This window comes from Pseudomonas sp. AC169, from assembly GCF_979258515.1.
Genome location: NZ_OZ409866.1, coordinates 284,103 through 339,685, shown reverse-complemented (window position 1 = coordinate 339,685; position 55,583 = coordinate 284,103). Strand labels below are relative to the sequence as shown.

The 55,583-nt window shown below is 57.0% G+C and carries 56 protein-coding genes (2 of these 56 cut by a window edge); 35 read left to right on the top strand and 21 right to left on the bottom strand.

Annotated features, from left to right (window positions below; all coding sequences use genetic code 11):
- The 4 genes from ACZZ0G_RS01515 to ACZZ0G_RS01500 all read right to left on the bottom strand — a co-directional run.
- Positions 1–1,124, bottom strand: the beginning of a protein-coding gene (locus tag ACZZ0G_RS01515) for a TonB-dependent receptor (RefSeq protein ID WP_463555049.1). Its footprint begins 1,588 nt before the window's first position; the window shows 1,124 of its 2,712 coding nt (coding positions 1–1,124); its start codon is at positions 1,122–1,124; its stop codon lies beyond the left edge, outside the window.
- A 207-nt stretch (positions 1,125–1,331) separates the two neighbouring features.
- Positions 1,332–1,733, bottom strand: a complete 402-nt coding sequence (locus ACZZ0G_RS01510; protein ID WP_007918272.1) for an ExbD/TolR family protein — start codon at positions 1,731–1,733, stop codon at positions 1,332–1,334.
- Positions 1,733–2,419, bottom strand: a complete 687-nt coding sequence (locus ACZZ0G_RS01505; RefSeq protein ID WP_371857975.1) for a MotA/TolQ/ExbB proton channel family protein — start codon at positions 2,417–2,419, stop codon at positions 1,733–1,735. Before ACZZ0G_RS01505 ends, ACZZ0G_RS01510 begins: the two co-directional genes overlap by 1 nt.
- Positions 2,420–2,486: 67 nt before the next feature.
- Entirely contained in the window at positions 2,487–3,311 is an 825-nt protein-coding gene (locus tag ACZZ0G_RS01500; protein WP_463555048.1) for an energy transducer TonB, read from the bottom strand.
- Between the two features lie 1,112 nt (positions 3,312–4,423).
- Here ACZZ0G_RS01500 and ACZZ0G_RS01495 point away from each other — a divergent pair.
- The gene (locus tag ACZZ0G_RS01495; protein ID WP_110721334.1) at positions 4,424–5,047 is read left to right on the top strand and encodes a glutathione S-transferase N-terminal domain-containing protein; all 624 of its coding nucleotides are present in this window, start codon (positions 4,424–4,426) and stop codon (positions 5,045–5,047) included.
- A 129-nt stretch (positions 5,048–5,176) separates the two neighbouring features.
- Here ACZZ0G_RS01495 and ACZZ0G_RS01490 read toward each other — a convergent pair whose 3' ends face one another.
- Entirely contained in the window at positions 5,177–5,617 is a 441-nt protein-coding gene (locus ACZZ0G_RS01490; RefSeq protein ID WP_435037390.1) for a CBS domain-containing protein, read from the bottom strand.
- 198 nt (positions 5,618–5,815) lie between these two features.
- Between ACZZ0G_RS01490 and ACZZ0G_RS01485 the strand changes: the two genes are divergently transcribed.
- Positions 5,816–8,176, top strand: coding sequence for a DNA polymerase II (locus tag ACZZ0G_RS01485; RefSeq protein WP_463555047.1), 2,361 nt, complete (start codon positions 5,816–5,818; stop codon positions 8,174–8,176).
- On the opposite strand, the gene ACZZ0G_RS01480 is transcribed toward ACZZ0G_RS01485, so the two are convergent.
- Positions 8,141–8,611, bottom strand: a complete 471-nt coding sequence (locus ACZZ0G_RS01480) for a DUF1810 domain-containing protein (protein WP_463555046.1) — start codon at positions 8,609–8,611, stop codon at positions 8,141–8,143. The two genes, ACZZ0G_RS01485 and ACZZ0G_RS01480, sit on opposite strands and share 36 nt — an antisense overlap.
- A gap of 25 nt (positions 8,612–8,636) precedes the next feature.
- On the bottom strand, positions 8,637–9,458 hold the full coding sequence (locus ACZZ0G_RS01475; protein WP_463395555.1) for an aldo/keto reductase: 822 nt from the start codon (positions 9,456–9,458) through the stop codon (positions 8,637–8,639).
- A 373-nt stretch (positions 9,459–9,831) separates the two neighbouring features.
- Here ACZZ0G_RS01475 and ACZZ0G_RS01470 point away from each other — a divergent pair, with 373 nt between their 5' ends.
- The 14 genes from ACZZ0G_RS01470 (at position 9,832) to ACZZ0G_RS01405 (ending at position 25,446) form a co-directional block, all read left to right on the top strand.
- Entirely contained in the window at positions 9,832–10,347 is a 516-nt protein-coding gene (locus ACZZ0G_RS01470; protein WP_007919523.1) for an Hcp family type VI secretion system effector, read from the top strand.
- Positions 10,348–10,473: 126 nt separating this feature from the next.
- Complete coding sequence (locus ACZZ0G_RS01465) at positions 10,474–13,380, top strand: type VI secretion system Vgr family protein (RefSeq protein WP_463555045.1); 2,907 nt, start codon at positions 10,474–10,476, stop codon at positions 13,378–13,380.
- The gene (locus ACZZ0G_RS01460; RefSeq protein ID WP_463555044.1) at positions 13,377–18,002 is read left to right on the top strand and encodes an RHS repeat-associated core domain-containing protein; all 4,626 of its coding nucleotides are present in this window, start codon (positions 13,377–13,379) and stop codon (positions 18,000–18,002) included. Before ACZZ0G_RS01465 ends, ACZZ0G_RS01460 begins: the two co-directional genes overlap by 4 nt.
- Before the next feature lie 4 nt (positions 18,003–18,006).
- On the top strand, positions 18,007–18,357 hold the full coding sequence (locus ACZZ0G_RS01455) for a hypothetical protein (RefSeq protein ID WP_463395558.1): 351 nt from the start codon (positions 18,007–18,009) through the stop codon (positions 18,355–18,357).
- 387 nt (positions 18,358–18,744) lie between these two features.
- A complete protein-coding gene (locus ACZZ0G_RS01450) occupies positions 18,745–19,296 on the top strand; it encodes an Imm15 family immunity protein (protein ID WP_463555043.1) in 552 nt (183 codons plus the stop codon).
- Between the two features lie 25 nt (positions 19,297–19,321).
- The gene (locus ACZZ0G_RS01445; RefSeq protein ID WP_463555042.1) at positions 19,322–19,753 is read left to right on the top strand and encodes a hypothetical protein; all 432 of its coding nucleotides are present in this window, start codon (positions 19,322–19,324) and stop codon (positions 19,751–19,753) included.
- Between the two features lie 216 nt (positions 19,754–19,969).
- Positions 19,970–20,698 carry a hypothetical protein gene (locus ACZZ0G_RS01440; protein ID WP_463395561.1) on the top strand — a complete coding sequence of 243 codons (729 nt, stop codon included), beginning with the start codon at positions 19,970–19,972 and terminating at the stop codon, positions 20,696–20,698.
- Between the two features lie 324 nt (positions 20,699–21,022).
- Positions 21,023–21,505 carry a DUF4265 domain-containing protein gene (locus tag ACZZ0G_RS01435; protein WP_463395562.1) on the top strand — a complete coding sequence of 161 codons (483 nt, stop codon included), beginning with the start codon at positions 21,023–21,025 and terminating at the stop codon, positions 21,503–21,505.
- Between the two features lie 202 nt (positions 21,506–21,707).
- A complete protein-coding gene (locus ACZZ0G_RS01430; protein ID WP_463555041.1) occupies positions 21,708–22,076 on the top strand; it encodes a hypothetical protein in 369 nt (122 codons plus the stop codon).
- A 417-nt stretch (positions 22,077–22,493) separates the two neighbouring features.
- The gene (locus tag ACZZ0G_RS01425) at positions 22,494–23,090 is read left to right on the top strand and encodes a hypothetical protein (protein ID WP_463395564.1); all 597 of its coding nucleotides are present in this window, start codon (positions 22,494–22,496) and stop codon (positions 23,088–23,090) included.
- 193 nt (positions 23,091–23,283) lie between these two features.
- Positions 23,284–23,790 (top strand): DUF4265 domain-containing protein, encoded by a 507-nt coding sequence (locus tag ACZZ0G_RS01420; protein WP_463395565.1) that lies wholly within the window; start codon positions 23,284–23,286, stop codon positions 23,788–23,790.
- Positions 23,791–24,190: 400 nt separating this feature from the next.
- Positions 24,191–24,508 carry a hypothetical protein gene (locus tag ACZZ0G_RS01415; RefSeq protein ID WP_150693835.1) on the top strand — a complete coding sequence of 106 codons (318 nt, stop codon included), beginning with the start codon at positions 24,191–24,193 and terminating at the stop codon, positions 24,506–24,508.
- A gap of 198 nt (positions 24,509–24,706) precedes the next feature.
- Positions 24,707–24,970 carry a PAAR domain-containing protein gene (locus ACZZ0G_RS01410; RefSeq protein ID WP_011333757.1) on the top strand — a complete coding sequence of 88 codons (264 nt, stop codon included), beginning with the start codon at positions 24,707–24,709 and terminating at the stop codon, positions 24,968–24,970.
- Positions 24,971–25,050: 80 nt separating this feature from the next.
- Positions 25,051–25,446, top strand: a complete 396-nt coding sequence (locus tag ACZZ0G_RS01405) for a hypothetical protein (RefSeq protein WP_463555040.1) — start codon at positions 25,051–25,053, stop codon at positions 25,444–25,446.
- Between the two features lie 143 nt (positions 25,447–25,589).
- On the opposite strand, the gene ACZZ0G_RS01400 is transcribed toward ACZZ0G_RS01405, so the two are convergent.
- Positions 25,590–26,738 carry an aldose epimerase family protein gene (locus ACZZ0G_RS01400; RefSeq protein WP_463555039.1) on the bottom strand — a complete coding sequence of 383 codons (1,149 nt, stop codon included), beginning with the start codon at positions 26,736–26,738 and terminating at the stop codon, positions 25,590–25,592.
- A 278-nt stretch (positions 26,739–27,016) separates the two neighbouring features.
- Here ACZZ0G_RS01400 and ACZZ0G_RS01395 point away from each other — a divergent pair, with 278 nt between their 5' ends.
- From ACZZ0G_RS01395 to ACZZ0G_RS01380, 4 genes are all read left to right on the top strand, one after another.
- Positions 27,017–27,766 (top strand): hypothetical protein, encoded by a 750-nt coding sequence (locus tag ACZZ0G_RS01395; protein ID WP_463555038.1) that lies wholly within the window; start codon positions 27,017–27,019, stop codon positions 27,764–27,766.
- A gap of 176 nt (positions 27,767–27,942) precedes the next feature.
- A complete protein-coding gene (locus ACZZ0G_RS01390; RefSeq protein ID WP_463555037.1) occupies positions 27,943–29,157 on the top strand; it encodes an MFS transporter in 1,215 nt (404 codons plus the stop codon).
- A 133-nt stretch (positions 29,158–29,290) separates the two neighbouring features.
- Positions 29,291–30,076: a sulfite exporter TauE/SafE family protein gene (locus ACZZ0G_RS01385; RefSeq protein WP_242207532.1), complete on the top strand. Its 786-nt coding sequence runs from the start codon at positions 29,291–29,293 to the stop codon at positions 30,074–30,076.
- Between the two features lie 7 nt (positions 30,077–30,083).
- Positions 30,084–30,410: a hypothetical protein gene (locus ACZZ0G_RS01380; protein ID WP_463555036.1), complete on the top strand. Its 327-nt coding sequence runs from the start codon at positions 30,084–30,086 to the stop codon at positions 30,408–30,410.
- Positions 30,411–30,446: 36 nt separating this feature from the next.
- On the opposite strand, the gene ACZZ0G_RS01375 is transcribed toward ACZZ0G_RS01380, so the two are convergent.
- On the bottom strand, positions 30,447–30,911 hold the full coding sequence (locus ACZZ0G_RS01375) for a GNAT family N-acetyltransferase (RefSeq protein ID WP_463555035.1): 465 nt from the start codon (positions 30,909–30,911) through the stop codon (positions 30,447–30,449).
- 208 nt (positions 30,912–31,119) lie between these two features.
- On the opposite strand from ACZZ0G_RS01375, the gene ACZZ0G_RS01370 reads away from it, so the two are divergent.
- Complete coding sequence (locus ACZZ0G_RS01370; protein ID WP_095114544.1) at positions 31,120–31,683, top strand: DUF4174 domain-containing protein; 564 nt, start codon at positions 31,120–31,122, stop codon at positions 31,681–31,683.
- A gap of 176 nt (positions 31,684–31,859) precedes the next feature.
- Here ACZZ0G_RS01370 and ACZZ0G_RS01365 read toward each other — a convergent pair whose 3' ends face one another.
- Positions 31,860–32,993 (bottom strand): AAA family ATPase, encoded by a 1,134-nt coding sequence (locus ACZZ0G_RS01365; protein ID WP_463555034.1) that lies wholly within the window; start codon positions 32,991–32,993, stop codon positions 31,860–31,862.
- 513 nt (positions 32,994–33,506) lie between these two features.
- On the opposite strand from ACZZ0G_RS01365, the gene ACZZ0G_RS01360 reads away from it, so the two are divergent.
- Together ACZZ0G_RS01360 and ACZZ0G_RS01355 are read left to right on the top strand one after the other, a co-directional pair.
- Entirely contained in the window at positions 33,507–33,797 is a 291-nt protein-coding gene (locus ACZZ0G_RS01360; protein ID WP_371929249.1) for a DUF6124 family protein, read from the top strand.
- A 16-nt stretch (positions 33,798–33,813) separates the two neighbouring features.
- The gene (locus ACZZ0G_RS01355) at positions 33,814–34,080 is read left to right on the top strand and encodes a hypothetical protein (RefSeq protein WP_194935582.1); all 267 of its coding nucleotides are present in this window, start codon (positions 33,814–33,816) and stop codon (positions 34,078–34,080) included.
- Positions 34,081–34,144: 64 nt separating this feature from the next.
- On the opposite strand, the gene ampC is transcribed toward ACZZ0G_RS01355, so the two are convergent.
- Entirely contained in the window at positions 34,145–35,311 is a 1,167-nt protein-coding gene (gene ampC / locus ACZZ0G_RS01350; RefSeq protein WP_463555033.1) for a class C beta-lactamase, read from the bottom strand.
- Positions 35,312–35,471: 160 nt separating this feature from the next.
- On the opposite strand from ampC, the gene ACZZ0G_RS01345 reads away from it, so the two are divergent.
- Entirely contained in the window at positions 35,472–36,344 is an 873-nt protein-coding gene (locus ACZZ0G_RS01345; RefSeq protein ID WP_463555032.1) for a LysR family transcriptional regulator, read from the top strand.
- 128 nt (positions 36,345–36,472) lie between these two features.
- Here the strand turns inward: ACZZ0G_RS01345 and gudD are convergent, their stop codons facing one another.
- A complete protein-coding gene (gene gudD / locus ACZZ0G_RS01340) occupies positions 36,473–37,816 on the bottom strand; it encodes a glucarate dehydratase (protein WP_016984649.1) in 1,344 nt (447 codons plus the stop codon).
- 40 nt (positions 37,817–37,856) lie between these two features.
- The gene (locus tag ACZZ0G_RS01335; protein WP_463555031.1) at positions 37,857–39,203 is read right to left on the bottom strand and encodes an MFS transporter; all 1,347 of its coding nucleotides are present in this window, start codon (positions 39,201–39,203) and stop codon (positions 37,857–37,859) included.
- Between the two features lie 346 nt (positions 39,204–39,549).
- On the opposite strand from ACZZ0G_RS01335, the gene ACZZ0G_RS01330 reads away from it, so the two are divergent.
- The 3 genes from ACZZ0G_RS01330 (at position 39,550) to ACZZ0G_RS01320 (ending at position 42,308) form a co-directional block, all read left to right on the top strand.
- Positions 39,550–40,263 carry a FadR/GntR family transcriptional regulator gene (locus ACZZ0G_RS01330; protein WP_463555030.1) on the top strand — a complete coding sequence of 238 codons (714 nt, stop codon included), beginning with the start codon at positions 39,550–39,552 and terminating at the stop codon, positions 40,261–40,263.
- Positions 40,264–40,355: 92 nt separating this feature from the next.
- A complete protein-coding gene (locus tag ACZZ0G_RS01325) occupies positions 40,356–40,586 on the top strand; it encodes a hypothetical protein (protein ID WP_463555029.1) in 231 nt (76 codons plus the stop codon).
- A gap of 576 nt (positions 40,587–41,162) precedes the next feature.
- The gene (locus ACZZ0G_RS01320; RefSeq protein WP_463555028.1) at positions 41,163–42,308 is read left to right on the top strand and encodes an integrase core domain-containing protein; all 1,146 of its coding nucleotides are present in this window, start codon (positions 41,163–41,165) and stop codon (positions 42,306–42,308) included.
- A 65-nt stretch (positions 42,309–42,373) separates the two neighbouring features.
- On the opposite strand, the gene trhP is transcribed toward ACZZ0G_RS01320, so the two are convergent.
- A complete protein-coding gene (gene trhP / locus ACZZ0G_RS01315) occupies positions 42,374–43,705 on the bottom strand; it encodes a prephenate-dependent tRNA uridine(34) hydroxylase TrhP (protein WP_463555027.1) in 1,332 nt (443 codons plus the stop codon).
- Positions 43,706–43,905: 200 nt separating this feature from the next.
- Here trhP and ACZZ0G_RS01310 point away from each other — a divergent pair, with 200 nt between their 5' ends.
- Positions 43,906–44,967: an AI-2E family transporter gene (locus ACZZ0G_RS01310; RefSeq protein ID WP_463555026.1), complete on the top strand. Its 1,062-nt coding sequence runs from the start codon at positions 43,906–43,908 to the stop codon at positions 44,965–44,967.
- On the opposite strand, the gene ACZZ0G_RS01305 is transcribed toward ACZZ0G_RS01310, so the two are convergent.
- The 3 genes from ACZZ0G_RS01305 to ACZZ0G_RS01295 form a co-directional block, all read right to left on the bottom strand.
- On the bottom strand, positions 44,964–45,146 hold the full coding sequence (locus tag ACZZ0G_RS01305; RefSeq protein WP_463555025.1) for a hypothetical protein: 183 nt from the start codon (positions 45,144–45,146) through the stop codon (positions 44,964–44,966). The genes ACZZ0G_RS01310 and ACZZ0G_RS01305 overlap by 4 nt on opposite strands.
- Positions 45,147–45,248: 102 nt before the next feature.
- Entirely contained in the window at positions 45,249–45,443 is a 195-nt protein-coding gene (locus ACZZ0G_RS01300; RefSeq protein ID WP_016984641.1) for a hypothetical protein, read from the bottom strand.
- Between the two features lie 290 nt (positions 45,444–45,733).
- Positions 45,734–46,033: a hypothetical protein gene (locus tag ACZZ0G_RS01295; RefSeq protein ID WP_463555024.1), complete on the bottom strand. Its 300-nt coding sequence runs from the start codon at positions 46,031–46,033 to the stop codon at positions 45,734–45,736.
- A 256-nt stretch (positions 46,034–46,289) separates the two neighbouring features.
- Here ACZZ0G_RS01295 and ACZZ0G_RS01290 point away from each other — a divergent pair, with 256 nt between their 5' ends.
- Positions 46,290–47,108, top strand: coding sequence for a shikimate 5-dehydrogenase (locus ACZZ0G_RS01290; RefSeq protein WP_463555023.1), 819 nt, complete (start codon positions 46,290–46,292; stop codon positions 47,106–47,108).
- Between the two features lie 217 nt (positions 47,109–47,325).
- Positions 47,326–47,844 carry a cupin domain-containing protein gene (locus tag ACZZ0G_RS01285; protein WP_463555022.1) on the top strand — a complete coding sequence of 173 codons (519 nt, stop codon included), beginning with the start codon at positions 47,326–47,328 and terminating at the stop codon, positions 47,842–47,844.
- Positions 47,845–47,979: 135 nt separating this feature from the next.
- Here ACZZ0G_RS01285 and ACZZ0G_RS01280 read toward each other — a convergent pair whose 3' ends face one another.
- Positions 47,980–48,627 carry a YceH family protein gene (locus ACZZ0G_RS01280; protein WP_463555021.1) on the bottom strand — a complete coding sequence of 216 codons (648 nt, stop codon included), beginning with the start codon at positions 48,625–48,627 and terminating at the stop codon, positions 47,980–47,982.
- Between the two features lie 123 nt (positions 48,628–48,750).
- Here ACZZ0G_RS01280 and ACZZ0G_RS01275 point away from each other — a divergent pair, with 123 nt between their 5' ends.
- Positions 48,751–49,260 (top strand): DUF1993 domain-containing protein, encoded by a 510-nt coding sequence (locus ACZZ0G_RS01275; protein ID WP_034154670.1) that lies wholly within the window; start codon positions 48,751–48,753, stop codon positions 49,258–49,260.
- 242 nt (positions 49,261–49,502) lie between these two features.
- On the opposite strand, the gene sstT is transcribed toward ACZZ0G_RS01275, so the two are convergent.
- Positions 49,503–50,735 carry a serine/threonine transporter SstT gene (gene sstT, locus ACZZ0G_RS01270; protein ID WP_463555020.1) on the bottom strand — a complete coding sequence of 411 codons (1,233 nt, stop codon included), beginning with the start codon at positions 50,733–50,735 and terminating at the stop codon, positions 49,503–49,505.
- 337 nt (positions 50,736–51,072) lie between these two features.
- On the opposite strand from sstT, the gene ACZZ0G_RS01265 reads away from it, so the two are divergent.
- On the top strand, positions 51,073–52,236 hold the full coding sequence (locus ACZZ0G_RS01265) for an MFS transporter (protein WP_463395588.1): 1,164 nt from the start codon (positions 51,073–51,075) through the stop codon (positions 52,234–52,236).
- On the opposite strand, the gene nhaR is transcribed toward ACZZ0G_RS01265, so the two are convergent.
- On the bottom strand, positions 52,231–53,130 hold the full coding sequence (gene nhaR, locus ACZZ0G_RS01260) for a transcriptional activator NhaR (RefSeq protein WP_463555019.1): 900 nt from the start codon (positions 53,128–53,130) through the stop codon (positions 52,231–52,233). The two genes, ACZZ0G_RS01265 and nhaR, sit on opposite strands and share 6 nt — an antisense overlap.
- 133 nt (positions 53,131–53,263) lie before the next feature.
- Between nhaR and ACZZ0G_RS01255 the strand changes: the two genes are divergently transcribed.
- Together ACZZ0G_RS01255 and ACZZ0G_RS01250 are read left to right on the top strand one after the other, a co-directional pair.
- Entirely contained in the window at positions 53,264–53,506 is a 243-nt protein-coding gene (locus ACZZ0G_RS01255) for a hypothetical protein (protein WP_463555018.1), read from the top strand.
- Positions 53,507–53,535: 29 nt separating this feature from the next.
- Complete coding sequence (locus tag ACZZ0G_RS01250) at positions 53,536–54,285, top strand: TerC family protein (protein ID WP_277758498.1); 750 nt, start codon at positions 53,536–53,538, stop codon at positions 54,283–54,285.
- A 254-nt stretch (positions 54,286–54,539) separates the two neighbouring features.
- Here the strand turns inward: ACZZ0G_RS01250 and ACZZ0G_RS01245 are convergent, their stop codons facing one another.
- Complete coding sequence (locus ACZZ0G_RS01245) at positions 54,540–54,743, bottom strand: hypothetical protein (protein ID WP_463555017.1); 204 nt, start codon at positions 54,741–54,743, stop codon at positions 54,540–54,542.
- 200 nt (positions 54,744–54,943) lie between these two features.
- Between ACZZ0G_RS01245 and ACZZ0G_RS01240 the strand changes: the two genes are divergently transcribed.
- Positions 54,944–55,583, top strand: partial view of a peptidase C39 family protein gene (locus ACZZ0G_RS01240; protein ID WP_463555016.1) — the 5' portion only. 32 nt of this gene lie beyond the right edge of the window; only the first 640 of its 672 coding nucleotides appear in the window; its start codon is at positions 54,944–54,946; its stop codon lies off the right edge, out of view.

Sequence of the window (55,583 nt, the reverse complement as noted above, 5' to 3'; positions counted from 1 at the left end):
GGGTAGTAGGGCGATGAACCGTCCAGGCTCAGACCGGTCAACGGCGCAGGGCCGACTGCCGTGGCGTTGTTGTTGCGCGACCAGAAGTATTCGAGGTTGACGTTGTGATCGTCACCGAGCTTGCCGGTGGTTTTGCCGAAGAACGAGGTCTTCTCGGTCTGCGGCACCAGGTCGATGAATTCACGGGTGCTGAAGCGGCACAAGCCGTCGCGGGCGATCAGGTTGGGGCCGTTGCAATTGCTGTTGGCCAAGGGATTTGTGGCGTTGCCGTTCTGGCTGTAGTTGCCGGGGAACGCAGTGCCGGAGGTCTGATCGAGACCGCGACCGGGTGCGAAATCGGTGGCGAAGGAACGGTCGTTGGCGTCGAGGTTCTGCTGCTTGTTGTAGTTGAACACGCCGAGGACGTTGAAGCGGTCTTCTTGCAGATCGCCGTAGCCCCAACTGGCACTCATGTCCTTGGTCGCACCGCCGCCGCTGTGGGTCGGGGTTTCGCCGCCGAGGGTCAATTGGCCGTCGGTGAGGGATTTCTTGGTGATGAAGTTGATCACGCCGCCGATCGCGTCGGTGCCGTACAGGGCCGAGGCGCCGTCACGCAGCACTTCCACGCGTTCGATGGCGGCAAACGGGATCATGTTCAGATCCACCGCCCCGCCGGCCGAGTTGGTCCCCGACAAGGCGTTGTTGGCCAGGCGTCGTCCGTTGAGCAGCACCAGCGTCTTGTTCGCGCCGATGCCGCGCATGTCGGCGAACGAGGCGCCGCCAGTCGCCGCGCCGACCGAGCCGGCACTGTTGTTGATCGACTGGCTGCCGGTGATCCGCTGCACCAGTTCGGCGGTGGTGGTCACGCCCTGTTTGCGCAGCTCATCGGCCTTGAGAATGGTGATCGGCACCGCCGTTTCCGCATCGACCCGGCGAATCGCCGAACCGGTCACTTCCACCCGTTGCAGTTGCGTGGTCGGCGCAACCACCGCCGCAGCTGCCGGGACGGAAGCGTTGTCGTCCTCGGCCGCCTGCACAGTCCCGGCGCCCATCCCCATGGCCACCAGATACAACGGAACAAAACGATGGCGAGAAATCGTTGCCACCAAGGGTTTGAGCGTGAAGCGTGGAGTGTTCATCAGCATGGTTATTTCCGACTTTTTAGACGTTATCGAATTGGCCTTGTGAGCCCCTCATTGCTCCGCTTTCGGTGATACCGCGTGCGGAAAACCACTTTCTTCAAGCAAGCCGATCCCCTCCGAAGACGCGTGGCGTTTTTTCGGTCGGCTGATTGCGACAGGATTCAACGAGCGGTGGCGGGCGCGTCTCTCAAAACGCGGCCACCACCGCACTCAGTGGGTGGTCATCACCGATATTTTGGTAATGCCCGAGCGTTCGATCGACGCCATGGCTTTGGCGACCTGGCCGTAATTGACGGCGGAGTCGGCCTGCAGCTGCACGCGGACTTCGGCGTCCTTGGCCTTGACCTCCTTGAGGCTGGCTTCCAGCGATTCCGGGGCCAGCTCGGTTTTCGCCAGATAGAACTTGCCGTCCTGATCGACGCTGACCACCACCGGGTCTTTCTTCTCGGCGGGGGCGACGGCGTCGGTTTTCGGCAGGTTGACCTTGATTGCGTTGGTCATCAGCGGCGCGGTGACGATGAACACCACCAGCAGCACCAGCATCACGTCGACCAGCGGCGTGACGTTCATTTCGCTAAGCACTTCATCGCTGTCTTGAGTGGAGAACGACATCAGCTGGCCTCCCGCACGGCGGCTGTGGTTTTGCTGGCGATGGCCTGACGGCTGATGGAAAACGCACTGCGCGAGGCGAGGGCGTCGAAGTCGTGGGCGAAGTCATCCATGTCTGCCGAGGCGAGCTTCAAGCGACGCAGGAAGAAGTTGTAAATCAGCACCGCCGGCACGGCGACGGCGATGCCGACGCCAGTGGCGATCAGCGCGTGACCGATGGGCCCGGCAACTGCTTCAAGACTGGCCGAACCGGTTTCGCCGATGCTTTTCAGCGCTTCCATGATTCCCCACACGGTGCCGAACAAACCAATGAACGGCGCGGTGCTGCCGATACTGGCGAGGATCGCCTGGCCGTTTTCCAGTGAGCGGCGTTCCTTCTGGATCTGCTGGCGCAGGTTGCGCTCCAGACGATCCGAACGGTTGATGGTGTGCGCCAGTTGTTGCGTGGTGCGCGGCGAGTCTTCCACCAGTAGCGCTTCAAAACCGCTGCTGGCGATGCGCGCCAGTGAGCCTGGATACTGGCTGGCGTGCTCGGCGGCGGTGAGCAGATCCGGCGCGCCCCAGAAGGCTTTAGTGAATTGTTTGTTCTGCGCTTTCTGCCGCAGGTACTGCGCCGACTTGACCAGCAGGATCGCCCAGCTGACCACGGAAAACAGCACCAGACCCCAGAGCACGCCGGGGACAATCATCGAAGACAAATCGTTCATGGTGATACCTCGCTTGCGTTATTCGGTTGTGCGTTGATTGAGCGTTCGGTTATTGCGGCAATTTGAAATCGATGGTCTGGGTGGCGAAGCCGTCGATCGGCGTGTCACCGCGTTTGGCCGGAATAAACTTCCAGTTCTTCACGGCGGCGACAGCGGCGTCATCCAGTTGCGGTTTACCGCTGGACTTGGTCACCGTCACGGATCCTGCGCGACCGTTGGCCAGCACCTGAATGCGCAGGACCACGCTGCCTTCCCAGTTGCGTCGCAATGCCAGCGACGGGTATTCCGGCGGCGGGTTGCCGAGGCTGGCGAGGCCGGAAACGGCTGCCGATTCCTTGACCGGACCGGGGGCGGCGGCAGGCGCTGGTGGCGCGCTCGGGGTGGTCGGTGCAACAGGTGCGGCCGGTTGTGCCGGAGCGGGCGGAGCTTTCGGCGGCTCGACTTTTTTTACCGGTTTCGGCTTCTCGACCGGTTTCGGTTTTTCGATCGGCTTGGGCTTCTCCACCGGTTTCGGTGGCGCCTTGACCGCGTCTTCGTCTTCCACCGGCTGCTCCGGTTCGGGAGGCGGTGGTGGCGGAGGCGGCGGTGGGGGTTCCGGGGTGGGCGGCGCCGGTGGCGTCGGGCTGGTCAGCTCGACGGTCATTTCCGGAATCTGCGGCGGCGTTGGCAATGGCTCGGTTCTGGACTGCTGGAGAAACCACCAGGCGCCGCCATGTATCAGCGCGGACACCGCCACCAGCAACACCATCTGCTGTTTATTCAGACTACCGGGTTGCGAGGTATTGGCTTTAAACGCTGGCCCGCCCGAAACCGGCGGGATTGGCGCTTCCCGTAACGGCCCCGGCAGGGTTCTGTACTTTACCGCATCGTTCATTAAAGCTCCCTCGGGTTGATGAAGGGCAATAAGGTGCCGTCCGAACATCCAGGGGATATTCGAGTGGGTGGGTGCAACTTTCTTCAAGGTGTGCAAAAGCCGATAGTTCAACTATCCAGTTAACAAGGCTTGTGCAAACTTACTGGCTTAGCGCCATCGACTTTGTGTGTTCATTGGCCATTCCGTGGTTGTACTTCTCTCGCTTGAGATCACTGTCGGTGTCTCATGGTTGTTACACATAGCAACCGCTGTGCCAGCTATTGCCGAAATGTAGAACGCTTATTTCATCAGTGTTACCCATGTCGCATTTATATAAGTTTTACCTCTGTCGCGATTTTTCTCCGGCCAACAGATTCCCGTAACTCCCGTTCGCGGAGCTATTTCAGAGGCGAGTCAGGCTCTACGCAGTATCACGCTGATCGGCGGGATAGAGCGGCGGCGTGGCTGGCAGCCGGGGCACTTGCTGGTGCGCGGCGGACTGATTTGGTGCGGGCCAATGTTTTAGCGGGTCACGGCGTATGTTCCTTGTTTTTGTTTAAATGAAATCAATGTTTGCTGTGCTGGGTAGTTCAAGTCGCCGGAGCTGTTTTGGTGCACTTGTAAAATCGCTGAAAGTTATTGTTCGACAATCCTGCCTGCGTTCATTTAATGCGTCGGTTGCGCAATAACGTCGTGAGTTGTATTTAAAAAATAAATAGCACGCCATTGTCGGCGAACAAATCATTGCCGATCACGGGGCGCGGTCGTGGAGTCAGGTAATAAAGTAAAGGCGTTGGTCGCCGGGACTGTTCGAATGGACTCGGCGTTGTATACAAAGAGGCGAGCAGAGGTTGATGCGGCAGAGCGTTTGAAGATTCACGCGGTGAACTCCTTGTTGCCAGCTCGGATACACGAACTTTTGGTTCGGTATCGCACCTTACAAGAACGCGGATAGCGTTCGATGATTGCTCTTGGTGCGGGATGGGCACCGCCAGCGCTGTTTTGCGAGGTTTAATTCGCAAGTCGCGAGTGCATGGGAAAACCGTGCCAAAACCGATACACAGACAGATTTTTTCTACACCCACGCTACAGCCATCTACCCTGTGGCAATGGTCTTTTCGGGGGGATTGGATATGTACCAGCTCTACGGGCACAGAAACTCAGGCGCAGCCGCCATCGAAGCGGCGCTGGAGCTGTGCCAGATCGCTTACCGCTTCATTGATATCGAAGCCAGCACCGAAGCCGCCGAGGCGTTGGCCCAGCTCAATCCACTCAAGCAGATACCGACCTTGCAACTGCCCGATGGCAGCGCCATCACCGAGAGCGCGGCAATCCTGATTCATCTGGGCCTGACGTTTCCCAAGTCCGGCCTGCTGCCAGCCAAAGCGGAGGATCGCGATCAAGCGATTCGCGGTCTGGTCTACATCGTCAGCAACTGTTATGCGGCGATCGGCGTCATCGATTACCCGGAGCGCTGGCTGCTGATGCCCGACGAAGCCTCGCGGCAGAATCTGATTGCCGGTGCGCGTGAGCGATTGCACTGGAGCTGGGAGGTGTTTGCCGACCAGTTTTCTGCCGAGTTGTATCTGGATGACGAAACACCCGGGGCGCTGGATGTACTGGCGGCGGTGGTGACGCGCTGGGCGGGCAGCCGTGAGCATTTGCGTCAGGCGCGGCCGGGGTTTTATGCGTGGTTGCAGCGGATCGACCGGCACCCGGTGCTGGCGCCGGTGTTTGCCCGGCATTGGCCGTCCTGACCGACGATGATCGTTCCCACGCTCCGCGTGGTAATGCAGCCCGGGACGCTCCGCGTCCCAAAGCGTGACGCAGAGCGTCACAAGAGGCATTCCCACGCAGAGCGTGGGAACGATCTCGGTAAAGGAGAGTTATTCCCCGCGAATGTACTGCTCCAGCTGTTTGATCAGCTCCGCCTGTTCGGCAATCGCTTCCTTGACCAGGTCACCGATCGACAGCAAACCGATCAACTTGCCGTTCTCCACCACTGGCAAGTGGCGCAGGCGCTTGTCCGACATGATGCCCAGGCAGGTGTCGACGGTTTGATGGGTGTCAACGGTGATCACGTTCGCCACCATGATGTCGCGCACCGGCGTGCCGACCGATGAGCGGCCGTGCAGCACCAGTTTGCGCGCGTAATCGCGTTCACTGATGATGCCGACCACTTGCTCGTCTTCGACCACCAGCAAGGCGCCGACGTTTTTCTCGGCCATCTTCATCAGCGCTTCGAGCACCATGTGATCAGGTTTGATCTGGTGCACTTCCTGATTTTTCTGATCTTTGAGCTTGAGCAGTTGGGCGACGGTCTTCATGGCGGGTACTCAGGTGTTGTCGTTGTTCTCCAAGCATCGTAGACGCAAGCGCGCAGGGCAAGGTGGCAAAGCGGCAGATAACACGCAAAAAACGTCATTTGCCGGGTTTTTCCGTGGATGGTGGCTATTTATCGCCAGAGTCATCCCAGGCAATGCCGCGTAGAATGCCCCTCTGTTTCAATTCCTGAGGTTGCAGTGGTGGATTTACCGCAGGGCTTCGTCCTGACCCGGCATTGGCGCGATACACCGGCCGGCACCGAAGTCGAGTTCTGGCTGGCGACCGACGCCGGGCCGCGCCGTGTGCGCTTGCCGCATCAGCCGTCGGTGGCGTTTATTCCCGCCGAGCAGCGCGAAGCGGCGGAACGTCTGCTGCACGACGAAAAGAATGTCGAACTGCGCCCCCTGGCCCTGCAGGATTTCGAGCATCGCCCGGTGCTTGGCTTGTATTGCCAGCAACACGGCCAGTTGATGCGCCTGGAAACCGCGCTCAACCGTAACGGGGTCGACGTCTTCGAAGCCGACGTGCGCCCGCCGGAACGCTACCTGATGGAGCGGTTTATCACCGCGCCGGTGCGGTTCAGCGGCACGCCCGATGCCGACGGCGTATTGCTCAACGCCCAGCTCAAACCTGACCCCGATTACCGGCCGAAGCTGCGCCTGGTCTCGCTCGACATCGAAACCACCGAAACCGGCGAGTTGTATTCGATTGCCCTGGAAGGTTGCGGCGAACGTCAGGTGTACATGCTCGGTGCGCCGAACGGCGATGACAGCATTGTCGATTTCGACCTCGAATACTGCGACTCGCGCACGATCATTCTGAAGAAACTCAACGACTGGTTCGCCCGGCACGATCCCGACGCGATCATCGGCTGGAACGTCGTGCAGTTCGATTTGCGCATCCTCCACGAACATGCACGGCGCCTCGGCGTGCCGCTGAAGATCGGCCGGGGCGGCGAAGAGATGCAATGGCGCGAGCACGGCAGCCGCAATCACTACTTCGCCTCAGCGGCGGGGCGACTGATCATCGACGGTATCGAGTCCTTGCGTTCGGCGACCTGGAGTTTCCCCTCGTTCAGTCTGGAAAACGTCGCGCAGACGTTGCTCGGCGAAGGCAAATCCATCGACAACCCGTACCAGCGCATGGACGAAATCAACCGTATGTTCGCCGAGGACAAACCGGCGCTGGCCAAGTACAACCTCAAGGACTGTGAACTGGTCACACGGATCTTCGCCAAGACTGAGTTGCTGACCTTCCTGCTCGAGCGCGCCAGTGTCACCGGATTGCCGGCGGATAGAAGCGGCGGCTCGGTGGCCGCGTTCACGCATCTGTATATGCCGCTGATGCACCGACAGGGTTTTGTCGCGCCGAACCTCGGCACCAATCCGCCGCAGGCCAGCCCCGGCGGGTTTGTCATGGACTCGCAACCGGGCCTGTATGAGTCGGTGCTGGTGCTCGATTACAAGAGCCTGTATCCGTCGATCATTCGCACCTTTCTGATCGACCCGGTCGGCCTGATCGAAGGCTTGCAACACCCGGATGACGCCGATTCCGTACCGGGTTTCCGTGGCGCAAGGTTCTCGCGTACTCGTCATTGTTTGCCGTCGATCGTCTCGCGGGTGGCCGAAGGTCGCGAGACCGCCAAACGTGAGCACAACGCGCCGCTGTCGCAGGCACTCAAAATCATCATGAACGCCTTCTACGGCGTACTCGGTTCCAGCGGTTGCCGCTTCTTCGATACGCGGCTGGCGTCATCGATCACCCTGCGCGGTCACGAAATCATGCTGCGCACGCGCAAGTTGATCGAAGAGCAGGGCCACGCGGTGATCTACGGCGACACCGACTCGACCTTCGTCTGGCTGCGTCGTCCGCACGGGCAGGAAGAAGCGGCGAGCATCGGTCATGCGCTGGTCAAGCACGTCAACGATTGGTGGCGCGCGCATGTGCGTGATGAATATGGGTTGGATAGCGCGCTCGAACTGCAATTCGAAATTCACTACAAACGCTTCCTGATGCCGACCATTCGCGGCGCGGAGGAGGGCAGCAAGAAGCGCTACGCCGGTCTGGTTACCCGCGCCGACGGCAGCGATGAAATGGTCTACAAAGGCCTGGAAACCGTGCGCACCGATTGGTCGCTGCTGGCCCGGCAATTTCAGCAGGAGCTTTACGAACGGATTTTCCAGCGCAAGCCTTATCAGGATTACGTGCGCGACTACGTGCGCAAAACCCTTGCCGGTGAATTCGACGATCGCCTGGTCTATCGCAAGCGCCTGCGCCGCACCCTCGACGACTACGAGCGCAATGTCCCGCCGCATGTGCGCGCGGCGCGGCTGGCCGACGATTACAACGCGCAACACGGGCGACCACGGCAGTACCAGAACGGTGGCTGGATCAGCTACGTCATCACCCTGGCAGGTCCCGAGCCGCTGGAAGTGCGCCGCGCCGCCATCGATTACGACCACTACGTCACTCGGCAACTGCAACCGGTGGCGGATGCGATCCTGCCGTTTGTCGACGACGATTTCTCAACCCTGATCGGGGGGCAACTGGGCCTGTTTTGAGTCGAGCAGTTGCAGCGTCCATTCATCGAGAATGCCGTGGAAGTAGCGTTCCAGCGCTTGCGAGAACACGCTGTCCTCGGCAGTGAACTGATTAAACAGCGTCATCGAGGAATGAAATTTCAAGTCATCGGGATGACCGAAAATCTCCGCGATCGAGCGCTGTTGCACCTTCAGCACTAACTGCGTGCAAGTACGCAGGCGTGCGCCGAGCAGTTCGTGAGCCAGATAAGCCCGGGCTTCCTCGGCCGAACCGATGGCGTAGCGCCGGGACATTTCACTGCCGCCCAGGCCCGCGAATTGCGGAAAGACAAACCACATCCAGTGGCTGCGTTTGCGGCCCTCATCGAGTTCGCGTTGCACGCGCTCGAACACCGTGTCCTGGGCCTGGACAAAACGTTGCAGGTTGAACGGGTCGTACTGATCAGTGCTTCTCATCGCGAAGCCCTCGCCAGCCGCTGGCTCAGACCATGGCCAGCCGCTGCTTGCGTTGTGGCGCTTGAAACGCTTGGTCCAGCGCCGCCAGATCCCCGGCCTCCAGTTGCAGTTGCGCGGCTTGTGCATTGAGTTGCACGTGTTCCGGCCGTACAGCCTTGGGAATCGCAATCACCCCATCCTGACGCAGAATCCACGCCAGCGAAACCTGTGCAGGGGTTACGCCGTGACGAGCGGCAATTTCATTCAGCACCGGCTCGGCGAGCATGGCACCGCCCTGGCCGATCGGGCAGTAAGCCATCAGCGGCATGCGCTGGTGTTGGCACCACGGCAGCAGATCGAATTCGATGCCGCGCTCTTCGAGGTTGTAAAGCACCTGATTGGTCGCGCAGACCGAACTGGAGAGTTCTTCGAGATCGTCGACATCGAAATTCGACACGCCCCAACGGCCGATCTTGCCGTCCTCGCGCAGACGTTCGAAGGCCTCGACGGTTTCTTCCAGCGGATACTGGCCGCGCCAATGCAGCAGATAGAGGTCGATGTAGTCGGTGTCGAGCCGCCGCAGACTGCGCTCGCATGCCTGCGGGATGCCTTTGCGGCTGGCGTTGTGCGGGTAGACCTTGCTCACCAGAAACACCTGATCGCGCAGGCCGGCAATGGCTTCGCCAACGACGGATTCGGCGCCGCCCTCGGCGTACATTTCCGCCGTGTCGATCAGGCTCATGCCCAGCTCGATCCCCGTGCGCAGCGCCGCTACTTCACGCTTGTGCGCCGAGCGGTCTTCACCCATGCGCCAGGTGCCTTGGCCAATGATCGGAACCTGGACGCCGGCCAGTTCGAGGGTACGCATGCAAACCTCCTTGCTGAATGTGTCGATACCTTTTAGTGGGCAGCAGGATAGCTCAGGGGTTCCTTCATCTACTCGTACAGGTGCGCAAGAAGTTGCGCAGTGCTTTGCCTGTTTTCACTAGGGTAGGCCTCTGCAGGCCGCGTAGCTCGTGGCCTGCAGCCAAGTGCGCAACTTCTTGCACACCACTGCGCAAGAAGTTGCGCACTTTCCCTTGTTTTTCATTGGCTTAGCGACAGGAAAGAACGAGCTGATGCGCTCAAGGCCTTGATCTGTATGGGTTGCACAAAAGCTGGCATGAACTTTGATGGCGCATAGCCATCCTTTCAGGCAATGGTGCCTGAGAGGTATGTCTTTCAAGCAAGGAGAGCATCCCATGGCTACACCAGCGTACATGTCGGTTACCGGCGAAAAACAAGGCCTGATCACTGCAGGCGCTTTCACCGCTGACTCCGTAGGCAACACCTACCAGGAAGGCCACGAAGACCAGGTTATGGTTCAGGCTTTCAGCCACGACGTGATCATCCCGCGTGACCCACAATCCGGTCAGCCAACCGGTCAGCGCGTTCACAAGCCAGTTGTGATCACCAAGGTCTACGACAAGGCTTCGCCTCTGCTGCAAGCCGCTCTGACCTCCGGCGAGCGCATGAGCGAAATCGTTATCCAGTGGTTCCGTACTTCTGCTCAAGGCACCCAAGAGCACTACTACACCACCAAACTGGAAGACGCGATCATCGTCGCCATCAACAACAAAATGCACAACTGCCAGGATCCAGGCAACTCGCACTTCACCCACCTGGAAGAAGTGCAGTTCACCTACCGTAAAATCACCTGGACCCACGAAGTCTCCGGTACTTCGGGTTCCGATGACTGGCGCGCTCCAGTCGTTTAATCGCGGCTGACAGTTGTACCGCCCCGGCCGGCATCGCTGGTCGGGGCGCACTCACTTTTAAAGAATTTTTGCCAATAGCCCCTTGAGGGGCTGTTGCGCGTCGCAGCACTGCGCGAGGAACAAGGGATGTTCTCACCGGCCAACCAGCCTCATTTCAACCTGACCGTCGATGGCGTCGACAGCGATTTCCAGGTGCTGTCGTTTACCGGTCGTGAGGCACTCAACACGCCATTCGAATTCGAGCTGGAACTGGTCAGCGAAAAGGCCTCGATCAACCTCGAAAGCGTGCTGCACAAACTGGCGTTTCTTCAGCTCTCGCCAACCGGTACGGGCATCCACGGGCTGGTCTACAGCATCGCTCAGGGCGAGGCGGGCAAACGCCTGACCCGCTACAAGATTTCCCTGCGCCCACAACTGGCGTACCTAGCGCACCGGGTCAACCAACGCATCTTCCAGCAGATGACCGTGCAGCAGATCATCAGCCAGGTCCTGGAAGAACACGGCATCCTCGCCAGCGATTACCACTTCCAGCTCAGCGCGATTTATCCCGAGCGCATTTACTGCGTGCAGTACGACGAGTCGGACCTGGATTTCATCCAACGCTTGTGTGAAGAAGAGGGCATTCACTACCACTTTCAGCACACGTCCAGCGGCCACAAGCTGACCTTCGGTGATGACCAGACGGTGTTCCCGAAACTCGCGCCAGTGGCCTATCAGCAGGACTCCGGACTGGTCGCCGACAAACCGGTGGTCAAGCGCTTCGGCCTGCGTCTGGCCACCCGCACCAGCCGCACCACGCGCCGCGATTACGACTTCGTCAAACCGAAGATCGAGCTGGAAAGCGACGCCAAAAGCAGCGCCCAGCCGGACCTCGAAGACTACGATTACCCGGGCCGTTTCGTCGATCGCGAGCGTGGCAAGCATCTGGCCAATCGCGCACTGGAACGTCATCGCAGCGACTATCGTCTGGCCGAGGGCAACAGCGATCAGCCGATTCTGGTCAGCGGGCATTTCCTCGCCCTGACCGACCACGCCAACCCGACGTGGAACGACCTCTGGCTGCTCACCGAAATCTTCCACGAAGGCAAGCAGCCGCAGGTGCTGGAAGAGTCGGTGACCAGCGACACCACCGACCTCAAGGACGATTTCCACCAGGGCTACCGCAACCGCTTCAGCGCGATTCCGTGGGACGTGCCGTATCGTCCGCCGCTCGATCACCCGAAACCGAAAGTCCTCGGCACGCAAAGCGCGGTGGTCTGCGGCCCCGAGGGCGAAGAAATTTACTGCGACCAGTACGGCCGGGTGAAGGTGCAGTTCTTCTGGGACCGCGAAGGCAAACACGACGACATGACCAGTTGCTGGATGCGCGTCGCGTCGAGTTGGGCGGCGGAAACCTTCGGTTCGATCAACATTCCACGGGTCGGCATGGAGGTGTTGATCACCTTCCTCGAAGGCGATCCCGATCAGCCGCTGATCACCGGTTGCCTGTACCACGGCGCGAATCTGCCGCCGTACAAGCTGCCGGATTTCAAGACCCTGGCCACGGTCAAGAGCAAGGAATACAAAGGCAGCCGTGCCAACGAACTGCGCATCGACGACACCACCAGCGAGATCAGCATCGCGCTGCGCAGTGATCACGGTGCGAGTGCGATCAACCTCGGTTACCTGACCCATCCGCGCCCGAGCGGTGGTCAGCCGCGCGGTGAAGGTTTTGAGTTGAGAACCGACCGCCACGGTGCGGTGCGTGCGGCCGCCGGTCTGTTGATCACCACCGAGCCGCGTCCGAACGAATCCAAGCACCACAAAGATCTGCCGGAAACCGCCGAGCGCTTGGCCACCGCCAGCGATCAGCAAGACGGTTTTGCGGTGCAAGCCAAAGAGTTGCAAGCCCAGGAGGCGGGCGACCAGGACGACGTGGCCAAGGCGCTGCACGCCCAGCATCAAGGCGTGCTCGGCAGCGGTCCAGCGAACCTCACCGCCAACGAATTCCCCGAGTTCACCGAGCCGCATCTGGTCCTCGCCAGTCCCGCCGGCATCGCCCTGACCACACCGCGCTCCAGCCACATCGCCACCGGCGAACACCTGGCGCTGAGCAGCACCGGCCACACCAGCCTGTCGATCGGCAAACGCCTGCTGGCCAGCGCAAGTCGCGGCATGCGCCTGTTCGTGCAGAGCATGGGCTGGCGCTTGGTCGCGGCCTCCGGCGACATCGACGTGCGTGCCCTGAAGGACAGCATCAACCTGCTGGCCAAACTCAACATCACCGCCAACGCCGACCGCATCACCATTACCGCGAAAACCGAACTGGTGATCCAGGGCGGCGGCAGCGCCACCACCTACAACGCCGGCGGCATCACCCACGCCACCAGCGGCCCGTACACCGCGCACGCGGCGAACTTCGCCTACACCGGGGCGAAAAGTCTCGCCGGGGTATTCCCGGAACCGCCGAAACCGGGCAAGGGCAATCTGGAGTTGTTCAACCAGTACGCCGGGCGTCAAGGCATCAAGGAAGGCGATTACGAAGTCATCGATGCCCTGGGCAAAAGCATCAAAGGCAAGCTCGACGGCAAGGGCTTCGCCAGTGTCGCCGGTGCCGCACCGGGGCCTGCGCGCGTGCTGTTCGGCAAGGATCCGGCGGATACCTGGAGCGACGGCAGCTACATCGGCAAACCGGAGTGGCCGTTGAATCCGCCGGGGGCCGAAGACGTGCCGAGTCAGGTGCAGGCGATGGTCGCGCAGGTCTTGCCGAGCAAGAGTTGGGACATGTTGGAGAAGGGCAAGGACATGGCGCAAACAGGGATGAGCGCAATGCAGACCGCGCAAGGTGCGATGCAAACGGCGCAGCAGGTGAAAGGTGTGGTGCAGGGCGGGGTGGCCGGGTTGCCGAAGCTGGCGAGTGCGGCGTTGCCGAGTGCGTCGAGCATCCTCGGCGCCGCGAGCAAGGGCGGACAGCTACCGACGCTTCCCGCGCCAACGCTTCCAAAACCTTCCTTGAAAACCCCGGGCCTGTTGGCGGGTGAGATGCTGTCATGACTACTGAAGTAGCTGCTGTAAAACGTGAACCTCAGGTTGCCATCGTTCCACTCAATGCCATCGACATTCAGGACGTCGCCAGCAGTGCGGCAACCTTTGATGCCTGGCTGCAATCGGCCACTGACGGCGTGGTCACGCTTGATCGAATCAAGAACTACGCCGGCTTCCTGCCGGTGGTGGGCAACATCATGGCGCTGGTCGATGCGCTGGGTGACATCGTCACCCTGTCGAACGCCAAGCAACGCGACTTGCTCGCTTGGGCCAGCCTGGGTATCAACCTGATTGGCGTATTGCCTTTGCCGCCGTCGATGGCCGCTGCGCGCATGACCCTGCGGCCGACGCTGTTTCTGGTACGTCAGGAGATGAGGGCCAGCGGCAAGTTGTTGCTCAGCACTTCCGTGATCGAGGTGCTGGTCGGTCACCTGAACGCCTCGATTATCGGCACCCTCGATGATTTTGTTGAGCAAGCCAAAGGCAAGTTACCGGGCATTTTGGCGGACGCTGGCAAGCTCGGCGAAGAAATCATTGATCAGATTGCAATAGGCATCGAAGCGGTGGCGTTCGGTAATCTGGATGCCAAAGGTGATCTGAATGCAGCCAGCGCCCAGGCGAGCGCCGCAGCCGATCAATTCAAGAATGATCCGCTGGCGTCATTCAGCAATGTTTTTGGGGCTGCCAACAGCGCCCTGAAGTCGGCAGGCAAAGGCCTGGCCAACAGCGTGGCGCAAAACCTTGTCCCCGATGACTTCAAAAAAACCGTTTCTGACGAAACCAAAAAACTGCGCGCGATGGGCCCGGAGCTGCGCACGCAGTTGAGCAAACTCGACGATGAGTCGGTGCAGAACTCGATCGGCTGGTTGCTGCTGATCCTCTCCAGTGCCGTCACCTTGTGGCGCAAGCGCAATGCCCATGGGCAGAACGCCGCGGTCCACCCGGACAAGACCGGTCAGGCGAAGCGTACGGCATCAGAGGGTCAGTTGGCCTCTAACGGCCAACAGGCTCCGGCGAAAGGCGCGCCCAATCCGGAGAAAGGTCCCTGTAAATGCGCCACGCCATACAGCATCAATTTCGCCATAGGCTCTGAAAGCCTCAGCCATACCGATTTAAGCCTGCCCGGCCCCTTCCCGGTCGAATGGACGCGCACCTACAACTCACGCCTCGACGCTTACGATCAGAGCGACCTCGGCGCTCGCTGGATCAGCGAATTCACCACACGCTTTGACTGCGTGGACGATGGCCTGACGTTCTACGGCGCCGACGGCCGCGACCACAGCTATCCGTTGCCTAAAGTCGGCCTGTTCCACTACGACGCCATCGAAGACATCACCCTGGTCCGCAACAGCGAAGATCAGTTGTTGCTGTGCCGTGGTTTCGAGCGCAAGGAAACTTACGTCCGCCGTGGCCAGCGCTTTGTGCTGAGCAATATCTCTCTGCGCAACGGCGCCGGGATCATGCTGCATTACGAGCATCGACACGGCGAACACTCGGTGCTCTCCGACCTGATCACCTATCAGGAAAACGACTTCACCAAAGTCCATTTGCACCTCGGCACGATGATCGACGATCACGGGCGTTTTATCGGCCTCTGGCAGATCGTTGACGGCGAACCGCTGCGCCAGCTCTGCGCCTATCAGTACGACGCCTATGGCGACCTGATTCAGGCGCAGGACGAGAACGGCGCCGTCTGGTCGTATCAGTTCCAGCATCACCTGATCACCCGCTACACCGACCGCACCGGGCGCGGCATGAACCTGCAATGGGACGGTTCAAGCGCCAAGGCCAAAGCCGTGCGCGAATGGGCCGACGACGGCAGCTTCGACACGCGTCTGGATTGGGACGAAAACATCCGTCTGACCTACGTCACTGACGCGCTCGGCAACGAGACCTGGCACTACTACGACATCCTTGGCTACACCTACCGCATCCGTTACGCCGACGAGCGTTCGGAGTGGTTCTTCCGCGACGAGGCGAAGAACATCGTGCGCCGTGTGAATGCCGACGGCAGCACCGATCGCTACAGCTACGATGAACGCAGCAACCTGCTCGAACACATCCGCGCCGACCACACGGTAATGCATTACGCCTACGATGATCAGGATCTGCTGATCAAGATCAGCGATGCCGAGGGCGGTCAGTGGCAGCGCGCCTATGACGACCAAGGCAACCTGGTCGAAGCGCTGGATCCGCTGGGCAACAAAACCGAATACGCCTACAACAAATCCGGCCAGCCCACCGCGATCAAGGACGCCAACGGCAACGAAAAGACGTTGGACTACAACGACGCCGGGCAACTGGTCGAGTACGTCGATTGCTCGGGCAAAACCAGCGCCTGGGAGTACAACGAACTGGGGCAGATGATCTGCTTCACCGACGCCGCCGGCAACGCCACCGAATACGAATACAAGGCCGGCCAATTGGTGTTGATCAAGCACCCGGACAAGACCGAAGAGCGCTTTGAGCGCGATGCCGAAGGTCGGTTGTTGGCGCACGTTGATGGACTTGATCGTTGCACCACGTGGAGCTACAGCGCCGCCGGTTTGATCGCCGAACGCATCGACGCAGCCGAACAAACCCTGCGCTATCGCTGGGACCGTCTCGGACGGTTAACAGCCCTGGAAAACGAAAACGAACAACGCGCGCACTTCCACTACGACCCGGTCGGACGCCTGCTCGAAGAGCGCGGTTTCGATGGCCGCAGCACACGCTATCAGTACGACCCGCTCACCGGGCGCCTCGCCCAATCGATCAATGGCCAACGCGTCATCTCGTTGAGCTTCGACCCGATGGGCCGTTTGACCGAACGTCGCGCCACTCTGGGCGATCAGTCGCAAAGCGAAACCTTTGCCTACGATGGCAACGGCAATCTGGTGCTGGCCGACAACGCCGACAGCCGCCTGCAATGGTTCCACGACCCGGCCGGCAATCTGCTGCGCGAACACCAACATTACCTCGGTCTGGAAAAACCTACCGTCGCGATCTGGCAGCACGAGTACGACGTGCTCAACCAACGAGTCGCCAGCGTTCGCCCCGACGGCCACCGCGTCAGCTGGTTGACTTACGGCAGCGGCCACCTGCTCGGCCTGCGCCTCGATGAACACGAACTAATCGGCTACGAGCGTGACGACCTGCACCGCGAAGTCGCCCGCCATCAAGGCAACCACCTGCTGCAAACCCAAAGCTGGGACCCGGCCGGCCGTTTGCAAGAACAACTGCTGGGACGCAGCGACGACAAATCCACACTGCTTAAACGCGAATACAGCTACGACGCCGCCGGCCAACTGACCGACATCAACGACAGCCGTCGTGGCCCGCTCGCCTATCGTTACGATCCCGTCGGCCGACTGCTCAGCGCCACCACACGTCAAGGCGTGGAAACCTTCGCCTTCGACCCGGCCGGCAACCTGCTCGACGACAACGCGACAGAGATTCGCCGCCCGCTGGACCTGACCCCACCGCGCAGCAAACTCGTGGACAACCTGCTGCGTGAATACGCCGGCACCCACTACGACTACGACGAACGCGGCAACCAGATTCAGCGCTGGCACAACGGCCAACGCAGCGACCTGCGCTGGGACCTGTTTGATCGACTGGTGCATTTCGAAGACCCGCGCCTGAGCGTGGATTTTGCCTACGACGCGTTGGGACGCCGCCTGCACAAAAACTCCCGCGCGCACTACAAACAGCGTCCAGAAGCAGGCTCTCTCTGGAACAGAAACGAACACGCCCGCAAACAGCGCGAACTTGGCTGCGGCTTTACCTTGTATGGTTGGGATGGCGACAACCTCGCCTGGGAAAGCAGCCCAGCGCAAAGCGATGGCGAACCGGGTCGTACGGTGCACTACGTCTTTGAACCGGGGACTTTTGTCCCTGTTGCACAGGCTGTGCGACACGCGCCGATCGATCTGATGGGGCTGCCGGATTACAGCGGTGAATACAGCCTCGATGACGACCCGGTGTGGAATCACAAGGCAACGGCTTTACCGTTTGATGCGTTGGCCTGGTATCAGTGTGATCACCTCGGCACGCCGCAGGAATTGACGGACTCGCAAGGCAACATGGCTTGGACCGCGCAGTACAAGGCGTGGGGGCAGGTGACGGAGCAGCGTTCGGAGTGGGCGCGGCAACATGGCGTGATGAACCCGATACGGTTCCAGGGGCAGTATCACGATCATGAGACGGGGCTGCATTACAACCGGTATCGGTACTATGATCCGGGGGTTGGGCGGTTCATCAGTAAGGACCCAATAAGTTATGAGGGTGGCATAAATATTTATCAGTATGCCCCGAATCCTATGGGGTGGGTCGATCCTTTAGGATTGGCAGCCCACAGAGGACGTATTCAAGCTCAGGGTGCCAAGCTTGAAGAGTCTGTCGCATGGAACCAAGATACGCCTCTGACCGCTAGCGACGCTAAGAAAAAGCTTGAGGAGTTGAAAGGAAAGCTCAATAAAAAAGACCTCGCAGCCCGACAGGACGCATTCAAGAAGGCGGACAAATATATTGACAATGCGGCTAAGTGCGGCGGAGCGGATGCGCATATCAGTCAGACGTTCAAAGTAAAAGATACCAAAAGTGAGCGCGTTGATATCGAAGTGATTACTGGCAAAGCATTTGTGGAGTAGAGAAATGTTTGATGACTACCTGAGCAACAAAGACAGCTATTTTCAACTAGAGCAGGATTTTTATAAATTCTTTTATCTAGAGGTTCAGAAAAACGAAGTCACTAGTGAAATATTTAAAGCACCTTATTACAATACATTCTTTTCAAACGGCACGCCGTTCATGGACGGAAATCCAATTTTTTCTGTAAGAAATGAGGTGAGTGGTCAGATTCTTAGAATAGTATTAGACGAGGAGGTTGATGAGCTTTCCTCGTATCAAGACAAGGAGGCGGGATGTGAGCTTGTTATATTCGGAAATCTATCCTTGATGGATGAAATAAAGAAAATGATTTCCGCGTGGATCAAGGCGCAATAACTCTTCTGGACCCCTTCAGGGCACACCATTTTTGATGTTTACAAAACGTGAGTGTAGGGGGGCAAGTTATGAAAAGACTAAGAGGCTTCACCAATCATGGTACTGCAGTCGATTGTGATCAGAATATCAAGCTTGACGAACTGCTCTGGGACAGACCACGTTTCTGAAGATTTTTTAAGCGTGGTTTGCCTGATTCGAAAGCTTGAATTGTTCGTGGACAGACCGGGTTTTTTGAATCTTTGAGAGATATTACCAAAAGTTCAACGTCTAGCACGGTAATGAATGGCCACCCTGACTCGGTATCAATACGTCATAGCGACCGGGCGTCTATCGAAGACTTCGATCAGACTTGGAGTGGTTGAACTATCCCGGATGAGCAACCCTTAAATGATGCTGGCTGAAATTTATAGAAAAATTATAAGCCAAGAACCCTATAAAGATATGGGTGTATTCTTTGAGAGTTACGAGAGCTTCGAAGAGATACCGCTTGTGTCTAGATACAAGCGGTTGGATTTTCTAAAAAAAGAGATGAGCAACGATAAGGTTTCGGAAGTGCTGGCGGGGGTCGCTATCTTTCTGATGAATCTGATAAAGATAATGCGCGAAACGGACAAGTGTAGCTTCTATGCCATAACTTTTACGGATTTTTATGGAGTGGATGAGCGCGAGATTATTATCCCCAATATTTTTGTTTATCCCGGGGCGGCTTCAATTGGATTTATCGATAAGATAAAAGAAAAAAGCGCAAGAGGCGTGTCGAAAGAAATGAAAGAGGTAATAAATAAATTTCATAAAGTAGGTGGTGAAGCTATCTTCGATTTTTATGAAAGTAGATTTTATGACTCCGCATGTGATGAGGAAATTATTAGGGTCTTTGTCGTACCCAAAGAGGTAGATAATAGGGTTGGCAAGTCGAGCTTCCGAAGTCTTAGGCCTTAAAGCGCTATGGGTGAATAAAGCTGGGATGAATTCAATTGATTTTAAGAGATATAACGTTGGCTCGATTATTCGTCCAGCAGATAATTTCGACGCGCTTAAGCAGCAGATCGGATTTTTGGTAAAGGTTGTGGATGCATTGGATATCAAATTCTCTGATTGCGAGAATGATCCTTTGCGTCTTGCTAAGGACTATGTGGATGGCAGGATCCCCATTGAAACCTGTAAGGTTGAGGCTGCGTTTTGGTGGGCAAAACTCGATGAGAAAGGCGCAATACGAGACTTTCAAGACAGGGATGTATTACTGGCGCGGTTAGCTATCTGCCTGCTGTCAAATAATGAAGATGATGTTTCTGTAATGGGAGACAATCTTTCATGGTTTTTTGAGGTGCTGGGATTCTTGAAAGTAGATATGACGATGCCAATGAGAATGATGATTGAGTATTTTGAATTTAAATGAATTTAAAGATCACTAGGCAGGGAGCAGTGTAGTGGTGCTGTGAGGCGTAACTTGCCGGTTACGCTGGGACGGCGACAAACTCACCTTCGAACGCAGCCCGACGCAAAGCGATGGAGAACCAGGTCGCACCGTGCACTACGTCTGTGAACGTGCACTTTTGTCTGTACGGCATGCACCAATCATACAAAGATCCCTACAGCTCCAGCGGGCCGATAAATGAATTTTGATCATATTATTTTTATTGCGAGCACCGACTGCTTTTCAGCAATGCTCTTAGGGGAACGTTTTGCTGATAATCTTGATGGCATAAAGAATATCGCCAGAGTGGCGACTCTGGAGTTAATGAATGGAGATGCTGACTATTACTACGATGCAGATTTTAGAGAGGAAAGAATAAATAAGACAAAAAACGATTTTGTCCAAAAGCTCTCAGTGCTTAGCGATTCAATTTCTGGAAGATTTGCTGAGCTTGACTCAATTGCTAGCCAGCGAGCACTAAGCCAGAGCGCCAATTCGATTCAACTTATAAAGAGTGTGTCTGCCAGAACATATTGGTTGAATACCGATGACTTCCAGATTGAAATTTCTGACGAATTAATCGAGGCAGTCATTCAGGCTCAGCTTATGGAAGTGCCTTTAGACACAGAAACAGATCTTGCTTGGGAAGAAATTCATGAGCGATGGGAGTATTCATCATCCGAGTGGGACAAATACATAAAAAATATTATGAAAGACGTTCCTGACGCGATCTGTGCGATATTTAACGATCTTTACAACTCGCCGCTTTCTTTAAGCTACCTGAATGTCTGGAGTGAAAGATTGTCAAGAAAACACTTTATGAGCCTGATTAAGGCCATTGAAGATGAAGCTTTCTTGGAAATGGAAAAAATCGATAAGGGTTACGCAGAGCTGGTCAGGCCTACTATGAAACAGTTTTACGAATGAAGAATTTTTAACTGGCGGATTACTGATAAGTTTCGGCGAGTAAAGTTAGTGGCGGATTTCGAACAGGGCAGAGAGCTTGTCGAGAGAGAAAAGTTGCTGAAAACAAACCTACCGGCGTTTTCACATGCTGGCGCTGCCAACACACCACAACTAACCCAGACGATATGCACTTAGGACACAAGAATGTGCCCACCTCAAAAGGAGGAAACCTGGAAGACGTCAACGTGGATCTTGAGGGAGCATCGTGTAACCTTAGCGCAGGGAATAGTGGTTACGTCAAGGAAGGGATGTCGTGTGTTGAACGTGGAAGCTGTGGAGCCCCTTATGGAAGATAAGCAATCACCTGTGCTGATTCAGGTATATATGGCAGACGACGATGGCGCAGTCCGTGAGGAACTGCTCGCTCGTCAAATTGGTGAAGATACTTACGAGCTACTCTCATCGCCTGGGTTAGCGCAAAATCTGGCGAGAGGAGATATTGTTTCAATTAAGGATAAAAATGCACCTGCAGAGGTACTAAAGCGAGGTGGTAACTTCTGTATTCAAATCTATGCAGACTATATTTCCCCGGAGGATGTAACTGCGCTTGAGAATGATGTCATTCGAGAGTTAGATGGTACATTAGATGGTTTATGCGAGGGAGTGTTAGCATTAGCTATCCCTGCAAAGAATGGAATGGAGAAAATCAACGCTTTTTTTGATAAGTTTCGTGAAAAAGCCGGCGTCGAATATTATTATGCGAACGTCTATAAAAATCTTGACGATGACAGTGATGAGACGCTTTTGTACTGGTGGTTGGATAGCTGACGGCTGATTAGTGAATAGCTTACAGCCATCTGCTCGAGCTTGTTTTTAATTAATAAAGTTCTCGGAGATAGACTGCGTTTGAGAGTTAATTAAGCGTAGTCTGCCCGGTAAAAACGACACTCCAGGCTCGTAGCTACTTCGCCGGGATTAAAGCCAGCGTGGGTGCCAGTACCTCAACACCTTCCAAGAGATGGGTCGATAAATGAGTGCACCCATTAATCACCAAGCTTATGCCAAGACCAAATTGCTCGTAGAGGCCATCGATCGACGTGACTCGTCTACGCTTGAGCAAAATTTTGGAATATCCAGCTCGGTTGCTGATGAGATTTATGAGTGTATCGAAGATTATTTCGTTAAAGACACCAAGATATCCATTGCGCCTGAAGAAAAAGCTTTTGATTTAAGCATAAAAGGTCGACCTTACATTGATGTGTATGAAATTAATGAAAAAGCGATCGGGTCAGAATGTGTTCTTTTTGCTGATGGCGCACCCGGTGAAGCGATTCTTCACCTTGAGGTTTCCGAAGTTAATGGGATGCTAATGGTGTATTACAAGTACATTGGTTTCTGATGGCTCACGGAAAGTTCCCTAAGGGGGAGACTGTGTTTGAAAATAATAATGAAACGTAGCTTGTCCCGGTAAATGGTGTGAGCTAGTCAGGCATGAATCTCTGGTCCAGATGGGATGTGCGAATAAAAGGCGTCGTAATAAAGCGAATCCGTCAATTGCAGTTGACCCCACAAGACATGATGCGATTCACTCGAACGAAACCACTTTAGCGCGAACGCATCTAGGCCTGGGCGTTAATGAGTTTGATTTTGACCCTACAACGGGTAAACCGTTCTAAACGGCAAATGGACGTTTGGCAAGGAGCTATCCGTCAATCGGGAATATCAGCTTCGCAGGCTAGGCGTCTGCGCAAACGGTCTGGTCAATATGTAAACTCGCTTAACTGCTGCTGTGACTAATAAATAAGGGGAGATACGGATGTTTAATGAGTTGGTTTTTATACGAGAGTCACCTACGAAAGCTGATGCATATGTAGGCGGAGGAGCCTATCTGCCGCGTAATGTGGTTTGGCCTCGGTCTGCTGATGGACAGCCCCTTACACATTTGATCTCTTTTCCGGGCACATGGTTTTCAGATGCGCTAGTAGATGAGGATTTTTGGCTTTCAATATTTATTCCTTACCTACAGGGAGAGGTAGGACATTACAGAAAGCTAAGAGCTCTTAATGAAGTGTCCGAAGCAGTAGTTGTAGGGTATTCCCGGTCAAGCGAAGAGCGGAATGAAGCACCTAATAAAATAATCGATTGTAGAAGAGTTCAGCTTTCGTTGAATCCTGACTCTGATGATGATGAAAATTTGGCGTCTAAACTTGATGGTATAGATGCTTGGTTGCAGGCACCCATATCATCAAGTGTTGGGCGCAGGCGGGTGTCTATTTATGGCGGGGATTTAGATGCTTCTCTTCCCAACAACAAAGGCATACTGTCGGACGGTATGGGCTATCTTTTCCTAGATGATGATTTTTTAGCGAAAGAAGGAACCGGGTGCGGTAGCTTTTTTCTCCAATTAGGATAGTCGAACGGTTTTTAAGCAACCATGACGGGAAACCTTTGCTGTACCGCGAGTTACCAAGACTTGATGTTAGCAAACTGATGAAGATAGCAAGCGCGGCTGTAAAACTGCTCTGGGACAGACCACGTTTCTGAAGGTTTCTTAAGCGTGGTTTGCCTAATAAAGTCTAGTCGGCTTATCACCCTGAGCGTATAGAATGAAAGGTACCTTTCACAAGATTTTCTTTGAGTTGACGCCTGACGAGGATGATTATCCCCCGGTCGCCGCTGAAACTATTTGGGGCATCTATGCCGGTGATGGCACCTATACCTTAGACAATACTCCCTATTACGTTTATGGCGTTAGTAAGGGAGATTCCGTGCAGGTAAAGTCCAGTGGCGATGAGATGATAGCTGTGCGTGTCACAAAACAGGGTGGCCATTCGACTGTCAGAGTTTTTGCCAGTGATACTGAAGAGAAAAGTAAAGTAATCGCTCATCTTCATCAGTTGGGTGCCTCGTGCTCAGTTAGTCAGGAAATGTCGCTGTTTGCAGTGGATATCCCCTCGGATTGTGATTTTTTCGCGATCGACAGATATTTGTTTGATATTGCTGATGGGGAAAATATTGCATATGAGGATGCTTGTCTGCAGCACTCACATATTGAATCATCTCGTCTAGGGGAGTGCCTGTCACTGGCTTCTTTACCACTACTGGCTCATTGATTGAGTAACCCCTAAAGTGGGTCATGGAGACAGCTCGGGATAAAGAGCGTTTTCGGAGGTGGACTGCGTTTTTGTAATTAACTAAACGTAGTCTGTCCCAGTAAAAAAGTATTCCTCGCGCCGGTAGAACGTTGAACAGCGCCGGATTTTCGAAAACCCAAGACAATGGGGTTAACGAAACCTGGAAGCATGCAGACGGTTCAGAGGTCAGGGTTCACAAGTACGGAAACTTGAATACCTACCCTCACAAATCTGGCAACAATGCGCACATCCATAAACAGGATCCGTCCAATCATCAACTGGATGATGAGGGTAAAGTTTCCACCGATCCTAATAAAACTCACATTGGCATTCGTAATCCTGCCGATTTACCAATTGTCCGAGGGAGACCACACGGATCATGAGTTATGAATACAAATTGGTGTTTGACGACAACTCTACAGCTCAGCATGTCATCGACATTGTTAAAGCTAGTAGTGCTTGTGTTCGCTCGGGCGACGGTGATCTTTATTTGAAGGATCACTCGTTGAATAGCAGTGGGGCTTACGATACTCGTCTCATTTATGGGGATGATGAATCCCTGTGGCTCCAAGTGAATTTCCAATCAGCAGAACTGTACGCCCTACTTAAAACAGCACTCAATGGAAGAAATTTCAGGTGTCTTGAAGATGGGGACGAGGATGAAGAGGTTGGCTTAAATGAGGCCTTCCGCGTGTAGGTTGATTCTCGGTCAAATTGCAGCCGAATAGCCACTTTTTAATTTCTAAAAATTCATGAAATGTATCAGGGGCAGGCCACGTTTTTGAAGGTTGATTAAACGCAACCTGCCTCTGATAAAATTCTCTGCCATTGGTGGCCGAAAGACGCGAAATTGATCGGGGCTGCAGTCAACCCTCGTAGTCGAAGGAATGACAACATGAAAGACGCAATCCGCTTGGGCGACTCCACCACTCACGGTGGCAAAGTCCTCGAAGCTTTCTCCCGAACCGACCTCAACGGCAAGCCCATCGCCGGGGTTGGTCACAAGGTCAGCTGTCCTCTGTGCAAAGGCATTTTTCCGATTGCCGAAGGCAGCAGCACTTACACCGTCGATGGCACGCCCATCGCGCTGGACGGCATGAAAACCGCCTGCGGGGCCGCGCTGATTGCCAGTGGCCCGAAAGGCGCGGTGGTCAGTTGAATCCGCGAGGGTGAGCTCTTCGTTCGCCCTTATGAATCCTGCAAGTAAACAACCTGGCTTCATCCATTAAAGGAATAAACATGAAGAACACCGCTTTGATCCTCGCACTGACCGCCGCTCTCGGCACCGTCAATGTTGCTCATGCAGAAGGACCGGACGCCGCTACGTTGAAAGGGATGTACGACACTGGGCGCAACATGTCCGGGCTGATTTACCATTGCGTTGACAAAGGTTTCCTGGAAGCTGAAAGCGCTACGAACGCCAATAAAATGGTGGCGTTTGTTGCCGGTATTCCAGGGCAGATGGACAAGAGCGACGGCGATAAGAACGAGGCCCATGGTCGCAAGGGTGAAGTATTGGACGATGGTCAATACAAAAACCTGGAGGCCAATCTGCCGCCGAGTCTGACGCTGAAGCAGTGGTGCGAGCAGGCGGATCAAGGCATGCGCCAGGGATTGGAGCGTGTGGGTCTGTAATCATCCCTGATGATTGATTGTTCCCACGCGCAGCAACGGAATGCCTCTAGGGACGCTCCGCGTTCCAGTTCGCGAAGGGACGCAGAGCGTCCCGGGCTGCATGCCTTTGCTGCGCGTGGGAACGATCAGGTGCAACGGGCAGGTTATTTGGCGGAGAACTTCAACACCACGCTGTGGCTGTAAGTCTGCCCCGGATCAAGGCGTGTACTCGGGAAGTTAGGCTGATTCGGTGAATCCGGATAATGCTGAGTCTCCAGAGTAAACGCGCCCCAGTGCGGATATACCTTGCCACCCTTGCCCTTGACCGTGCCATCGAGGAAGTTGCTGGTATAGAACTGCACGCCCGGTTCCGTGGTGAACAACTGCAGCACACGTCCGGACTGCGGATCACTCACCTCAGTGGCAACTTTGCCGATGTCACCCTTGGTATCCAGCGCCCAGTTGAAATCAAATCCACCCTGTTTCGGCTCGGCAAATTTCAGCTGCGGATGATCAGCCTTGATGTGCGTACCGATCGCCGTCGCTTTGGTGAAGTCCATCGGCGTGCCGGCTACGGGCGCCAGTTCACCGGTCGGGATCAGTTTGGCGGTGACCGGGGTGTAGTGGCTGGCGTACAGGGTGGCGACCTGTTTGAGAATGTCGCCATTGCCGGCGCCGGCGAGGTTGAAGTAGCTGTGGTTGGTCAGGTTGAGCACGGTCGGTTTGTCGGTGCTGGCCTTGTAGTCGATGCGCAGTTCGTTGTTGTCGGTGAGGCGATAGGTCACTTCGGTGGTGAGATTGCCGGGGAAAACCATTTCACCGTCCGCCGACAGATAGGTCAGGGTCACGCCGACTGAGTCCTTGTCCTTGGTTTCCTGGGCTTTCCAGACTTTCTTGTCGAAGCCCAGCGTGCCGCCGTGCAGCGCGTTGGTCTTGTCGTTCTGCGGCACTTGATAGCGCTTGCCGTCGAGTTCGAACGCACCTTCGGCGAGGCGATTGCCGAAACGGCCGATGGTCGCGCCGAAATAGGCGGTGCCTTTCTGGTAGCCCTGCACATCGTCGAAGCCGAGCACGACGTCGTCGAACTTGCCGTGCTTGTCGGCGACTTTCAGCGATTGCAGGGTCGCGCCGTAGGTGATGACGGTGGCTTGCATGCCGTGGCTGTTGCGCAGGATGTATTGCTCGACGGGTGTGCCGTCATTGGTTTTGCCGAAGGCTTTGTGTTCGGCGCTGAGGCCGGCCGCGTTGGCGGAGAGGGTGGCGATCATCAGGGACAGTCCGAGGCCGGAGAGCAGGTGACGGGATTGAAGCATGGTTGACCTTCCTTTTTGTTGTTGTTTTCGAAAGCGGCGTTCTATCGGTAACGTCAATCACCGAAAAACAAAGTAGTCATACTAAATATTCAACAAGTGCAAATTTATAGCTGATGAATCGTTTATTTCAACAATAAAGACAGACTAAATTACAAGTGAGAGGCGGTGGAATGACGACCGGGCATTCGGCGCACTGCACTTTTTCGCAATCGGCGGCTCTATCCATGGCCAGGATGCGGTGACTCCCGCCGCACAGGAATGTGCCTGTTCGAGATTTCATGCCGAGAGCTTTTGCCCTGATCGCTGCTTTTTTCCGCCGCCCGTGCCTGTTGCTGGCGTGTTTGTCGTCGCTGTTTTTCAGTGGTTGCAGCCATCAGGACGGCAACGGCTTCTTCAATCAGATGCGTGAAGGGAAGCCGCAGGAGTTCCTGCAGACCAGCGTCGACCGCATGGCCACGCTGGCGATGCGCGACAACCTCAGCAGTCTTTACCGTTTGCAGGGCAAGCTGTACCTGCGCAACCCGGATGAGCTGCGCAATTCGGGTTTTCTCAACATCCATGCCGCGGTGAAACAGGTTCGCCTGGCCATCGAACAGCAACAGCCGCTGCCGGTGCTGGGTGGTCGCAAGGATCTGGCGGCGCTCAGCTATGCGATGAGTCCGGAGTTCCTCGGCGATCGCGTCGGCGCGTTCATCTATGCCATCGGCAGCATGCTGGTCACCGCCCACGGCAATCGCACCGAGTTTTATATGACGGACGCGATCAACCCGACGTTCGTTCACAACGCTGCACGCAATATCGAAAAAGCCACGTGGATTTTGTCCCAGCGACAGAACAAGGAAGGCCAGCCGCTGCTGTTTTCCAATGAGATCTCGGAGGAGGGCAGCAACCTGAGCTTCGCCACCGAGTTCGGCAAAATCGTAGCGCGACTGGACCTGATCACGCAGATGCTGGATGAGCGTTACCGGCGGATCGGCCTCAACTACGCGCAGAGTTTGTTGTTTTTGAATTTCCTGCCGGTGCAATGAGTGCAGAGCACCAATGTGGGAGCGAGCCTGCTCGCGAAAGCGGTGGATCAGTCAAAACTTCCACGCCTGAAAGACCGCATTCGCGAGCAAGCTCGCTCCCACATTGATCGAATAGTGAAGGTTATTTTTGTATACAATCCGTCACCGCTATTGATCAAAATGGAGCCGCACCCGTCATGACCGACCCCGCCAGCGCCGATTTCAGCCGCGTCGACCGCACCGCCCGTGCGGACAAACTGCCCTATGCCGCGTTGCTGGCATTCGCCATGACCGGTTTCATCGCCATCCTCACCGAAACCCTCCCGGCCGGATTGCTGCCGCAAATCGGCGCCGGGCTCAATGTCAGCGAAGTACTCGCCGGGCAACTGGTGACGCTGTACGCGCTGGGTTCGATTGTCGCGGCAATTCCGTTGACCGTGGCCACGCGCGGCTGGCCACGGCGCCGGGTGTTGTTGATGACGGTCGGCGGGTTTTTGCTGTTCAACACTGTCACCACATTCTCCAGCCATTACGGTCTGACCCTGGCTTCGCGCTTCCTCGCCGGGATGGCGGCGGGGCTGTCGTGGGGGATCATGGCCGGCTACGCGCGGGGCATCGTGCCGGTGCATCAGCAGGGGCGGGCGCTGGCGATTGCCATGCTCGGCACTCCCGTGGCGTTGTCACTGGGCACGCCGGCGGGGACGTGGCTGGGCAATCTGATCGGCTGGCGTGCGTCGTTCGGGATTATGTCGGCGCTGGCTCTGGTGCTGGCCGCGTGGATTGTCGTCGCGGTGCCGGATCGTCCGGGGCAAAGCAGTGATGAGCGTCTGCCGCTGCTTGAGTCGATGCGTCTACCGGGCGTGCGGCCGGTGTTGTTCGTGGTGCTGACGTGGATGCTCGGGCACAACATTCTCTACACCTACATCGCGCCGTTTCTGATGCAGGCCGGTCTGGCTGACCGGGTCGATCTGGTGTTGCTGGTGTTTGGCCTGTGTTCGCTGGTGGGAATCTGGATCATCGGCATGCTGGTGGATCGCTGGTTGCGCTGGCTCACGTTGATCAGCCTCGCTGTGTTTGCCCTGACGGCTCTGGTACTGGCATTGGCTGCGCCGTCACCGCTGATCATTTATGCCTGCATGGCGGTGTGGGGATTGTCGTTTGGCGGTTCGGCTACCTTGCTGCTGACCTCGGCGGCTGACTCGGCCGGTGAACACGTGGATGTGGTGCAGGCGATGCTCACCACTTCGTGGAACGTGGCGATTGCCGGTGGCGGCTTGTTTGGTGGCTTGTTGCTGGATCGCGCGGGGGCGATGTCGTTTCCGTGGGCGCTGCTGATTCTGTCGCTGATTGCCCTGGCCACGGTGTGGATCAATAAAACCCATAGCTTTAAACCTGGCCGGCGGGTGCATTAACTCTGGAGACCACCACTTGACCCTGTGGTGAGGTCGATATGGCATAACGATAGACCGCATCGATATATGTTGTTATTAGAAAAATCGCTATGCTGCGGGCCAGATTTTTCCTGTCGTTTTTCTGGACGGTTTAATGGAATTGGCAAATTTCGGCCTGGTGATTGCCGGGCTGGTGGTGGGTTTTATTGTCGGCATGACCGGTGTCGGCGGTGGTTCGTTGATGACGCCGATCCTGCTGTGGTTCGGCATCAACCCGGCAACGGCAGTGGGCACTGACCTGCTGTACGCCGCCATTACCAAATCCAGTGGCGTCCTCGTTCACCGCAAAAACAAAAACATCGACTGGGCCATCACCGGTTGGCTGACCCTCGGCAGCGTGCCGGCGGTGGCGATGACCCTGTGGTTCCTCAGCACCCTGCACACCGCGCCGGACGCGATGAACGCCATCATCAAACAAGCGCTGGGCTTCGTCCTGTTCGCCACGGCGCTGGCGATTTTCTTCAAGAAGCGCTTGCTCGACTTCGCCCACAAACGCGCCGGCGGCAACTACAACCCGAGCGGTTCGCGCTTGAACGTGATGACCGTGATCACCGGTCTGGTCCTCGGCACCATGGTTGCGCTGACCTCGATCGGTGCGGGCGCCCTCGGTACTGTCGCGCTGTTCATCCTTTATCCGTTGCTACCGACCCGCCGTCTGGTCGGCACCGAAATCGCCCACGCCGTACCACTGACGCTGGTCGCCGGTCTTGGCCACGCGAGCATGGGCAATATGGATTGGGGCGTGCTGGGCTTCTTGCTGGTCGGCTCGCTGCCAGGCATCTGGCTCGGCAGCCACCTGACCGGACGCATTTCCGATGAAGTCCTGCGCCCGTGCCTGGCGACGATGCTGGTGTTGATCGGTTACAAACTGGCGTTCTGATCCGGCCATGAGTGAAACCACTGTCCACTGCGAAGGCCGTCTCGCGATCACCGTCGAGCCGCGTGAGATGCGCATGAGCCATTGGCTGTATGCGCCGCGGGTGGTCGATCTGCAGCAGCAAAAAGTGCTGCTGGATCTGAGCGAGAGTCTGTGGGATTTGCTCGGTACCGCCGACGAGACGGCCAATGGCATCCAACTGGTGCTGCGCAAATACCCGGGTGATCGGGCGTCGGTAAGGTTGAGCGTTGAACTCGGCAGTGGTGAACTCAAGCTCGGAGGACAACCCGTCGCCTCTTCGCAATTGCTCTCGGCGCTCGATTCAGCGTTGGAGTGAGACGGCACGGCTTGTCGCGAGCCGCCTCACCACGGGTTAGCGCTGAATGACGTATTTCATCACCGTCACCGGCAAATCGTCGTAGACCAGCTCTTCAAGCACTTCCCAACCCAGTCGCGCATACAGCGACTGCGACGTGTCGGTATACAGATACAACTCGGGCACGCCCAGCGCCGCCGCTTCTGCAACCACTCGATTGACCAGTTGCGAAGCAATCCCGCGCCCACGTTCCTCAGCCTTCACATAAACCCCGGCCAGCCATGGCGTCAGGTTCGGGCGCAGCTTCAGATCGCTTTCGATCAGCAGCGCACCGCCCAGCAAACGTGAACCGTCGAGTGCCACCACAACACTGGGCACTGCACCTTTGCCGCAGGATTCGCGCATGTGTTCGATACGGTCCTCGACGGTTTGCCCGGGACGAAACTCGCCCCATTCCTGAAAATTGAGCGTGGCCAGTTCTTCGATCAATTCGGGGTGATCGCACAGGTAATCGATGTACATGCGGGGGAACTCCATTCCATTGGCAGAATCACCACCCTAATGCGGTCATAAAAGGTAATCAAATCCGCGTTGCGATCACCTCGGATATGTTGCGCAATGTCGCGCCTGTCCTAAGCTTCTGACTAGGCGGAAGATATTTGCCGGGTTGGCCCGGAACAATCGCCACGATGCGCAATCATTAGAGCGTGGATATCAAAAGGAGATGCGCATGCTCATCAGGTCACTGACCCTGACACTCTTGCTGGCGATTGCCGGCCCCTTGTTCGCCGCTGACAACGATTCACCCATCGCCGGGGATATGGGCCGCGCCCGACCGCTGATCGTGATCGCACAAAGCACCGTCGACCCCGTGTGGGTGGCGCTGAAAAAGTCGCTGGAGGATCCCGCCAATAAAAAGGGCGTCACCGACCGCAACATCAAGGTCTACACCATCCTCAACATGTCCGGCCAACTCGACGGCAAAGATATGGGCCAGCAAGACACCATGGCGCTGCTGCGCTCGCTGAAGCTGGGTGCCGGGGCGTATCCGAAAGTGTTCCTGGTGGGCAAGGACGGCGAGACCAAACTTTCGGCCTCGGGGGACGAAGCGAAAGCGGTGGATCTGAAGAAGATTTTCGACACCATCGATGCCATGCCAATGGCCGAGAAGGAAGCGGCCGCTGCGGCTCAAGCGCCGGTGGCTGCTACGCCGGAACCGGCAAAAGGCGCGAAGAACGCGAAGCCGACCAAGCCTGCGAAACCAGCCAAGCCACCGGAAATGCCGGATGACTGATTGCATACTCACTGAATAAAAAACTCTCCCTGTAGGAGTGAGCCTGCTCGCGATAGCGGTGTATCAGTCACCATCAGCGTTGACTGATACACCGCTATCGCGAGCAGGCTCACTCCTACAATGTTTATTCCGTTACCTGCATATTTGCGGACACTGACGCCCTCACAGCAACTTGTCTATTCACTGCTATCGCCATCATCAAGCAGGTAAACCAGCACACCTTTGGTATCACCAATGATCAGTGGTGAACGCGTGGTCAACACGAACTGGCAATTGGGAAAGGTTGCACTTAATTGCGCAATCAAGCCGAGCTGCCATTGCGGATCCATGCGCAATTCCACCTCGTCGATCAGAACAATGCCGTCACCGTGCAGCGGGTTGTCCATTGATGGATTCATCATCGCCAGACGCCTGGCCATGTCACCCACCAACGCAATCATCGACTTTTCGCCAAGCGAGAGCTGAGTGACATTGAATGTCGCGCCATGCTTGTCGATTGCCATATGCAGATGGGGCTTGCGTTGTACGCGCAGGTTAGTGAAGTCCGGCATGAACGCAGTCAGAGCCGAACGCACGGCAGTCAATTGGCGATCGCGAGTGGAGGCTTTCAAATTGAAGAGCGCTTTCCAGGCGTCGCTGTCAGTACCGAATTTTTCCGCCATTTCGGCCAGTGCGGTATCGGAAATCCCATCCTCGTTTTCGCTGTCCTCACGTTCACGAAACCATTCAAAAAAACCGCGAAAGTCGGCGCCACCGTTGAAGCTGGTGTCATAGCCGTCGAGTTGATCAGAGCCTTGTTTGCTGGTGATTTCAAGCGGGATGTCGAGAACGCAACGTTCGGCTGGGTAATAAGCGATCAGCGGGAGTGAGGCGTTATCGTCGGCGGTGAGTTGAGTGCGGTAGTGGTCTGCAAGCAGTCTGACTTCGTTTAAATATCCAAGGCCCGAGGCTGTACCTTCTTGTCGACTTCGGGCAGCGCCCCATACGAATAATTCGTTTTCGGAACCCGCATCACTGTCAGCTGCGCGCGGGTGCGAAACGTCGGTGATGCCAATCGAAAGGACGGCTCCTGAGGCGCCGTTGCGAATGTCTTCATCGACAAGGTATTTGCCATTGCCTTTATTGGAGCGAATTTTTGCGATCAGCCAGCTCAGACAAATATTCAGGGATTTAAGAATGGTGGTTTTTCCGCTGCCGTTGTTTCCCATCAGCACCGTGATGTTCGAGCGGTGTTTCAGGGTAGGCGCAAACTGAATATCCATGTCTCCAAAATGTCCGACATCCGTAAGCTTCAAACTTTTGATTTCCATCACTGCGTCCTTCGAATGACTGTTTTTTTGCCCGACGCCATCCTCGTTCAAAGATTGACTTGATGCAGTGTAGATACAACAAATTCATTCGCTAACCCAAAGTCGTTGCAGCATGTGCCTGCGGAAATATCTGACACAAATGCCCTTCAGGTCCCGCGGATTTTTCCTGCAAGTCGCGGCGGCGGTGGTGAACTGGTGGGCTTGGCGGTGTAGGGATAGTCTTCTGTGGCCGCTGCAAAACACAGTGGTCGGACGTGGAAGTCCGGTTGTCGGTTACATCCATCAATGTCTCAAAAGCGCATGTCGACGTTATTTATGTCAACATCGCCGCGTTTTTGGCGGCTGTGCGCAGGGGCACTTTCGAGTGCGCCGGGTTTTGGTGGATTGGCCTGGTCTTCCACACCTGCGTACAGCTGCCACCCTCATGTGGAAGTGAGAAAGGTAGTTTTTCCTACAATTCACTACGGTACTTCATACATGAAAAAACCAACGCCAAACCCTCCCGAATCCCCCATGGATTCAGGATCCTTCGACGCCAACAACCCCCGCTTACGCAACCCGCATCATCCCGATCCCATCAGCCACCTCTTCACCATCCTCCCCGATATCGATACGCCCACGCTGCTCTGCCACGCTTGCGAAACCCTCGCTTCACTCAATGTCCTGACCACCGACCTGGCCGCAGAACTTCAAGGTTCACCGCGCAGCCTTGCCTTGTCGATTCAGCAATTGGCTGTGCTCGGCGAGTTGCTGGTCAACCGTGCGCTGGACAATCTCGATCCACCGGCGGCAACGCAACATTGAACAGGGAGGTTCATACATGGCGCGATACATTCCAATTACCGGGATCGACTGCAAGATTCCCAGTCTGTTGATCGACAGCGAAGCACCCGTGGATGTGCTGCACGGCACAGCGGCTTACCGTTTGCGCTGTGTGACGCAATTGATGGAGACCCTGGCGTTGGGTGACGGCAAGGGCCACGACGCATTACTGCTACAGGATTTCGCCCGGGTGATGGCGATCCCGTTGCGTGACAGTTGCGACTTGATGGATGTCATCGGCTGGAAGTTGCAGGCTCAGCTTTAAAGGGCTGAAACGAAAATGGGCGACCTCGAAAGGACGCCCATTTTTATTGCCTGACGCGAAACTTTTAATCGGCGACAGCACTGAGGATTTTGTGGGCAATCTTCACCCGCTCAGGAATCGGAAAGTTCTTGTTAGCCATGATCACAATGCCCACGTCCTTGCTCGGCACAAACGCCACGTAAGTCCCGAAGCCACCTGTAGAGCCAGTCTTGTTGATCAATACCTCTTCCGGTTGTGGTTGCGGCGGATTCAGCCACTGCACCTTGTGCGCCTGCATGGCCATTTCCGTCGAGTTGCCCGCCAGCAAGCGATCGAGGCTGATCGGGTAGTGGTACATCTCCCAACCCAAACCCTGAATCATATCGCCGACTGTGTAGTAACCGGTGTGCGTGTTGGCGATGGTTTTTTGCAAGGACGCTTCCAGCGTTTCAGGTTTCAGGTTGGCCTGCACGTAACGCAGCATGTCCACGGCACTGGTTTTCACGCCATAGGCCTGCGAATCCAGGGCGCCGGGCGTGACGCGCACCGGTTTGCCATTCTTGTCATAGCCCTGCGCATACAGGTTCATTTGTGCAGCAGGCACGCTGAGGTAGGTGTGCTGCAAACCGAGTTTCGGCAGCAGGGTTTGCGTCATCGCCTGATCGAACGGCTCGCCGAGGCTCTTCGCCGCCAGATAACCGAACAACCCAAGGCTTGGATTTGAATACTGGCGATGGCTGCCTGTCGGATAAACCGGTTTCCACTGCTGGAAATAGCCGAGCATCTTGTCAGACGAATCCGCGTCGTCCGGAAATTGCAGTGGCAAGCCGCCGGCACTGTAGGTGCCCAGTTGCAGCACCGTGATGTTGTCGAACGCGCTGCCTTTCAATTCTGGCCAGAGCTGACTGGCTTTGCTCGACAGGTCGAGTTTGCCAGTGGCCTGGGCATAACCGGCGAGGGTGGCGGTGAAGGTTTTGCTCACCGAGCCGATTTCGAACAAGGTGTTTTCGCTGACTTTCTGTCCGGTGCCTTTTGCTGCAACCCCGTAGTTAAAGTAATGCGGCTGGCCATTTATGGTCAGCGCCACGGTCAACCCGGGAATGTTCTGCTGTTGCATGACCGGCGTCACTGCGTCGTTGACCAGCGCTTGCAACTGCGCGTCGGTGGGCGTGGCAGCCATGCAGGACGAGGCGCCGAAAAACAGGCCGAAAGCGGCGCAGGAAATGACTTTGTTTGAATGAATGGATGGCATGAGTGAACCACTCTCCATGAGTGTTGATGACGTTATCCCGCTACACTGCGGGCGATTTCTTCATTGGGCAACTGATCAGCGCCGCCAATCTAGCCAGCGCGACGCCAATCGACAAACGACGAAAACTCGCACGAGCCATTAGAAAAATTTGGAACTTGGCATGATTCGACCGCAATTGCCGCTCAACGCACTGCGCGCCTTTGAAGCGTCCGCGCGTCATTTGAGCTTCACCCGCGCCGCCGTGGAACTGTGCGTCACGCAAGCGGCGGTCAGCCATCAGGTGAAAAGCCTGGAAGCGCAACTCAACGTCACGCTGTTCAAACGCCTGCCCCGTGGGCTGATGCTGACCAGTGAGGGCGAAACTTTGCTGCCGGTGCTGAGCACTTCGTTCGATCACATCGCGCAGATCCTCGAACGCCTCGCCGGCGGACAGTATCGCGAAATGTTGACCGTCGGCGCGGTGGGCACCTTCGCCGTAGGTTGGCTGTTGCCGAGGCTGGCAGACTTCCAGGCGAAACATCCGCTCATAGATTTGCGGCTGTCGACCAACAACAACCGTGTGGATGTGGCGGCAGAAGGGCTCGATTACGCGATTCGCTTCGGTGCTGGCGCGTGGCATGGCATCGAAGCGACGCGTTTGCTCGATGCGCCGCTGTCGGTGTTGTGCGTGCCGGAAATCGCTCGGCAACTGCAATCACCGGGGGATTTGTTGCAACAGACGCTGCTGCGTTCCTATCGTACGGATGAATGGCCGGAATGGTTTCAGGCGGCCGGTCTGGCAACGCAGGCTGCTCCGCCGCAGAGCATCGTGTTTGATTCGTCGCTGGCGATGATGGAGGCGGCGTTGCAGGGTGGCGGGGTGGCGTTGGCGCCGCCGCTGATGTTCGCCCGGCAATTGGCGGCGGATGCGATTTGTCAGCCGTTTGCGATTGAGATTACGACGGGGAGTTACTGGTTGACGCGGTTGCAGTCGCGGCCTGAAACAGCGGCGATGAGTGCGTTCAAGGATTGGCTGTTACAGGCTTCCGTCTAGCGTAAAACCCTGTGGGAGCGAGCTTGCTCGCGAAAGGGGCTGGTCAGTCAACATTACTGTTTATGACACACCGCATTCGCGAGCAAGCTCGCTCCCACAGGGGGGCAGTGGTGGACTGGATATCAGGTTCAGCGCACCAGACACGGCCGCTTGTTATCGAACTTCCACCCCGGAATCAGAAACTGCATCGCCACGCTGTCATCCCGCGCGCCGAGGCCCATGCCTTTATACAGCTCATGAGCCTTGGCCACTTGATCCATGTCCAGTTCGACACCCAGCCCCGGTTTCTTCGGCACCTGCACCAGACCGTCGACAATTTGCAGCGGCGCTTTGGTCAGGCGCTGGCCGTCCTGCCAGATCCAGTGGGTGTCGATCGCGGTGATCTCGCCCGGTGCGGCCGCAGCGACATGGGTGAACATCGCCAGCGAGATGTCGAAGTGGTTGTTGGAATGCGAGCCCCAGGTCAGGCCCCATTCATGGCACATCTGCGCCACGCGCACCGAACCCTGCATGGTCCAGAAATGCGGGTCGGCCAGTGGAATGTCCACCGACTGCAACTGGATCGCATGACCCATTTCACGCCAGTCAGTGGCGATCATGTTGGTGGCGGTTTTCAGTCCAGTGGCACGGCGAAACTCAGCCATGACTTCGCGGCCGGAATAACCGTTTTCCGCGCCGCACGGGTCTTCGGCGTAGGCGAGCACCTGATGCTGATCGCGGCACAAACGGATGGCCTCTTTCAGTGACCACGCGCCGTTCGGATCGAGGGTAATCCGCGCATCAGGAAAGCGTTCGGCCAGCGCTGTCACCGCTTCGATTTCGGCATCACCGCTGAGCACGCCGCCCTTGAGTTTGAAGTCCTTGAAACCGTATTTCGCATGAGCCGCTTCGGCGAGGCGCACCACGGCTTCGGCCGTCATGGCCTTCTCGTGTCGCACGCGAAACCAGTCGTTGTCGGCGTCCGGTTCGCTGCGATAGGCGAGGTCGGTTTCGCGCTGGTCACCGACGTAGAACAGATAACCAAGCATCTTAACTTCGTCGCGTTGCTGACCTTCGCCAAGCAGCGCCGCCACCGGTACGTCGAGATGCTGACCGAGCAAGTCGAGCAGCGCGGCTTCGAGGCCGGTGACCGCGTGGATGGTGATGCGCAGGTCGAACGTCTGCAGGCCACGGCCGCCGGCATCGCGGTCGGCGAAAGTCTGGCGCACTTGATTGAGGATCTTCTGATAAGTGCCGATCGGGCTGCCGATCACCAGGCTGCGCGCGTCTTCCAGGGTTTGGCGAATGCGCTCGCCACCGGGCACTTCACCGACGCCGGTGTGGCCGGCGTTGTCCTTGAGGATGACGATATTGCGGGTGAAAAACGGCCCGTGGGCGCCGCTCAGATTGAGCAGCATGCCGTCGTGGCCGGCCACCGGGATGACTTGCATGTCGGTGATGATCGGGGCTTTGGCGGTGTCGTGTGCAGTCATGGTTTTTATCCTTCTTATTCGCAATCTTTGAAAATGGACGTCAGGCGTGCTTTGGCGCGGCATCGGCCACGGCAGTGTCAGCAGCAGGTTTCGGTGCGGTGCGCGCGAAGAAGACGATGATCGCGGCAATGATCGAGGTCGCGGCCAGGCCATAGAGGCCGCCCTGAATCGAGCCGGTGTGTTCTTCGAGCAGGCCGAACGTGGTCGGCGCGACGAAGCCGCCGAGGTTGCCCACCGAGTTGATCAACGCGATCACCGCTGCCGCGATGCGTGCATCCAGATAGGCCTGCGGGATCGGCCAGAACAACGACGATGCTGATTTGAACCCCAGTGCGGCAAAGCAGATTGCAACGAAAGCGAAGATAGGTCCGCCGGTGGTGGACATGAACATCCCCGCAGCGGCGATCAACAATGCAGTGGCGACCCACGCCTGCTGGTGTTTCCACTTGGCCGAGAACGAGGCGAAGGCGTACATGCCGATGATCGACAGCAACCACGGAATCGAGTTGAACAGGCCGACCTGGAAGTCGCTCATCTCGCCCATTTTCTTGATGATGCTCGGCAGCCAGAAAGTCGCGGCGTAGATGGTCAGTTGAATGAAGAAGTAGATCAGGCAGAACAGAATGATCTGGCGGTCCTTGAGCAGTTTGCCCATGGATGGCCGGATCGGCGTCGCGGCTTCGCGGGCCTTCTGTTCAGCGTCAATGGCGTTGACCAGTGCATCCTGTTCGGCGCGGCTCAGCCATTTCGCGTCGTGGGGTTTGGCGTCGAGCCAGAACCAGACGAACACGCACAGGCACACGGAAAACATCCCTTCAATGAAGTACATCCACTGCCAGCCGTGCATGCCCAGCCCGTTGATCTGCAGGAGCAGGCCGGACAGTGGACCGGAGATCAGCGAGGCTACGGCGGAGCCGCTGAGGAAGATCGCAATCGCCTTGCCGCGTTCGGCGCCGGGCAGCCAACGGGTGAAGTAGTAGATCACCCCGGGAAAGAATCCGGCCTCGGCCACACCGAGCAAAAAGCGCAGGATGTAAAAGTGGGTTTCGTTCTGGATGAAGGCCATGCCGGCGGCGACCAGGCCCCAGGTGAGCATGATGCGGGTCAGCCAGATGCGTGCGCCGACTTTCTGCAGAAGCATGTTCGACGGGACTTCGAACAGCGCATAACCGATGAAGAACAGCCCGGCGCCGAAGCCGTAAGCGGCGGCACCAATGCCCAGGTCATGTTCCATGTGGGTGCGGACGAAACCGATGTTCACCCGGTCAATGTAATTGACGATGAACATGATCACGAAAAGCGGCAGGACGTGGCGTTTCACTTTCGAGATGGCCGACGCGAGTGTCGAATCGACGCCCTCGTTCATCCCGGAGACGGAGGTTTTCACTTGGTTTTCTCCCACTGATTATTTTTATGCGGGGTAGGGCAGGTGCTGCGTTGTTGATAGACATCATACAACTTGATTTTTTTGTCCTACAAGTGGGGAGGACCGATTAATTTTCTCTGGATCGACGGTTTTTTATGCTTTTTTACAGGTTTACCTAATGTTTGTTGGGTTTTTAGATTCTTTACTGGCCGATATTTTCTCGAGGCTGTCAGGATCAGTTCGTCGAGGAGGTGTGAAATTATTTCGATAGTTTGAATGTTGTCATACAAGCTGAGTCGCTAAAATCAACCTCGTAAGCCCAGCGCGCGATGCTACGATCCGCAAGCCCTGATCACCGGAACCGACCATGCAAGAAGACCTCGACGCCCCCGCTCGCAAACGTGCGCACAACCTCGCTCATGATCTGGTGGAGAAGCTCACCCAGAGCATCCTGCTTGGCCAGTTGTCACCCGGCGACAAGCTGCCGTCGGAGAACTCCATCGTTCAGGAGCACGGCGTCAGCCGCACGGTGGTGCGTGAGGCAATTTCCAAATTGCAGGCCTCCGGGCTGGTGGAGACGCATCACGGCATCGGCACGTTTGTCATAGAGCGAGCACCGGAGCAGGGCTTGCGCCTGAATGTCGACACGGCGCTCGGCGTGCGCAGCATTCTTGAATTGCGCCTGGGCCTGGAAACCCAGGCAGCGGCACTGGCAGCGCAACGGCGCAGCGAGCAGCAATTGCTGCAGATGCGTCAGGCGCTGGACGATTATCAACGGCTGCTGGACAACAACGACAGTTGCGTCGAGGCCGATCGACGCTTTCATCTGCTGATTGCCGAAGCCACCGGCAACGTCTGTTTCAGCGAGATCATGCAGCACTTGGGCAGCGCGATGATTCCGCGTAACCGGCTCAATGCTGCTGAACGTGGCGCGGCGGATTTGAGCAAGCTCGGGCAACTGGCCCATCTGGAGCATGAGGCGATTCTGAATGCGATCAAGCGTCAGGATGCGGATGCCGCGCGCGCAGCCATGTGGTTGCATCTGACCAACAGCCGTGACCGCTTTTCCGCGCAGGGCTGAGTGCCGTCGGTCTGTTCGATAGCACGCCGCCCACGGGCCTGATTCCAAGTTGTACGGCCCGGGTATTCCGGACCTCCTTGGTGAGGTGTGTCATGGCTAATGATTTGCTGTTTCAGGGTGGTGTGCTGCCAACCGATCCAACCCGGCCGGTGCCCGGCACCGATGAGCCAACTCTGACTGATCATGATTCTCCGATGGGGATGCCAACGGGGCGTGATCCGTTGAGCGATGCTGACCGGCCGGAGGACTGGCAGGATCCGCCGGCAGATGACGATGTACCGCCGGCGGATGAGCCGACGCCGTTGTCGGATGATCGGCGCTGAATTCTGGTGTTGTGCTGGATTTGCCGGCCTCTTCGCGAGCAGGCTCGCTCCCACAGGGAAGCGCGTTCCAATGTGAGAGCGAGCCTGCTCGCGAAGGCGGCATCAGCCTCAAAAAAAATCCAGGGTCAGACCTCTGCTGTTCGAACCACTCAACCCGCCACTCCAGATTCAAAACGCCGGGGTGCACCCGGGCAGGAGGCGATTGTGGCGATGTTGCGGGAGGAGTTTGTTTCGTAAAAAAGCTTCCCTCACCCCAGCCCTCTCCCGGAGGGAGAGGGGGCCGACCGAGGTGTCTTGCGCTATATATCGACCTGAACAACCGAGTCGATTATGGATTCAGCCAAGCTGAACGACCGAGTCGATTATGGATTCAGCCAGGTCCAATTTTCTTGATCAGAAGAGTCGATTATGGATTCACCGACGAATTTCCAGGTCGGCGGATTTCTCCAATATCCCCCAATCGGTCCCCTCTCCCTCTGGGAGAGGGCTAGGGTGGGTAAAGACCGGGTACATCCTTTACGTTTGAGACCGGGGACATGGTTTACAGGTATTAATCATGGTCAGGAGGTGCTGACCATGCCCTGGAATCAAGAGTCCCCAATGGATCAACGAGTGAAGTTAGTCAGTGACTGGCTTGGCGGCAGCTACACCAAGAGCCAATTAAGCCGGCGCTATGGTGTCAGCCGTCCAACCATCGACAAGTGGCTGGAACGATACGCAGCGTTGGGCGTAGATGGCTTGAAAGAGCAATCGCGCAAGCCGTTGAACTGTCCTCATCAAACGCCCGACGAAATTATTGCCACGCTGCTGGCCAAGAAAAACGAACATCCCGATCGGGGACCCAAGCAGATCATTGGTCGCCTGCGCGATTCCGATCCGCATATCCAATGGCCGGCCGCGAGCACCGCCGGGGAGTGGTTGAAGAAAGCTGGTTTGGTGGTGGCGCGACGGCCCTATCCCCCGCGTCCCCGTGCTCCAACACATTTGCGTCCGGTCGACGCGCCCAACCAGACTTGGTGTGCTGATTACAAAGGGCAGTTCAAAATGCAGGACGGTAATTGGTGCTACCCGTTGACCATTACCGATCAGATGAGCCGCTTTTTATTCGTCTGTCGCGCCTTGCCCAGTACGCACGGAGCGCCGACGCGGGAAGGCTTCGAGTGGGCTTTTCGAGAATATGGGCTGCCGGATGTGATCCGCACTGACAATGGCGCTCCTTTTGCGTCGACAGGTCTGGCGCGACTTTCGAAGTTATCGGTTTGGTTCATCAGGCTTGGAATCCATGTCGAAACGATTACGCCTGGCCGTCCCGACCAAAATGGGCGACATGAACGGATGCATAGAACGCTAAAGGCAGCAGTGCCACCGGCGGAAAACTTGGTGCGCCAGCAGTTGGCTTTTCAGGAATTCATCCAAGACTTCAACCACCACCGACCGCACACCGCGCTGGGCATGAAACCGCCGGCATCTGTCTATAGCCCGTCGATACGCGCTTACCCCGGTTACTTGCCTGCGTTTGAATACGGTTCCGATGTTGAAGTACGCAAGGTTCGGTCAAATGGGGAAATTAAATGGAAAGGACAGCTGATTTTTCTAGGAGAGGCTCTGATTGGAGAGGACATCGCGCTGAAGGAAGTGGCTGATGACGCTTGGGAACTGTACCTTTGCACCCACTGTTTAGGCAGGCTTGAAAACGGCGCCAAACGCGTTTCAAGCCTTTAAAGGTGTAAACGATGTCCCCGGTCTAATTTGTAAAGGATGTACCGGTCTCTACAGTGAGGGGCTTCTCAGGCATCACGCAAATCCCGCATCAGCAACCCAAACCGCAAATCCACCCCCTCCGGAATCGGCACATACACCGTATGCCCATCCCCCGGCGCGACGTCGATCGCCTCACCCTTGACACTCTGCAATGCAGGCAAATCAAAATGAAAATTACCCGTGGGCGTCATCAACTCCAGATGATCACCGAGGGCAAATCGGTTCTTCACCTTGACCTCGGCCAGCCCCTCACGCCGTTCACCGGTCAACTCGCCAACAAACTGCTGACGCTCCGAAACCGAGCTGCCGTGCTGATAATTCTGATACTCGTCATGCACATGCCGACGCAGAAAACCCTCGGTGTAGCCGCGCTGGGCCAGTGACTCCAGGTCCGTCATCAAGCTGCGATCAAACTCGCGCCCGGCCACCGCGTCATCAATCGCCCGGCGATAAACCTGGGTGGTGCGCGCGCAGTAGAAGTGCGATTTGGTGCGGCCCTCGATCTTCAATGAATGCACGCCCATGAGCGCCAGACGCTCGACGTGCTGCACCGCGCGCAGATCCTTGGCGTTCATGATGTAAGTGCCGTGCTCGTCCTCGAACGCCGGCATCAATTCATCAGGACGATTGGCTTCCTGCAGCAGGAACACTTGATCTGTCGGCGCACCCAAGCCCAATGTCAGCTCGGGCTGAAAGGTCTGGACGATCTCGCCGAGCTGGTTTTCCGTGGCTTGCTGCGCCGAGTATTTCCAGCGACAGGCGTTGGTGCAGCTGCCCTGATTGGCATCGCGTTTGTTCATGTAACCCGAAAGCAGGCAGCGCCCGGAATAGGCCATGCACAACGCGCCATGAACGAACACTTCCAGCTCCATGCCCGGCACCTGTTCGCGGATCTCGCCGATTTCTTCCAGCGACAATTCCCGCGACAGGATGATCCGGCTCAACCCCATCTGCTGCCAGAACTCGACACTCGCCCAGTTCACCGTATTGGCCTGCACCGACAGGTGAATCGGCATCTGCGGAAAATGCCGACGCACCAGCATGATCAGCCCCGGGTCAGACATGATCAGCGCATCCGGTGCCATCTCGATGACGGGTGCCAGATCCTTTAGGAAGGTTTTCAGTTTGGCGTTGTGCGGGGCGATGTTGACGACCACATAGAAGCGCTTGCCCTGCGCCTGGGCTTCACGAATGCCCAGCGCCAGGTTGGCGTGATCGAATTCGTTGTTGCGCACCCGCAAGCTGTAACGCGGCTGGCCGGCATAAACCGCATCGGCACCGTAGGCGAAGGCATAGCGCATGTTTTTCAGGGTGCCGGCGGGAGCGAGCAGTTCGGGGGCGGCGAGGATCGAGGTCATGGCGGTGTCGGTCGCAAAAGCGCGGCAGGGTAATGCAGATCCGGACGGGGTTTATTGATCTGGATCTATGCCCAGTTGCCGATCGATAACCGGTTCGCGCCGATCCGCAACTATGCTCCATGAATAAAGATGGCACTCGTGCACGCTACGGCTGACTAAGGAGCGGGGCGTGCATGACGCCTGACTGACATGGACCGGACATGAACGAAAAGAGTCTTCAATTCAAATCCCTGACCGTGCTGCTGGTGCTGGTCACGGTGGCCTTCATCTGGATCCTGTTGCCGTTCTACGGTGCGGTGTTCTGGGCGGTGATCCTCGGCATCCTGTTTGCACCGATGCAACGCAAGTTGCAGGCGAAATTCGGCTGGCAACGCAACCTGACCTCGCTGTGCACATTGAGCATCTGTCTGGTCATCGCGATTTTGCCGGTGATCATCGTCAGCGTGTTGCTCGTGCAGGAGGGGGCGACGGTTTACAAGAATATCGAAAGTGGTGAGCTGGACATTGCCGCGTATCTGGCGCAGTTCAAGCACAGCTTGCCGCCGTACTTTCAGCACTTGCTCGACCGTTTCGGCATGGGCGAACTCAATGGCCTGCGCGAGAAAATCGTCAAATCGGCGATGCAGGGCAGTCAGGTCCTGGCCACTCAAGCGTTCAGTTTTGGTCAGGGTACGTTCGAGTTCGTGGTGAGTTTCTTCATCATGCTGTATCTGCTGTTTTTCTTTCTGCGTGACGGTGCCGAGCTGGCGCGCAAGGTGCGTACCGCTGTGCCATTGGAAGAGAATCACAAGCGCCGCCTGCAGTTGAAGTTCAACCGAGTGGTGCGGGCGACGGTCAAGGGCAACGTCCTGGTGGCGATTACCCAAGGCGCATTGGGTGGGGCTATTTTCTGGTTTCTCGACATCCCCAGCGCGTTGCTGTGGGCGGTGTTGATGGCGTTTCTGTCGTTGCTGCCAGCGGTCGGCGCGGGGATTGTCTGGGCGCCGGTGGCGGCGTATTTCCTGCTCAGCGGGATGATCTGGCAGGGCGTGGTGCTGGGCTTGTTCGGGGTCTTTGTGATTGGCCTGGTGGACAACGTGCTGCGACCGATTCTGGTGGGCAAGGACACCAAAATGCCCGATTACATGATTCTGATCTCGACCCTTGGCGGACTGGCAGTGTTCGGCCTCAACGGCTTTGTGATCGGGCCGCTGATCGGGGCGTTGTTCATGTCGAGCTGGGCGTTGTTCGCCGAGACCAAGCCCCGCGTGCAACTGCCTTAAGCGTGAAACGGCTCGCTGACGATCTTTTGCGACAGTGCCTGCGCAGCGGGCAGCGAAGTGAGCGGGCCGCTGATCGCTTCGCCGTCGCGCATCAGATACCAGCAGGCGAGCAGACCCGAGGCCCTGAGCGAGGCGGGAACGGCGCTGCCGATAACGGACATGATTTGAATCTGAGCCATGACGAGTACCTCCATCTAACAATGGAGCTACCTTAGTGATTCGCCGCTTCTACGGACAATCAACGCTTTCGATAGTGGTCATTGACGCCGTTGAGGGCTGGCTCAATCGACCACTTGATCGAGCATGTGCATGACTTCGCGCTCGTTGAGCAAACCTTTGTGCACCAGGTTTTCCGCGAGCAGCGAAAGGAATTTCGCGCAACGATGGCCTTCCAGGTGCTTGAGTTCGGTCAGCGCGCTGTACACCTTGCTGGAGGTGCACAGGCCGACGATGCGGTGCGGGTTTTGTGTAGGCATACAGTCGTCCTTGTTGTTATCAACCTGTTGTTTACGGACGGATTCAGATTGCGGCTCCGTCATGACAAATAAATGACCGTTTTATGCAAATGTACATAACGCTCGATCAATCATGCCGACTTTAGCCGGTGAAACTGTCCCCACAGCGACCTTGGCGAGATTTTTTCAGACGCTGGCCGACCAACGGTCATAAAAAAGCCCCGCTATCAAAGCGGGGCTTTTTGTTGCGATTACCAGCGTGGACCGCCGTAGTAGCCATGTGGCCGGCCGTAATAACCGCGAGGCGGGCCTTAGTAGACGGGGGCCTGTTGGATGTACACCGGTTGTTGCACATACACCGGCGCCGGCTGGTAGTAGACCGGTGGTGGCGGCTGCTGCACGTAGACCGGTTGCGGCTGAACATAAACCGGCTGCTGTTGCACATACACCGGCCGATCCTGGTTGATCAGTGCCGAGCCGATGATGGCCGAGCCGACGATCGCGCCAAACACCGCAGGGCCTTGCCAGCCGTGGCCACCACCGGCTTCTGCCTGACCTGTTACAGCAAGTGCGCCAATCAGCAAGGCCAGAATGGGGAGTTTACGAATCATGATAATTCCTCGGTTCTTCGACCCGGCGGCAGGGCCTGCACCAGGCCCACAGTTGTCGCGGGGATACTTCTAAGACAGCGAAATTCTGAAAATCAGCACAGCCGCTGGGTAAATTTTGTGTAAGGTCTGTACCGGCTTCTTTACCGGGCCGGACAAGGGCCACATAACACGTTTAGAACAGGCCTCTATGATCGTTCAGAACCCGATGGACTGGCTAATCCCGTCTATCCGAAAGTGCGTTTGAAGGAGAAGTTTCATGCAGATGAACCCGAACAAAGACACCCAACTGTGCATGTCCCTGTCGGGGCGTCCAGGCAATTTCGGTCTGCGTTTTCATAACCATTTGTATGAGCAGTTGGGCCTGAACTTCTATTACAAGGCGTTCAGCAGCCAGGATTTGACGGGAGCGGTCGGCGGCATTCGCGCCTTGGGCATTCGCGGCTGTGGCGTGTCGATGCCGTTCAAGGAAGCGTGCATTGCGCTGGTCGATGAGCTGGATGCGTCGGCGGCGGCGATCCAGTCCATCAACACCATCGTCAATACCGACGGCCATCTTAAGGCTTACAACACCGATTACATTGCCATAGAACAGTTGCTGAAAACCCACGCGGTGCCCAAGGATTCGACCTTCGCCCTGCGTGGCAGCGGCGGCATGGCCAAAGCGGTGGCCAGTGCCTTGCGTGATGGTGGTTACAAAAACGGTTTGATTGTCGCCCGCAACGAGCGCGCCGGGCGTGCATTGGCGGATTCGCTGGGTTATCGCTGGCAGGCGGATCTGGGCGAGGAGCGGCCGCAGATGCTGATCAATGTCACGCCCGTGGGCATGGATGGCGGGCCAGAGGCGGGGCAACTGGCGTTTGAGTCAGAAGTGATCAAAGCGGCGGATACGCTGTTTGATGTGGTGGCGATTCCGTCGGAGACGCCGTTGATCGTGCGTGGCCGCGCCGAGGGTAAAAAGGTGATTACCGGGCTTGAGGTGATTGCGATTCAGGCGCTGGAGCAGTTTGTGCTGTACACCGGCGTGCGCCCGACTGAAGAGCAGTTTGCGGCGGCGGTGGCGTTTGCCCGGAGCTGATGAGTGTTGTGGTGGCTGGGCGGGCCTCTTCGCGAGCAGGCTCGCTCCCACAATTGAATTTTTGTCATACACAGATTGTGTGTTCGCTGTAGATCCCCGTGGGAGCGAGCCTGCTCGCGAAGGATGCGCCACGGTTTCACGCCGGGCATCAATGCCTATACTGCCTCCCCAGCAAGCCCAGACTTGCCCCCCACAAAAACCGTGACCGAGGCCCCCCATGCACCCGCCCATTCTCAATCTGCATCAGGTCGAACTCGAACCCCTGCCCGAAGCCTTGGCCCCGGAAGGCGAAACCGCCGGGCGCTATCAGCAGCGCATGGCGCGTATCGGCCAGCAATTGGGTTCGCAGAAACTCGGTTATCGTCTGTACGCCTTGCCGCCGGGCATGCGCGGCAGTCCGTTTCACAGCCATCGGGTCAACGAAGAAATGTTTTACGTGGTGGTCGGGGAGGGTGAGGTGCGTCTTGGCGCCGAGCGTTTCCCGATTCGCGCGGGCGACGTGATCGCGTGCCCGCCGGGCGGGCCGGAGAAGGCGCATCAGATCATCAATACCAGTCAGGCCGAACTGCGTTATCTGGCGGTGAGTACCCAGCAGCAACCGGAAATCTGCGAATACCCGGATTCGAACAAATATGCGGTGATGGATAATTTTCAGGTGGATGCTGAGGGCAATGCCTCAGGTTTTGTGGCGGTGGCACGGCAGACGGATGGTGTGGATTACTGGGATGGCGAGTAACACCAGATTTTGAAACCTGATGAATAACCCCTGTGGGAGCGAGCTTGCTCGCGAATAGGCCGTGTCAGTTACATCATCGTTGAATGACACACCGCATTCGCGAGCAAGCTCGCTCCCACAATGTATTTGTGGTGGCTATTCGAGGCGGGCCAGGCGTTCTTCCAGCGCGGCGATTCGTGCTTCGAGCTCTTCGATGCGCTCAACCGAAACGCCACTGCTTGTACTGCGATCCTGCGGACTCTGCCGCGCGGCCATGATCGCCTCGCTATCCGCCGGATCACCCAGCGCATGGGTATAACGATCTTCGCGCTGCCCGGCCTGGCGCGGAATCAACACCGCCAGCCCCCGCGCAATCAAGCGTTCAAGCTGATGCACCACCTGCTCGGTGTCTTCAAATTCATGCATGCGCCCACTGCGGGTCAGCAGTTCATTGACGGTTTGCGGGCCGCGCAGAAACATCAAACCGCTCAGAATCACTTGCGCCGGGACCAACTCCAGCGCCTTGTCGACCTTGTGCTCCCAGCGATCGGCGCGACTGCCCATCACCAGTTTGGCGAAACCGCGACCTTCCAGTGCACGCAAACTCTGCCCAACCTGACCTTGGGTCAGGTTCATCACTGGTTCGCGGCTGGTTTTCTGATTGCAGGCCAGCACCAGCGCATTGAGGGTCAGCGGATAGGTTTCCGGGCTGGTCGCCTGTTTCTCGATCAACGCGCCCAGAATGCGGATTTCCGTGGCATTGAGCCGTGGCTCGTCGAAGGTGGATTCAGTGTCTGTGGTCATCGCGCGTTCCCTCTGCAGTCGAAGGCGCCTAGCCTAATCCTTGCCAAACAAAAGGCAAGCCGTGTGGTCATCAAGCATGGCTATAATCGCCTCCTTGTTCCACCCAGCCACTACGAGACTGCCATGACCATTTCCCTGTACGCCGCATCCGTCCCGGTTTTTCAACAAATGCTCAACGCGCTGAGCGATGTACTGAAAAAGGCTGAAGCCCACGCCACCGAGAAAAATATCGACCCGAACGCGTTCCTGCAGGCCCGTCTGTACCCGGACATGTTCCCGCTGACTCGCCAGGTGCAGATCGCCGTTGACTTCGCCAAAGGCGTTTCTTCGCGTCTGGCTGAAGTCGAAGTGCCGAAGTACGACGACACAGAAACCACCTTCGCCGAACTGCAAGCCCTGATCGCCAAGGTTCTGGCCTACATCGGCGAGATCAAGCCTGAGCAGATCGATGGCAAGGAAGGCATCGAAATCGTCACCCGTCCGGGCACGCCGAAAGAAAAGCGCTTCAGCGGTCAGGCTTATCTGCTGACTTACGGTCTGCCGCAGTTCTTCTTCCACGTCACCACCACTTATGCGCTGTTGCGTCATAACGGCGTTGAAGTGGGCAAGCGTGATTACATGGGCGCGTTCTGAGTTTTTAAAAGCCCCTCATCCTAGCCCTCTCCCAGAGGGAGAGGGGACTGACCGCGTTGTTGGTTCGAGATACGCCGACCTGAAACATCAAGTCGAACTCAGGTTTTGAACAGCACTCGGTCTGCCCCCTTTCCCCCTCGTCCCCCTTTGGGGGAGAGGGATGGGGTGAGGGGGAAAAGATCTCAGCCACAAAAAAGCCCGCCAAGGTTCACACCATGGCGGGCTTTTCATTGCCGCGAATATTACGCAGTACGCTGGGCTTTCGCCTCTTCGCCCAGACACGCCGCTGCGGTGAACAGCACGTCGGTGGAGGAGTTCAGCGCCGTCTCCGCCGAGTCCTGCAGCACGCCAATAATGAAACCGACCGCCACGACCTGCATGGCAATCTCGCTCGGAATCCCGAACAGGCTGCACGCCAGTGGAATCAGCAGCAACGAACCGCCAGCCACACCCGAAGCGCCACACGCGCAAATCGCAGCGACAACGCTGAGCAGAATCGCGGTCGGAATGTCCACGGCAATACCCAGTGTGTGCACGGCAGCCAGGGTCAAAACGGTGATGGTGATCGCCGCGCCGGCCATGTTGATGGTCGCGCCCAGCGGGATCGACACCGAATAGGTGTCTTCATGCAGGCCCAGACGTTTGCTCAATTCCAGGTTGACCGGAATGTTCGCCGCCGAGCTGCGGGTGAAGAACGCGGTGATACCGCTTTCACGCAGGCATTTGAGGGTCAGCGGGTACGGGTTGCGACGCAGCTTCCAGAACACGATCAGCGGGTTCATCACCAGCGCCACGAACAACATGCAGCCGAGCAGCACGGCCAGCAGGTGCGCGTAACCGATCAGCGCGCCGAAACCGGAGGTGGCCAGCGTCGAAGCGACCAGACCGAAAATACCCAGCGGTGCGAAGCGAATCACCACGCGCACGATCACCGTCACGCCGTTGGACAGATCTCCCAGCACTTCGCGGGTGGTGTCGCCGGCATGGCGAATCGCGATGCCCATGCCGATCGCCCAGGCCAGAATGCCGATGAAATTGGCGTTCATCAGTGCGCTGACCGGGTTGTCCACCACGCTGAGGAGCAGGCTTTGCAGCACTTCGCCGATACCGCCCGGCGCCGTGACCGCAACGTTTTCGGTGGACAGCACCAGGTGCGACGGAAACGCCATGCTGGCAACCACGGCCACGACGGCGGCGCTGAAGGTGCCCAGCAGATAAAGGAACAGGATCGGGCGGATATGGGTTTCCTGGCCGTGCTTGTGGTTGGCGATCGACGCCATCACCAGCACAAACACCAGAATCGGCGCGACGGCTTTCAACGCCGAAACGAATACCTTGCCGATGAAGGCCGTGGACTTCGCGGCTTCCGGGGCCAGCATTGCCAGGGCGATACCGGCGATCAGGCCGATCACGATCTGCGTAACCAGGCTGAGTTTTTTCAAGCGTTGCAATAGAGAAGGGGATGAAGCGGTCATAACGGCATCTCTGATTTTTTATAGGGTGCAAGGTTGCGTGGCAGTACCGGTGAAACGGGGGCAGACCACCGCCACGCACCGAAAGTGTTGATGCGACATCAACGCCATTAAACCGGCCGCTGATTAGGGTGTACGTTTTTCAGGGCGCGGACTTTATCACAGCGTAGGCCTTATCCTTCAGGCCTGTGACGATCTGCCACCGGATCAGTCAACCAGATAGACAGGTTTGTGCAAGTCAGTCCGGACACACTCTGTTAAGATTGCGCATCCTTATTTTCAAATTCCGCCAGCGGGCCTCTTGGTCAACGCTGGTGTCGTCGTTTTGCTGGAGTTGCGCATGCTGTTGCCCATTCTTCTGTTGTCCGCCGCCGGATTCACGGTGCTGACCACGGAATTCGTCATCGTCGGCCTGTTGCCGGCGATTGCCCGAGACCTTGAAGTCACCATCCCGCAGGCCGGGTTGCTGGTGACTCTATTCGCTTTTACCGTGGCCATGTTCGGGCCTTTCTTGACCGCATATTTCGCCCGCTTCGAGCGGCGCAAACTGTTTATCAGCATCCTGATCATGTTTGGCCTGGCCAATACCGTGGCGGCGCTGGCGCCAAACATCTGGGTGATGGCGATTGCCCGGTTGATCCCGGCGCTCGGTCTGCCAGTGTTTTGGGCCTTGGCCAGTGAGACTGCCGTGGACATCGTCGGCCCGGATTTCGCCGGTCGTGCGATCGCCAAGATCGGTTTCGGCATTGTCTGTGCCACGGTGTTCGGCATTCCGGTCGGCACGCTGATTTCCGATGCGTTCGGCTGGCGCAGCGCCTTTGGCATTCTCGCGGTGATCGCGTTTGCCAAGGCTTTGTTGCTGTTTGTCTACTTGCCGAAAACCAGCCTGCACCAGCATCAGGTCAGCTTCCGCTCGCAGTTCAAGATCCTGCGCAGCCCGTTGATGATCGGCCATATCTTCCTGTCGATTCTGGTGTTTAGTGGCATGTTTACCGCTTACACCTATCTCGCCGACATTCTTGAACGCCTCGCCGGGTTCAACGGCACTGTCGTCGGTTGGTGCCTGATGGCCTTCGGTGCGGTCGGGCTGATCGGCAACTCGCTGGGCGGTCGTGCGGTGGACCGGCATCCGCTGGGGGCGTCGGTGTTGTTCTGCGCGTTCATGATCGCCGGCATGGTGTCGCTGGTGCCGAACATTCATTCGCCAATGGGGCTGGCGGTGGCGATGGGTATCTGGGGCATTACCCAGGCCGCGTTGTTCCTGGTCAGCCATGTGCGTCTGATGAAAGCCGCGCCGGAAGCGCCGGCCTTTGCTGCTTCGCTGAACATCGCCGGGGCCAATCTGGGGATCGGTCTGGGCGCTATCGTCGGTGGCCGGGTCATCGACAGCGCAGGTCTGGGTTTCCTCGGCTTTGCCGCTGCCGGATTCATCTTGCTGTCGGTATTCCTCGCCATGGTGCTGATGACGCTCAAACCGCGCGAAATCTGCGCCGAGGCCTCATAAAGCGGTAAACAGCTCGCGTCGGGCACCTTCGGTAATCGCAACGATGCCGGGGTGCTTGACCTTGCGCTCCACCGAAATGGCATAGAACGATTCGGTCACCGCGTCGGTCTGGCCAATCAGCTCGACGCCGTACTGGCGCTTCACTTCATCGGCAATCACGCTCGGGCCGATAAAAATCCCGCTACCGGATTGGCCAAACGCCTGCATCAACGCACTGTCATCAAACTCGCCGACGATTTGCGGCTGGATCTGCTGTTCGGCAAACCAGCGCTGCAAGCGGCTGCGCACCACGGTTTCCGGCCCGGGAATCAACAGTGGTGCACCGTGCAGGCTGCGCGGGAAATCCTGACCGTATTTTGCCGCCAGTTCAGGAGTGCCAAAAAAACTGATCCCGCACTCACCGAGCTTTTGGCTGTAGCCCTTGATATCGAGGTGCGAGGGCATCGGGCTGTCGGAAATCACCAGGTCCAGGCGCTGGATGGCCAGATCGGCGAGCAAGCGTTCGAGCTTGTCTTCGCGGCAGGTGATGCGCAGGGGTTCGTTCAGCTCCATTGTCGGGGCGATCAGGCGATAGACGATGGATTTTGGCACCACGTCGGCGACTCCTACGCGGAACAGGATCTGCTGTTCATTGGGTTGCGCGCGCAGCATCAGTTCCAGTTCGCCGCCCAATTGAAACATTTGCTCGGCGTAGGGCAGGGCCTGCCGCCCGGCTTCGGTCAATTCCAGTTGCCGGCCGACCCGTCTGAACAACTCGATGCCGTAAGTTTGTTCGAGCAAAGAAATCTGCCCGCTGATGGTTTGTGGCGTCAGATTCAGTTGCTCGCAGGCGCGCACGATGCTGCCGGTCTTGGCTACGACCCAGAAGTAATGCAGTTGTCGATAATTGAGCATGATGGTCTACAGTTCGTAAAAGCCGAAGTATAGCCGCTAAAAATACGAATTTTCCTGAAGTGTTCATCTCCCTAGAATGCCCAGCCATCGACGGCCGGTCTGTGAGCCTGTCAGTTCATTCGAAGGAAACCTTATGAAATACACAATCCCAGCATTGATGTTTACGTCTTTACTGCTTCTGACCGGTTGCGATCAGGCCGAGAAAAGCGCCCAGCAATTGATGGGCAAGGCTGCCGAGAGCGCCAAGCAAGCGATCGACGACACGCACAAAGCTGCCGAGCAAGCGCTCAGCGATGCCACCGGCGGGTTGATCCAGAAGAAGGAAACACCGGAAAAAGACGCGGAAAAATCCGAATCTTCCTCCAAGACCATCTAATTCGTCTTACGCAGAGTCAGGACTGACCCATGGAATATCTGTTACAGCTCGCCGCTAGCCCCACCGCCTGGGTTGCTTTGGCCACATTGGTGGTGATGGAAATCGTGCTCGGCATCGATAACCTGATCTTTATTTCGATCCTGACCAACAAACTGCCTAAGCAATACCAGCAGAAGGCACGCCGCATCGGTATCGGCATGGCGCTGATCTTGCGTCTGGCGCTGTTGAGTACCATCGCCTTCATCGTGCAGCTGACTGCGCCGGTGATCGAGATTCTCGGTCAGGCTTTCTCGTGGAAGGACATGATCCTGATCGCCGGTGGTCTGTTCCTGGTGTGGAAAGCCACGACCGAGATCCATCACAGCATGGATCCGGCGCCGGAAGATCCGAAGTCGGCGACCTCGACGGTTACTCTGGGTTTCGCTGCCGCTATCGGCCAGATCCTGATGCTCGACATGGTGTTCTCGATTGACAGCATCATTACTGCCGTCGGCATGACTGAACACTTGCCGATCATGATCATCGCGGTGGTGGTGTCGGTGCTGGTGATGCTGTTTGCCGCTGAACCGCTGGCCAAGTTCATCAACGACAACCCGACCGTGGTGATGCTGGCCCTGGGCTTCCTGATCATGATCGGTATGACCTTGATCGCTGAAGGCTTCGGCGCCCATGTACCGAAAGGTTATGTGTATGCGGCGATGGCGTTCTCGGCAGCGATTGAAGTGCTGAACATGATGTCGCGTCGGGCGAAGCAGAAGAAGCTGGCTGAGCAGGCGTAACCGCCAGTAAGCCAAAAAGGCCGCTTGAACTGAGTTCAGGTGGCCTTTTTTCATTTCAGGTTTTCCATACCCGGTAAGACCAGCCCCTCACCCCAGCCCTCTCCCGAGGGAGAGGGAGCCGATCTGCGTGGCTTTCAAACTTGAGTTCGGCTCGGCATTGCAGGTCGACGTAATTCGAACATGCCACTCGGTCAGTCCCCTCTCCCTCCGGGAGAGGGCTAGGGTGAGGGGCTTTTCGCTTTTGACGTTAAGCCTCAGTGCGCAGTGGCGTGACGAGGACTTTGTTTAGGCGTTTTTTCGAGTGCAGCAGACTGAACCGGATGGTGATGATGGCGCCGCGAAATCCGCAGCACCCCCCACAACATGGCGGCGGCCACGGCCAGCCAGCCGGCAATCAACATCACAATGGTCATGGTCAGGCTCATCAGTGCCTCCTCTTTGCCCTGCATCGGGCACATACTTTTTCAATTCGCTCTGTTTCAGTGACAGTCTAGACAATGGGGTGTTTCAGACTATTGACCAAAGGTCGATTGCGACCAATCAGTTTGCTCTATGCAACCGATCTGTCTGCCGCTTAAGGCTATACCGCAGCCTGGCGCGGCCCTATGATCGCAGCGTTGCCGGAACACGATGACCGGCGTCTGAACAGAGAGTGATGATGGTGCAGGTATTTTCTCGAATTCGTGCGGCGCTGCTGATGGCCGGTTGCGCGGCGATATTGGCCGGGTGTGCAGGCAGTGTCGCGCCTGAGGTCAAACGTCTGCCGGAGCGAGTCGAACTCAGCGGCACGTTCTATCGCGGGGAAGCCAATCAGAGCGGGCCGCAAGTGTTGGCCAGCCTGTTGTCGCAGCAGGGCATCGTGATCACCCCGGGCCTGCTGGAAAAACCCCTGCATCTGCCGGGTGCCGAAGACAAATTGCAGCAGAACCTGCAGAACCTGGCCCGTGAGTACGGCATGGTGGTTTATCCGCTGGACAGCAACCTGCCCGCGCTGTTGACCCAAGTGGCGGCAGGCTATCCGGTGATGGTGCGTTTCAGCGAAGGTTCGGCATTCTGGGCCGAGCCGCGTTACGCGATCCTGTCTGGCTATGACCGCAACAAACAGAAGGTTTTGCTGCGTGCCGGAATGAACCGTCGCGAACTGATGAGTTTCAGTTCCTTTGAGTCGGCACTGGAGAAATCCGGTGGCTGGGCCGTGCTGATTCAGAAACCGTCGCAGATCCCGGCAGCCGTTGACCGTCAGCGTTGGCTAAGGGCCGCCGACGAGTTGGCTCAGGCCGGTCAGGAAAACGAAGCGG

Excerpts from the sequence above, each read along its gene's own strand:
- ACZZ0G_RS01510 (WP_007918272.1), bottom strand. The coding sequence starts at position 1,733 with ATGTCGTTCTCCACTCAAGACAGCGATGAAGTGCTTAGCGAAATGAAC.
- ACZZ0G_RS01505 (WP_371857975.1), bottom strand. The coding sequence starts at position 2,419 with ATGATTGTCCCCGGCGTGCTCTGGGGTCTGGTGCTGTTTTCCGTGGTC.
- ACZZ0G_RS01500 (WP_463555048.1), bottom strand. The coding sequence starts at position 3,311 with ATGAACGATGCGGTAAAGTACAGAACCCTGCCGGGGCCGTTACGGGAA.
- ACZZ0G_RS01495 (WP_110721334.1), top strand. The coding sequence starts at position 4,424 with ATGTACCAGCTCTACGGGCACAGAAACTCAGGCGCAGCCGCCATCGAA.
- ACZZ0G_RS01490 (WP_435037390.1), bottom strand. The coding sequence starts at position 5,617 with ATGAAGACCGTCGCCCAACTGCTCAAGCTCAAAGATCAGAAAAATCAG.
- ACZZ0G_RS01480 (WP_463555046.1), bottom strand. The coding sequence starts at position 8,611 with ATGAGAAGCACTGATCAGTACGACCCGTTCAACCTGCAACGTTTTGTC.
- ACZZ0G_RS01475 (WP_463395555.1), bottom strand. The coding sequence starts at position 9,458 with ATGCGTACCCTCGAACTGGCCGGCGTCCAGGTTCCGATCATTGGCCAA.
- ACZZ0G_RS01470 (WP_007919523.1), top strand. The coding sequence starts at position 9,832 with ATGGCTACACCAGCGTACATGTCGGTTACCGGCGAAAAACAAGGCCTG.
- ACZZ0G_RS01465 (WP_463555045.1), top strand. The coding sequence starts at position 10,474 with ATGTTCTCACCGGCCAACCAGCCTCATTTCAACCTGACCGTCGATGGC.
- ACZZ0G_RS01460 (WP_463555044.1), top strand. The coding sequence starts at position 13,377 with ATGACTACTGAAGTAGCTGCTGTAAAACGTGAACCTCAGGTTGCCATC.
- ACZZ0G_RS01455 (WP_463395558.1), top strand. The coding sequence starts at position 18,007 with ATGTTTGATGACTACCTGAGCAACAAAGACAGCTATTTTCAACTAGAG.
- ACZZ0G_RS01450 (WP_463555043.1), top strand. The coding sequence starts at position 18,745 with ATGATGCTGGCTGAAATTTATAGAAAAATTATAAGCCAAGAACCCTAT.
- ACZZ0G_RS01445 (WP_463555042.1), top strand. The coding sequence starts at position 19,322 with ATGAATTCAATTGATTTTAAGAGATATAACGTTGGCTCGATTATTCGT.
- ACZZ0G_RS01440 (WP_463395561.1), top strand. The coding sequence starts at position 19,970 with ATGAATTTTGATCATATTATTTTTATTGCGAGCACCGACTGCTTTTCA.
- ACZZ0G_RS01435 (WP_463395562.1), top strand. The coding sequence starts at position 21,023 with ATGGAAGATAAGCAATCACCTGTGCTGATTCAGGTATATATGGCAGAC.
- ACZZ0G_RS01430 (WP_463555041.1), top strand. The coding sequence starts at position 21,708 with ATGAGTGCACCCATTAATCACCAAGCTTATGCCAAGACCAAATTGCTC.
- ACZZ0G_RS01425 (WP_463395564.1), top strand. The coding sequence starts at position 22,494 with ATGTTTAATGAGTTGGTTTTTATACGAGAGTCACCTACGAAAGCTGAT.
- ACZZ0G_RS01420 (WP_463395565.1), top strand. The coding sequence starts at position 23,284 with ATGAAAGGTACCTTTCACAAGATTTTCTTTGAGTTGACGCCTGACGAG.
- ACZZ0G_RS01415 (WP_150693835.1), top strand. The coding sequence starts at position 24,191 with ATGAGTTATGAATACAAATTGGTGTTTGACGACAACTCTACAGCTCAG.
- ACZZ0G_RS01410 (WP_011333757.1), top strand. The coding sequence starts at position 24,707 with ATGAAAGACGCAATCCGCTTGGGCGACTCCACCACTCACGGTGGCAAA.
- ACZZ0G_RS01405 (WP_463555040.1), top strand. The coding sequence starts at position 25,051 with ATGAAGAACACCGCTTTGATCCTCGCACTGACCGCCGCTCTCGGCACC.
- ACZZ0G_RS01400 (WP_463555039.1), bottom strand. The coding sequence starts at position 26,738 with ATGCTTCAATCCCGTCACCTGCTCTCCGGCCTCGGACTGTCCCTGATG.
- ACZZ0G_RS01395 (WP_463555038.1), top strand. The coding sequence starts at position 27,017 with ATGCCGAGAGCTTTTGCCCTGATCGCTGCTTTTTTCCGCCGCCCGTGC.
- ACZZ0G_RS01390 (WP_463555037.1), top strand. The coding sequence starts at position 27,943 with ATGACCGACCCCGCCAGCGCCGATTTCAGCCGCGTCGACCGCACCGCC.
- ACZZ0G_RS01385 (WP_242207532.1), top strand. The coding sequence starts at position 29,291 with ATGGAATTGGCAAATTTCGGCCTGGTGATTGCCGGGCTGGTGGTGGGT.
- ACZZ0G_RS01380 (WP_463555036.1), top strand. The coding sequence starts at position 30,084 with ATGAGTGAAACCACTGTCCACTGCGAAGGCCGTCTCGCGATCACCGTC.
- ACZZ0G_RS01375 (WP_463555035.1), bottom strand. The coding sequence starts at position 30,911 with ATGTACATCGATTACCTGTGCGATCACCCCGAATTGATCGAAGAACTG.
- ACZZ0G_RS01370 (WP_095114544.1), top strand. The coding sequence starts at position 31,120 with ATGCTCATCAGGTCACTGACCCTGACACTCTTGCTGGCGATTGCCGGC.
- ACZZ0G_RS01365 (WP_463555034.1), bottom strand. The coding sequence starts at position 32,993 with ATGGAAATCAAAAGTTTGAAGCTTACGGATGTCGGACATTTTGGAGAC.
- ACZZ0G_RS01360 (WP_371929249.1), top strand. The coding sequence starts at position 33,507 with ATGGATTCAGGATCCTTCGACGCCAACAACCCCCGCTTACGCAACCCG.
- ACZZ0G_RS01355 (WP_194935582.1), top strand. The coding sequence starts at position 33,814 with ATGGCGCGATACATTCCAATTACCGGGATCGACTGCAAGATTCCCAGT.
- ampC (WP_463555033.1), bottom strand. The coding sequence starts at position 35,311 with ATGCCATCCATTCATTCAAACAAAGTCATTTCCTGCGCCGCTTTCGGC.
- ACZZ0G_RS01345 (WP_463555032.1), top strand. The coding sequence starts at position 35,472 with ATGATTCGACCGCAATTGCCGCTCAACGCACTGCGCGCCTTTGAAGCG.
- gudD (WP_016984649.1), bottom strand. The coding sequence starts at position 37,816 with ATGACTGCACACGACACCGCCAAAGCCCCGATCATCACCGACATGCAA.
- ACZZ0G_RS01330 (WP_463555030.1), top strand. The coding sequence starts at position 39,550 with ATGCAAGAAGACCTCGACGCCCCCGCTCGCAAACGTGCGCACAACCTC.
- ACZZ0G_RS01325 (WP_463555029.1), top strand. The coding sequence starts at position 40,356 with ATGGCTAATGATTTGCTGTTTCAGGGTGGTGTGCTGCCAACCGATCCA.
- ACZZ0G_RS01320 (WP_463555028.1), top strand. The coding sequence starts at position 41,163 with ATGCCCTGGAATCAAGAGTCCCCAATGGATCAACGAGTGAAGTTAGTC.
- trhP (WP_463555027.1), bottom strand. The coding sequence starts at position 43,705 with ATGACCTCGATCCTCGCCGCCCCCGAACTGCTCGCTCCCGCCGGCACC.
- ACZZ0G_RS01310 (WP_463555026.1), top strand. The coding sequence starts at position 43,906 with ATGAACGAAAAGAGTCTTCAATTCAAATCCCTGACCGTGCTGCTGGTG.
- ACZZ0G_RS01305 (WP_463555025.1), bottom strand. The coding sequence starts at position 45,146 with ATGGCTCAGATTCAAATCATGTCCGTTATCGGCAGCGCCGTTCCCGCC.
- ACZZ0G_RS01300 (WP_016984641.1), bottom strand. The coding sequence starts at position 45,443 with ATGCCTACACAAAACCCGCACCGCATCGTCGGCCTGTGCACCTCCAGC.
- ACZZ0G_RS01295 (WP_463555024.1), bottom strand. The coding sequence starts at position 46,033 with ATGATTCGTAAACTCCCCATTCTGGCCTTGCTGATTGGCGCACTTGCT.
- ACZZ0G_RS01290 (WP_463555023.1), top strand. The coding sequence starts at position 46,290 with ATGCAGATGAACCCGAACAAAGACACCCAACTGTGCATGTCCCTGTCG.
- ACZZ0G_RS01285 (WP_463555022.1), top strand. The coding sequence starts at position 47,326 with ATGCACCCGCCCATTCTCAATCTGCATCAGGTCGAACTCGAACCCCTG.
- ACZZ0G_RS01280 (WP_463555021.1), bottom strand. The coding sequence starts at position 48,627 with ATGACCACAGACACTGAATCCACCTTCGACGAGCCACGGCTCAATGCC.
- ACZZ0G_RS01275 (WP_034154670.1), top strand. The coding sequence starts at position 48,751 with ATGACCATTTCCCTGTACGCCGCATCCGTCCCGGTTTTTCAACAAATG.
- sstT (WP_463555020.1), bottom strand. The coding sequence starts at position 50,735 with ATGACCGCTTCATCCCCTTCTCTATTGCAACGCTTGAAAAAACTCAGC.
- ACZZ0G_RS01265 (WP_463395588.1), top strand. The coding sequence starts at position 51,073 with ATGCTGTTGCCCATTCTTCTGTTGTCCGCCGCCGGATTCACGGTGCTG.
- nhaR (WP_463555019.1), bottom strand. The coding sequence starts at position 53,130 with ATGCTCAATTATCGACAACTGCATTACTTCTGGGTCGTAGCCAAGACC.
- ACZZ0G_RS01255 (WP_463555018.1), top strand. The coding sequence starts at position 53,264 with ATGAAATACACAATCCCAGCATTGATGTTTACGTCTTTACTGCTTCTG.
- ACZZ0G_RS01250 (WP_277758498.1), top strand. The coding sequence starts at position 53,536 with ATGGAATATCTGTTACAGCTCGCCGCTAGCCCCACCGCCTGGGTTGCT.
- ACZZ0G_RS01245 (WP_463555017.1), bottom strand. The coding sequence starts at position 54,743 with ATGTGCCCGATGCAGGGCAAAGAGGAGGCACTGATGAGCCTGACCATG.